We start from the raw sequence: 57,671 nt of genomic DNA, 5'->3' as shown, positions 1-57,671 counted from the left end.
TGCCTACACCGATGGTTTGTATGATGGTGAGGGCACCGGCGACCTGAACACTCGGCTGCCAAACAACCGCGTGCCGAACAGGTTCACGTCCAGCCTTTATGGCGAATGGCTGCTGCCCCACGACTTTTTGGCCCGGGCGGAAGTTGAGTATTTCTCCGGTCGCAAGGCACGCCCACAAAACGACGAGCAGGAGCTTAAAGGTGCAACGCTCTTGAACCTCGGTCTTTCCAAGGACTTCGGAGATGCGGGAGAGTTCTCTTTTGCGGTGCGAAACGTGTTTGATACCGATTACACCAACCCTACGGCCACGGCCGTGCGTGGGTACAAGGTGGCCGGGCAGGGGCGCGTGATTACCTTGCAGCACAAGATCCGTTTCTAACGTCGACGTGCTACCACCCCGATCGTTGCGGCCGGGGTGGTTTCTTTCCTGTCCCTTGCGAGACGAGGCGCATGATGAAACCAAAGGACCCGCTTGTGGCACCAGGCCTTCCTGAAACGCCAGGTCACCCCAACGCCAACAACCTCAAGATTTACGTCACGCTGGCCGGCCTGTATCTTGCTCAGGGCATCCCGACCTATCTGATCGCCGCCGCATTGCCACCGGTCCTACGCAACTACGGGGTTTCCAAAAGCACCATCGGCCTGTTTTCTCTTTTGATGTTGCCGCTGGTTTTAAAGTTTCTCTGGGCACCGCTGGTGGACCGGATCCAGCTCATGAACATAGGTCATCGGCGCAGCTGGATTGTGCCCATGCAGGTGATTACCTCTGCCGGCATTGCGCTGATGGCATTCCTAGAGCCAACGGACGTGATGGGGTTGTTCTTGATCTGCACCCTGCTGGCAGTGGCCATGTCGACCCAGGACATCGCTTCGGATGGTTATGCAACGCAAAACCTCACCGCCCAGACGCGGGGCATTGGCAACGCGTGTCAGGGCGGCGCTGTTGCCTTTGGCGTGGTGATTGGCGGTACCCTGTCACTCGTTATGTTTGAAACAGTAGGCTGGACGCCAACCCTGTTGTTTGTGGCCGCGCTGAGTTTACTGCCGCTTCTCGTGACCCCGTTAATGGAGGAGCACAATGGCACATCGGCAGGAGGCCCCGCCCGGTCTGGCCTGCACAAACCCTCCATCAGCGCATTTTTCAAGCGCCCTGAAGCGGTGCAGGTTTTGATTGTGGCCTTGCTGTTTCGGGCCAGTGAAGGCTTTGTAAAGGCAATGGAAGGGCCGTATCTGGTGGATGCTGGATTGCCCCTGTCCTGGATCGGCTACTTGTCCGGTGCGTCCGCCGCTACCGCCGGCATCATCGGGTCTGGCCTTGCCGTTGCCTTGATGAGGGGTCATAAGACCCAACGAGCGCTGATCACCCTGGGCCTGTTGAGAACAATTTGTTTCAGCCTGTTCGCCCTTCATGCTATCGGGTGGATGGAGGGCATAATGCCCGTCATGAGCGCCGCTGTATTCCAGACGTTTATTCGCTACATGGAGATCGTCGTTCTCTATTCTCTTTTCATGTCTGTGGCCTCCAAGGACCAGCCCGGCACGGACTTCACCTTGTTGGCCTGCGCGCAACTGATCGTTTATCTGGTGGGATCAAGCCTTTCCGGCGTTCTGGCGGACTATGCGGGCTACAACACCTTGTTCGTCTTTGCCACTGTCCTGTCCGGTCTGGCCGTTCTCATGTGCGCGTGGCTTTTGTCCGCCCACCCCAAGGCGCCGACACAAACGCCAGTAGACGCAAGACAATAAGCGGCGTTTGCATGCGTTTTGGGTCCCTGTCTGTGCGATTTAGTACCGGGCTGACAGCGGCGCTTTCGTTGTGCGGGAGGGGAAGGCAAGTTGCGTGAAGACGAGGTTTCGGCCTCATGTATCGAACGGCTCAACCTTTGCGTAGGAGCATGCGCCGGTTCGTGCGACTTACCGGTGCGTTCTCAAGGAAGTTTGACAACCAAGTTTGTTGGATGGCGTAGCATTCCGTGCACTACAATTTTCGCCGGCTATGCGGCGATTGAACGAAACACGGATGTTCAGCGTTCAAACAGAAAGAAAGTGCGTGCGGGCTTTCATCAAAGAGCCATCGTGCCGGCATCAGCCGATTCCAGACTACGGGCTTTGCTCAGTATGGCCTTTCGTCCAGCTCTGATTATGAGCGTCGCGATTTTCTGACTATGTGACAGAGGTGGTGGTGGGCGTTTCTGTGAATGCCGAGGCTAGACAGAAGCTGAGCTGCTTAATGTGTTTAATGAGCGCAAATAGGCTCTTGGGGTTGTTCCTGTCGAATGTTTGAAAAACGAGATGAACGCACTGTCGCTGGAAAACCCGAGTTCCTGAGCAATCTCGGAGATCCGAGAGCCGGCCGCCAACAACTCGACGGCCTTCATCAGTCTCCATTGTTGTCGCCATTGCTGATAGGACATGCCGGTCTCGCGCTGAAAAATCCGTCCTATGGTTTTTTCGCTAGCCCCAATTTGGCGCCGTAGACGGCCGAGGGAAGGGGGCAGATCGGCAATTTCCAAGGTTGCCAACCGCGGATCGGAAGGAAGCGGCAACCGAGTGGGAACGCGTGGTGCCCTACGGATTTCATCCATGCAAACGGCGAGAAGATTCCGAGCCGGGCCTTTGCTCCAATCCTTCTCCAGAGATGCCTGGGCGATGCGCTCCAGCGTGGCGCGCAGAACCTCGGAGACCTCAAGGATTTCGACATCCTTTGGCATGTCTTCAAGCACATCTGTTGCGAAATACACAGACCTGTAGTCAACGGCGGACTTGATTTGTGCACGATGAGGAATGGCAGCGGGAATCCAAGCCGCGCGGGTGGGCGGCAAAAGGCATAGTGTCGTGTTCAGAGTGATCGTCACACAGCCCTGTCTGGTGAACAGAATTTGGGACACCCGATGGGCATGCAATCCGGAATCGTGATGTGACAGGATGTTCGCCGCGATCCCAAAAACCGGATGAGGTACCGCGTCAACGTCAAATTTGGTGTGTTGATCAAGCCACATCGTGGAGACTGTCCGATTATGTAAATAAGTTGTCCTATTATTTATAATAGGTCATCGCGTTGAACGCTATGCCATGCCCTTCTCAAAGCTGTCTGGAGGGATAATGGCCGACAAACCAAACTTGCCGCTTGTGATCGCACTGATCATGTTTCCGCAAATTGTTGAAACGATCTACAGCCCCGCTTTGCCGGAAATCGCGGAAGGCTATGACGTTACTGCCTCTACGGCCGGGTTGACGCTCTCGTTGTATTTCGTTGCCTTCGCTGTTGGCATTGTTGTCTGGGGGCGGAGTTGCGACACGCTTGGCCGAAGGCCGACCATTCTTCTGGGACTGATGGTTTACGGCGTGGGAGCGGCTGCTGCCTTTGCAGCTGCAAGTTTTTCTGTGCTCCTTGTTGCGCGCATGGTCTCTGCCTTTGGGGTGGCGGTGGGCTCTATTGGCACGCAAACCGTTCTGCGTGATCGCTTTATCGGAGCGGAACTGAACCGGGTGTTCGCCCCGGTTGGTATAGCGATTGCAGTCAGCCCGGCGTTGGGCATGGCGGTTGGGGCCGGTATGACTGAACTGGCCTCGTACCGAGGGGTTTTTGCTGCCTTGGTTGTACTTACCTTTTGGCTACTGGTTTGGGTTTCAATGCGGCTTCCTGAAACGCGGCCTCCAGCAGTGTCTTGCGTGCCGTTTATTGCAACCGCGTTGGTCATGGTCAGGGATTGGTACATTTGGCGCTCTGCTTGCCTTGTCGCACTTATGAATCTGTGCTTGTTTGCATATTATCAACTGGCTCCATTCCAGCTGGAGGTTCTCGGCTATTCCTCAAGTGCATTGGTTTGTAGTGGTATTCTGTTGACGCTCGGCAGCTTGGGCGGCGCGCTGGTAAACCGCAAACTGTTGGCTGCAGGCTGGGCCGCCGCCCGTCTGGTGCTCATCTCCTGCCTGCTTATGCTGGTCAGCGGCGTGGTGATGGCAAACCTTGAAACAAGCGTTTTGTTTGTTCTGCCCGGTGTCTTGACGTCGTTTGCCTTCGCTCTGGGCATTCCCAACATTCTTGCCTCGGCATTAATAGCTTATTCGGACCGCCTTGGCACTGCTGGTGCGGTTCTGGGATTGATCTACTATCTGCTGCTTGGGGCTGGGTTGGTGGTTTCTGGCGCTGTGCAGAACCTTGCCCTCGTGCTGTCGATTTCTGGTATTGGCGCGCTTGTAATCGCCAGCCTTGGCCAAAAGGAAAGGGGTGGTATATTTTAAAGCAGATTGGTGCAGGACAATTACGGAACGCTCGCCGTGTTTGAGTTGGCAACTGGTGCGTCGAAGTCAGAGCACCGCGTCAACTACTTCATTGCGGCTGGATATGATCCGGCTTGAAGAGGTTTCTGGGCAGTTGTGGCGACTCTGGCGGGTGCGGTGATCCATATAAATAGATCAAATTGATATTATCATATGCTATTATAGATCATAAATTGCGTTTAGCACAAGCCTATGATATATAATAATATATCTAAGTGTCATATTGATATAGAAATGTAGATATCATGACCTACGAGACGGAACAGATTGCGGCGGCCTTGAAGCGGGCGCGAGAGGGCAAGGGCCTGAGCCAGCGCGAACTGGCCAAGCGGGCCGGTGTGCCCCAGTCCCACATTTCCAAGATCGAGGGCAATGGCGTGGACCTTCGGCTTTCCAGCCTTGTTTCTCTGGCCCATGCGCTTGATCTGGAACTGGAGCTGATCCCGCGCAAGGCGCTGCCAGCGGTGCGCTCTCTCACCCGCCTGACGGCCGGGTCGACCTCGGCCGAAGGGGCGGCGACTGCAGAGCCCGCCGCCAGCAAACCCGCCTACACTCTGGATGATGATGAGGAGGAGGACGGCTATGCCTGACGTTTTCATTCTCAACGTGGCGCTTCATGGCGAGATGGTGGGCACGCTGACGCGGGTGTCCGGCGACCGCAGCCTGTTCGCCTTCAATGAGGCGTACATTCAAGATGAGAACCGGCCCACGCTCGGCCTGTCCTTCAAGGATCAGCTGGGCGATTTGCGGACAGACTTTCGGCCGGTTCAGCGTAAGGTCATGCCGTTTTTCTCCAACCTTTTGCCGGAGGGGCCCATGCGGCGCTACCTCTCTGAGCAGGCGGGGGTGAACGCGGAGCGCGAGTTCTTTTTGCTGTGGGCGTTGGGGCAGGACCTGCCGGGCGCCGTCACCATTACGCCTGTGCAAGGGGAGGCGTGGCCTCCAGAGGCGGTGACGGAAGAAGAGGGCAGGGCTGTGCCTGAGGCGGCCATGCTGCGGTTCTCCCTTGCGGGCGTGCAGCTCAAGTTCTCGGCGGTGGAAGGAGTGCATGGCGGGCTCACCATTCCAGCCTCCGGCGTGGGCGGCGACTGGATCGTCAAGCTGCCCTCCCGCGAGTATGAGGGTGTACCGGAAAACGAATATTCCATGATGCGCCTTGCCCAGCTGATGGGCTTCACCGTGCCGGCCGTGGACCTGATCGAGATCGACAAGATCGCCGGTTTGCCGGTGGGCACCGAACGCTTCGGCACCTTTGCCTTCAAGATCCAGCGGTTTGACCGCTTGACGGATGGCACGCGGGTGCACATGGAAGACTTTGCGCAGGTGTTTGATGTTTATAGCGATGAAAAGTACAAGCGTGCCACAATGCGCAACATCGCCAGCGTGCTGGCGGCAGAGACCCCGGATGAAGACCAGCGCGAATTTATCGCCCGGCTCACATTCAATACGCTGATCGGCAATGGCGACATGCACCTGAAAAACTGGTCGCTGCTGTATCCGGACCGGCGCACCGCCCGGCTGGCGCCCGCCTATGACTTCGTGTCCACCCTTGCCTACATTCCGGGGGACAGTTCCGCTCTGAAATTCAGCCGCAAACGTCAGTTTGCCGAGTTGGACTCAGATGAACTGAGCCACCTGGCGGCCAAGGCTGGCCTGCCGGTAAAAATGGTGCTGGACACGGCTCGGGACACAACGGCGCGGTTTTTGGAGCTTTGGGCGCAAGAAAAGGCACACCTGCCGCTTTATGAGAACGTGCGTAAAACTATCGACACCCTGCTGCCCACCTTGCCTCTGGTGACGGGACGGTGAGGGCCGGGCAGTCTGGACCGGTTAACCTGTTCACCGATCAGATGGCTGGCAGATCTTCAGTCTGCCTTCACTGGTATAGGGCCGCAACCTCGCGCAGGACATCCGATAGTTTGTGCTGGGGATTCACCGAGAACTAGTCAATGTTTGAGGTATCCGTCGCACAAACGCGCAAGCGGTGACCATCAGGGTCTACTGCAACGAACGTGTAGCCAAACGCAAGCTCTTGAGGGGGCAAGGCTATGTCCACGCCCATGCTGCTCCATTGGGAATGAAGTCTATCGACGGTTTCCCTATCAACATCACTTAGTGAAAGCTCCACGCCGCCAAAGTGTTCTTGCGCTTTAGGATCAATGCCATCTTTCGCTTGCAGGCCGAGCATAAAATTGCCCTCAAGAAGAAAAAGGGAGAACTCACTAAAGCTTTCCTCAGGATCTTTCTCTAATACCTTCTTGTAGAAGTCTGTGCTTTTATTGACGTCGGTAACGTATAAAATGACACTATTCGGATTGAACATGAACCCCTCCTCAATAAAGCCAGCTTTTGCACATGCCAATGAGCCAGATCGCATAGCTGGAATCGCAGTACTAAAGCTGCATAGCACAATCAATTGTTAGGAAACTGATCCTGAGTTCAAGCGAATATTTCTAAATTATCGGCGGGGTGGAAGTAAAAGTTACTGGAATTCATCTTTCTTGAGCGCGTTGAGAAACAACGTGTTTTTGCAAGTGTCCAGTCCCAGAGACTGACAGAGCCGATGACCTGATGCTGTCAGGGCTGCCAGGTTCTGTCAGCCGACCTGCATTTGGAGTGCAACATGAGTTCAAAATTACTGAAGATCGGCCTCTTCATCATCGTGCTGGGGGCGGTTTCTCTCGGCCTTGAAAAGGTTTTTTACGGCGGCATCGACAGCAATGGGGTGTTGCAGGAAAGCTTCTTTTTGCCGTTGAGCTTCCTGCTTTGGGGGCTGGGGGTGCTGCTGATTATCGGTGCCTTTCTCTTGAAATTGATGCGCCCGCGATGAATGACGGCCCCACCGGTTTTTGCCGCTCTGGGCAGCAGAAGGGGACGCTTCCACGAACCCGCCGGGGAGAGAGTTACAGGATGGGGTTTTGGCTGCGAAGCTCAGCGCTCAGAAACGCCATAAGCGCCCTGATGCGCCGAACGTTTGCGCTGCCTTTGGTGAAAACGATCTGAAGCGCAGAGTGTGTTTGGGGCGTGAAGTCCTGAAGCAGCTCCACGAGCCGCCCATGTTTCAGGTCGTCGGCGACATCCCATATTGTTTTGAGCGCGATGCCCTTGGCCGGGTTCGACGGGGGCGCTTTGTTTGGCGGTGCTGCCTACGGCTACACCTCCTATTCCCCTTATGAAGCTGCAGCATGAGCACCCCGCTGACACCAGCTTGATCCACGATTTTACCAAACCCCACCAAAGCGACCTTGTCTTCGTCCCTGCCGAGTTCAACCAGTCGCTGGCTTTGAAAGGAAACACCATGAAAGCCGTAGGTTTGACAAGATACCTGCCCGTTGATGATCCAGAGTCGTTCCTTGATGTTGCGTTGCAAAAACCGGAGCCAACCGGTCGCGACGTACTCGTGGAGGTAAAGGCCATTTCCGTGAACCCCGTCGATACCAAGATCCGTGCGCCCAAAGACAAGGCCGAAAAGACGCCGCGCGTCTTAGGCTGGGATGCCAGCGGGGTGGTCAGTGCAGTCGGACCGGATGTTACGCTCTTTAAGCCGGGGGACACAGTCTATTATGCAGGTGATCTGACACGGCCGGGCACGAACCAGCAATTTCAACTGGTTGACGAACGCATCGTGGGGCGCAAACCGACCAGCTTGAGCGATGCTCAGGCCGCAGCGCTGCCATTGACAGCGATCACTGCATGGGAGGCGTTCTTCGACCGCTTACATATCGCGCCTGCCGGCGGAGCCGCCGGACAGTCGGTCCTGATCATCGGGGGTGCAGGCGGGGTTGGTTCCATTGCGATCCAGCTCGCCAAATGGGCTGGACTGACTGTAATCACCACCGCCTCGCGCCCCAAGACCAAGGATTGGGTCAAGAAGATGGGTGCGGATCATGTGGTGAACCATCGGGAGGACCTCGTTGCGCAGGTGCGCGCCCTCGGGCTTGAGCATGTTGATTACGTCGCCATCTTCAACGACATGCGCCACTGGAATGCAGCCGTTGAGTTGATCAGGCCCCAAGGCGGTATCGTGACCATCGATGACACCGACCTGCCCATGCCGATGGACGTCATGAAGACCAAGGCGGCAAGCCTGCACTGGGAGTTCATGTTCACCCGGGCCATGTATCACGCACCGGACATGATCGAGCAGCACCAGTTGCTGACGAGGGTGGCCGATCTGATTGACGCGGGCAACCTTCGAACAACGCTGACAACGACGCTTGGCCCGATCAATGCCACGAACCTGCGCGAGGCCCACCGATTGGTCGAAAGCGGAACAATGATTGGCAAGGTGGTGCTGGAAGGGTGGGGCTAACCGTAGCCGTTCGATAACCTGGGGCAATGATGCGGCGCTTGCCAAATGCTGCGCCTCATCAACTGGTATTTGCGAAATGTGCCATCTGGCCGGCATAGGCTGTCTTGAACGCCGGTCGTTCGGTAATCCGCTTCACATAGGATTCCGTGGCCGGTCGGTCGCCGAAGGCACGGATCTTCTCGATGCGCAGCGCATCGGCCATGATTAGATCTGCGACAGTGAAGCGGCCGGCAGCCAGCCATTCCTGCTCCTTGAGGACGCGCTCCACATGACCGAGACGGCTTTCCAGCCAGCCGGTCAGACCGTTATCTTCGGAGCCTGACACTTCCAGAAACCACCAGGGGACTGACACCATCTCGACGGAATTGAGCGCGGCTATGGTCCATTGCAGCGTGTCGGCTTCTCCAGCAGGATCGCGCGGCATCAGTTTTTCGCTCTTTCTGGCGAGGTAGAGCAATCCTGCTCCGCTTTCGAAAATCGAGAGCTCACCCTCTGTCAGCCAGGGTGCCTGGCCAAAGGGCTGGTGCTTGAAGTGGTCCTCGGCTCTATTTTTGAATGACGTGCTCTTGACCTGATAGGGAAGTCCGGCCTCCTCACATGCCCATCTCAGCCGCATATCGCGCACGAAACCACGAGGAGTTTCGGGCACCCAGTCGTAAGTCCAGATGGTCAGTTCGCTCATTTTCCGTCCTCAAGATAGGAGTTCTCTTCGCCCACCCAACCAGTGCAGCCAGTATTGTGACGCTTGATCGTGTTGTCGTTCGGTGCGAACTTCCACTTGCCCCAACGAACGCTTAAGGAGGCAGTATCTGCAAATTCTCATAAGGGATCAATCACCGGCTGCATTGCGCCGAAGGGGCGCCTTTGATTGATGATCTTAGTCCAGCGACAGCACAGTCAGATACCTTTGAACGCCTTTGGATGAGGCATAGGAGCCACCGCCTTCATAAAGGACTTGCTTAAGGCCGAGCCGCCGCATGTCTTCAAGTGTGAATGTCCAACCCTTCTTGCCGCTTGCTTCATACGCATTGAAGTGATCGGGGCGCAGACCAAAGTTGGCGAAGTCGCCGGTCAGCCCAAGGTTAGCGCTAAACGCCTTTTCATCCTTGATGATGGCTTCGATAATGTTCGCACCTTCTGCAACCAGTTGCTCCAGGTCCGGCGTGCCCGCCAGTTCCGGGTTGGCCGCTAAAAAAGGGTCGCGGATTGTGCCGCGCAGGATATCCTGCAATGCAATATCTCCGCCATCTGCCGCCGCGCGGATATCTCCAAGCAGCTTTGCGGCGCGTGCATCGGCCTGTGCCGCAAGCTCGGGAGTCAGCACAAGATCCGGGGCCCCCTTTTTGAGCTCTTCGCGCGCTGTGTCGCGCAAGAGGATTTCCAACAGCTCATCATCGTCCGCCGCATCGGCATAAACGGCTTCGGAGCCGTGCCAGCCGACAAAAGCGTTTTTGGCGATAATCTTGCGTTTCCCAGCGGGAAAAACACTGTTGGCACAAGAGGAAAAGCAACCACCAACGACCTTCACATCAAGACCGTGATCATGAACCCATCGGCCAATCTTGCGTGAGGTCGTCGCATCGCCCCCACCGGAGGTGACGACGAGTTGCCTAGGGGTTTCTGCAGCTTCCGCAACCTGCAGAAACCTGTCCCAGATCGTTTCTGTTATGATCCCGCGGTAGTAGATGGTCCCATCCTCCGCGTGGATTTCCGCAGGGTGCAAGCGCAAGTCCTCAGGCGTGGCAACCCCATCCGCCACAGCCGGAACGGCACAAAAAACAAACAAACAGCAGAGCAGATGCTTCATGCTTGGATATCCTTTATGAGCGGGGGAATGTCGGTTACACTCGGCATATCCATCATGAAACCGTGGGACGCATGAATGGGAAGTTTGCCCCTCATTGGTTTGTTTATCAAGCTTCCACGAGCGCGAAGCCTGACTTCGTTTTTCGCAGATACAAAGTGGTAAAGGACGGTGCAACTGGTTTGTTCAAGTTTGGCGCCGTATCCAGAGCCGTTTGCTCGGCGCTGATGCCCAGCATATTGGGGCCACGCCGATCCACGGTTGCCTCACCAGGGGGGATCTCGATTTGGTTGTTCGGGTGCCTGATGCTGAGTTCGTAGCCGCCGCGGCGGTTATGCAGGAGGCATATCCGGTGAACGAGGGTCCTTTCGAAGCCGTACCTTTTGCGCGTTGGTATTCCTACGGTCAAAAACCCACCATGACATTTTCTGGCGAGCCAAATTGTGTCGAATTTAGCTTGTAATAGAAACCTTTCCGCTCGATCAGTTCCAGATGATTGCCTTGCTCAATGATTCCTTGTTGGCCAACGACAAAAATCTTATCTGCCCGGCGGACTGCCGACAGTCTATGTGAGATCGTAAGGGTTGTACGGCCCTTGGCGAGCTCAGAAAGCGAAATCTGAATTTCCTTTTCCGTTTCAGTGTCAAGAGACGAAGTGGCTTCATCAAAGATCACGATTGGCGGGTTCTTGAGGAAAATTCGGGCAATGCTAACGCGTTGGCGTTGCCCACCGGACATGCGTAGGCCTCTTTCTCCCACAAGTGTATCCAGTCCATCAGGTAGTCCTTCGATGAGGTCCCAAAGGTGAGCTCGTTTGGTTGCCTCAATGATCTCGTCTTCGCTGGCACTCAGATTGCCATAGGCGATGTTCTCGCGGAAAGTGCTGCCGAAGAGAAATGTGTCCTGTTGCACGATACCGATGTGGCGACGCAGAGATTGCACCGTTGCCTCGCGAATATCCATGCCGTCTATGGTGATACGGCCTGAAGTTACTTCATAGAACCGAGGTAGCAGCGAGCAAAGGGTCGTCTTGCCTGCGCCGGAGGTGCCGACAAATGCAACATTTTCCCCTGGCTCGATCTCCAGATTGACGTTATTGAGCACAAGGCCTTTGTCGGCATATCCGAAACTAACGTTCTCGTAGCGGATGCGACCTTTGGGAAACGGCATTTCCTTGGCGTCGGGCCCATCCTGAATATCAGGCTCAGTGGCGAGGAAATCCAAATAGCGGCGGAAACCCGCAATTCCGTTGGTGTACGATTCCAAGACCGCAATTACTTTTTCAATGGGCCGCGTGAACACGCCAATCAATAGGACGAACCCAACAAAACCGCCGTTGGACAGCTCACCTTGAATTACAAAGTAGCTGCCCAATACCATCGCAACGATTTGAACACTGCGCGAGCTTAGATAGAGAGAGGATGCGCTGACCGCCAGGTATTTGTAGGCTCCGAGTTTCGCTTTTCGGTAGGCTTCATTTTCGATTTCGAACAAACGACGTTCGTGGTCCTCATTGGTGAAGGCTTGAACAACCCGGATACCGCCGATGTTGTCCTCAATTCGTGTATTGAAGTCGCCGACGCTATTAAGGATCCGCTGCCACGCAGTTTCCATGCGCCGACCGTAGCGTGTCGTGAACCAAATGATCGCAGGCGCGATAGCACAAATAACGATTGCCAGCTCAACATGTATCAAGACCATCAAGATCATGGCGCCAAAAAACGTAATCATGGCCATGAAAAGGTCTTCGAGACCATGGTGTGCTCCCCAATCTGCTCCAGATCCTTGGTCACACGTGCGAGCAGATGCCCCATCTTGGTGCGATCGTAATAGCTGAACGATAGCTTCTGGAGATGCCTGAAAGCTTGTCTGCGCATTTCGGTTTCAATGCGGATCCCGAGCGCGTGCCCCCAGTAGTTGACGATGTATGTGAGGCCAGCATTCACCAGATAGACGGCGCAAAGGCCCAAGCCTGCAGCCAAAACAAGATAAATGTCTTCACTTGGAAGAATCCGTTCGATAAAAATGGCCACCGCAATCGGAAAAGCAAACTCTAAGAAACCAAATATAATTGAGCACATGAAATCTAAGGCGAACAGACGCATGCTCCCTTTATAATAACTCGCGAATTCTCGTATCATCAATTTAACCTATTATAATATCAGAGAAAAATACGTCTTTGTGGCTTTTATATACTTCCAGCCTTTATCAACTGGATTTAAAGAAATATACGGGCTTTGACGAGTGGCACTATATCGGATGATCACTTGCCGTGGGCACACCACGCGACGTTGGTCTCTGAAGGCCTCCCTCTGAGCCCTTGTTCTTTTTGCTGATGCCCGCGGTAAAATTATCTATATAGAGATGAAGCTGGGCATCGTTCACGCTGAAGGCTCAGTTCCTTGAGCTTGAACCGAACACCCGCAGATGGAATTCGATACTCCTCCCCAGATTGGTAACGTCCCTCTGGATTTGGTCGAAGCACTTGGTGGAAACGATGTGGCTCCTGAGTTGTGTTCTGTCAGGCTCACTGCATGGTTCATGCGATCATCTCCTTATGCGCGTCTGTCAAAAGGCGCCGAAGGTTCCAGCTCAAAATCAGGCAGGAATCTTACACAAGCCGACAGAGATTTTGTGAAGCCAATCGATGAAAAACAATACGGTTTGACCCAGCAGGATTTCTGGAGACCTGAGAGGGCATTGCCTACTTCCTCTCGGATGCCCTTAAAACCGGTTATGCGGATCACATGCCGCTCGATCATGTCGTCGGGAGACCCGAGAATGTAGCCGACCTTGGCGAGCGGCTACATCCCCGGCGTTTCAACTCCGACCGTCATGTGAACCTAGTATGCTCTCGCGCCAGAAGGGCTAGGGCCCGTCGGCGGACCAACATAAGCAGGCACGCCAGGCGGGTGAACAAGAAAGCGGTGATCGCAGCAATGGCTTCTCCAACAAGATAAATCGCACGGGCCGCTTTACTTCCATGCAGTTGCATGAACTCGTCTTCTTTCTTCAAGGCCGATGTAGCACGTGAGGGGGGAAATTCAGTCGGGGGTTTCGGAAAGCAGAGCATCAATTGTCTCCTTTGGGTTGATGGAAAACACGCCAAACTTGCCCACAGGATATCGGTCAGAATGACTTCACGAAATGAAACAGTTTGAAATCTCCTTTTCATTTGTGAAAAGATACCTGCGACTATTTTGGACGCTTACGGGACCGTCATGAGCCGACTCGATTGGGAAGATCTGAACCTGTTTCTGGCAGTGGCCCGGGAGGGCGGGTTGTCTGCTGCGGCGAATGCCACGGGGCGCAGCCCCGCAACGCTAGGGCGCAGGATGCTGGGGCTTGAACGCGAGCTTGGCCGAGAACTTTTCGTTCGGCACGGCAGAGGCTACCGGCTGACCGGTGAGGGCCAGAGTCTGCTCTCCGAACTGTCGGAGGTCGAGGCACGGATCGCGCGGCTTTCGCAACGCTCGGGTATCGAAGGCTTGCCACTGGTCAAGGTTTCGGCAGGAACATGGACAACGCTGGCTCTGTTGCGATCGTTTGCCAACCTTGTGGGAACTCCGCCGGATATCCGGCTTCGTTTCGTCTCTGGCGAGCGGGTAATGGACATCGCCCATCGCGAAGCAGTGATCGGCTTCCGCAACCAGCGCCCGACCGATAAAACGTTTGCGGGGCGCAAGCTGGCAAAGGTGGAGTTTGCGCCGTTTGGCGCGCCTGATGCGCCAAGGCTCTGGATCAAGGTTCTAGCAGACACACCCTCGGCGCGCTGGTTGGCAAAATATGCCGAGGGCGATGCGGTGTGTGAGGTCAATAGCCCGCGCAATGCACTCGATCTTGCTTTGGCGGGACAAGGAATGGCTTTGCTTCCGACCTTCATCGGCGACAGCGAGGCGGGCTTGCTCCGGGCGGCGCAGGTGGTGCCCGAGTTGACGCATGATCAGTGGCTTGTTGTTCATGAGGCAGACCGGCACATTCCTGAGGTGCGTCGCGCCATTGACAGAATGTGCCGGGTTCTTGAAGGTCCGCGGGGCTGATCTCGTCGGGGTCATTCTGCCTCCGGCGTCGAAAACTGCCGAATAGGAACCCACCGACAAATCGCAGATGGCAGAGGCTAAGCGCTGAAGCTTGCTTGATGTCTATTCGCGGCTGCGGCGCTCAAGGGGCCAGTGTGGTGGCGGTGGGGCAGGCGGGCGCAGCGGCGCGCGGATGGAGATTCGACGTCCCATCGCGGTTGCCAGACAGAGACGAAATCTTCTTCTGTCTCGCCGCCTGAAGAACCCTAGCACGAGGTTTTTATGCGGAACAACCAGCTAAGGGGCAGGCGGGCGACCCGCCTTTGTGCTCCGACGTCCGCCGTGTTGCCAACCCGGCGGCGCGTGCCGTTCACGCTGCTGCCTGGACGCTGCCCTCGGATGGGCTACGGAGCGAGAAGTTGACCTCGTACTGCATGAAGGAAAGCTGCGGCACCATACTGGCGGCATATTCCAGCTTCTTGTCACCCGCGAGCGCGATGATGAGACCCTCAACCTCTTCGCCTTGTGCCAGATCGGACTTCACCCAGCCCATGTAGCGCAGGGCCTGACCCACTGCTTCATCGGAGGTTTGGCCTTTTTTCAACTCTATGACCAGCCAGCGCGGATCTGTTTTGTGCTTGGCCAAGAAGTCAATTCTGCCCGCAGGACAGTGGTACTGGCTGCCTGCCTCGGGGTTTTCAGGCGTCTCCAGAAGGTCCCACTCTTGGCCAATCTGGGTTCGAGCCCAATTGTCCAACAGGAAAATCTGAAGTTGTTTTTCCAGCGAAAAGCCCCTGCGCTCGGTTGCTGCTTCCTTGGTGACAGGCGGTTCATCGAGATCTAACCCGTCGTCTAGAACACTCCACCAAAGAACATCGAGGGTCCAAAGGTCGGTCTCCAGTGCGTCGGCAAGGTTCAGCAAAATGTCATTGATGGCTTTGTATTTCTGGCCAGTTTGAGTGCCACGGCCGAACTTGGGCAGCAAGCCCAGCCGGTCAAGGCCCGCTTGTGATGTCGCGTTCCAGACGCCATAGGTAGCGGGATAAGCCACGGTGAGAAACGCAGTGGCAATGGCGGTGCCCATGCCCTTGATGGTCTGAATGGCCTCTGTCATGCGTTGTTCAATGGGCAGGGCTTCATCCAGAAGCATGGCAAGCGTGGTGGAGAATGTGGACGGGTGCTCCAGAACCCGGTTCACCTGCCGGTACAAACCATTCCAATGACGATTGTGCTCATAGTAAAAGAAGGGGCGAATGTCCTCCATTTTCAGGTTGCTGAGGTTGGCCGGGTCAAGAAGAGGGCCAAATCTTTTGAGAACCTGACCTTTCTCCTGCTGGATCCTCTTCAGTTCGCCTTTTTCTTTCAGGTGGTTTAGATGGCTCTTGAGCTGGCCTATCGCCGATTGCAAAGCGGGATTGTTCATAAGGAGCTCCTTGGTGATGCAGCAGACCCGCGCGGCCGACACTGCTGCCTGTTTGTCCAACAGAGGCCATTCGGCATCGGCAGTCTGCATTTGTTTCTGGAGAGCTAAGTTGATCGCCACATCAGCGTCAATAAACGGGTGTAGACGCGATCCTTTTGAAGTAAAAAATTCTTTATCTATCTTCTAAAATGAGTCGATTAAATGCGACTCTTTTTCATTTATATTTTTCTTCAATTGAGATTGGCTTTGGGCGGGAATGACAGTGTGTTTCATAATGAGATTTTGCTTTAGGTCTACTCTAAAGATCAAAAGAAAAGCAGCCCGGAGACGACTTGCAATCTTCCCCGAGCCTTTTTTAGTTAAGCAACCGAGAGGGCGGCGTTAGTCGCCTCTCGATTTATCCAACACAAGCTTTCTTTGCGAATACGGCAAGCTAGCGCGAGGTGACAGCGTCCATGTTTGGCCCTGAGGTAATTGCTGCTGCAGCAAAAGCGGCTCATGTAGCAAAGAGTGTGAACATGAATTCATTCATTTTTCCGATCCTTCAACTCTGTGATGCTGCACGGAATCCGCAGGCGCCTGACTGCGCTCTGACAGCCCGTAATCCCGTGTGACCTCGGCGACCCGCAGCCGATAGTTCCGAAAGACCCCTGACCGCCCCTCTGATTGTGCAAGGCGGTGTTGTTCCAGCTGTCGCCACTGGGCAATCGCCGCCTCGTTGCGCCAGAACGACAGCGACAAAATGCGCCTTTCCTGGGTCACGGATTGGAACCGCTCGATGGAGATAAAGCCGTCAATGCCATGCAGAAATGGCATCAGTTCGGCGGCGATGTCAAAATACCTGTCCAGCTGGCCTGGCGCTGGCTCCACTTCAAAAATGACTGCAATCATTTCAGTGACCCGTGCGGTGCTGAAGCGAGTCTAAGAAACGTTCTGTCTTCGCCTAGTAAAAATCGCTCTTTCTGAGCGAATTCATAGTTTTCTTTGCCGAGCGGGTCGTTAGCCAATCGCGCCCGATAAGCCTCGTATTCGGCCAGCGACGGGATGTTGTAAATCCCATAAGCCAATGTGCTTGATCCTTCATGCGGCGCATAATACCCGATCAAATCTGCACCACAGCGCGGAATTGCTTCGCCCCAGTTGCGAGAATACTGAGCAAACTGTTCTTTTTTGGTTGGGTCAATATGATAGCGGATGACACAGGTCAGCATAATAGTCCTCTTTCGTGGTTCTCGTCAGATGTAGCGTATTGCCAGGCAACAATGCTTCGACTACGGTCGAACCATGAAAGATGGACCTGACATAGCCCGTATCGCCGCGCTGATCGGCGACCCAGCTCGCGCCAACATGCTGACCGCACTCATGAGTGGCAAAGCGCTGACGGCAACAGAATTGTCTCAGGAAGCGGGCATTACGCTGCAAACCGCCAGCTCGCATCTGGCAAAGCTGGACGCGGGTGGTCTGCTATCGCTACGCAAACAGGGGCGGCACAAATATTTCTCTATTGCCAATGATCAAGTGGCCCATCTCCTTGAAACCCTTATGGGACTGGCTGCTGGATCAGGGCATTTACGAACCCGGACCGGACCGCGGGATGAAGAGATGAGGAAGGCGCGCGTATGCTACAACCACCTCGCAGGTCACATGGGAATAGTGATGTATGAAAGTTTTCTGCGAAAAGGTTTTCTTCACGTCGCTACTGATGATCTCACTCTGACAAATACTGGCGCAAGCTTTGTTGATGGCTTCGGAATTGACCTGAAGGAGCTAAAGGCTAAGAAATCTCCCCTTTGCCGGGAGTGTCTTGATTGGAGTGAGCGCCGGTCACACCTCGCAGGCAGCCTTGGTCGTTCGCTGCTGGCACGCATGGAAAATCTGGGCTGGGCAAAACGTGTTCCAGGGAGCCGGGTTGTGCGCTTTACAAAAGCCGGGCAGGCCGAATTCGACGCTACATTCCAACGTTAGAACCCGAAATCATCACTGGTAAGAGCGCGACCTACTATCCTGCGCCTACCGGAGCAGCCCCCAAGCTGGCAGATCGCATCGGCGCGGTTTCGCCTCTGATATTTTTCTTTTTCGGTCTGACTGGGCTACTCCCCGATCGTTGGACAGGATCTGGCGTAAACTAAGCTACTTTGTGCACCTGCTGATCGGTTTGTGTTTTGTCATTTCTCAGCCAGTAGACCACGGCTGGTGGCCTGCCGCCAAGTTCTGAGTGTGGGCGTTTGTGGTTGTAAAAGGTCATCCATTTCCGGATGGCCGCCTTCGTTTCTGATCCGGTCTCCCAGGCATGCAGGTAGACACACTCGTATTTCAGGGTTCGCCATAGCCGCTCGATGAAGATATTGTCGAGGAACCGACCTTTCCCATCCATCGAGATCCGCACGCCAGATCGGCGGAGCCGATCCGTCCAGGCGAAGGACGTGAACTGACTTCCCTTGTCCGTGTTCATGATCTCGGGCGGGCCAGATTTGTGAATGGCCTCGTTCAGCGCCTCGACACAGAAGTCGGCCTCCAGCGTGTTCGAGATGCCCGCCAGCCGTAATTCCTACACCAGTCGATCCTGCAGCGTCCGGTTCGCGCGTTCGACACGGCCCTTGGCCTGAGAGCTGTTTGCACAGAGGATCTCGATATTGAGCTCGTTGAAAGCCCGGCCAAACTGGGTCATGCCATGCCCGGCCGCGCGCCTTGTGCCGGATCGCTGCCGGGCCCCCAGACCGAAACAACTTCAGCAGCCGGTGAACCTGCCGGCGGCTCAAACCGAGCACGTTAGCGGCCGCCACAACCGTCATCCGGCCTTGCGTCACTTTGCTCAGGACTTCTATGCGGTTCAGTTCGCGCTCGCTCATGATCACCAATCCCACACGCACACTCCAATCCTGGTTGCTGGACAGGCAAGTGTGCCACTTCTACTTTGCAAATGTGGGACATTTTAACATGCGTGTGAGCGATACCTGAAGTGCGACTTCTGCGGTGTCCGAGGGTAGGGGGCGTCCTCTCATCTCGCCAGCATCTTTTCCCTGAACACTTCCGCCGGCGTCTTCCATCCGAGGCATTTTCGAGGTGTTGCGTTTAGCCGGTCACAGATCCCTTTCAATTCAGGATCGGTGACCCGGCTCATGTTGAGTTTCCGGGGAAGCCATCGTCGGGCGCGCCTGTTGGTGTTTTCAACCGTGCCTTTCTGCCAGGGAGCAGACGGATCACAGAACCAGGTCTGGGTCCCGATTTCCGCCTGAAGATGCGGCCAGGCCACAAACTCGGTTCCACGATCGAACGTGATGGATTTTCGGAAGCGGATTGGCAGGTGGCGGATGGCATCGATGACCTTGCCGAGCACCAAATATGTTTTCCTGTTGTCGTTCTTCAAAAGCACGGTGAACCGACTGACGCGTTCCACTAGGGACGTGACGTTGCCAGTACCAAAGTGCTGTTTGAACAGCATTAAATCGCCTTCCCAATGCCCGAACTCCTGCCGATGTGCCACGGCATCAGGGCGGAACAAGATGCTGACGTCACGATGGAATTTGGGTGGCAGGCGCTTTCTCGCTCGTCTGGGCTTGCGAGACTTTCGATGGGTCGGCAAGTACCACCACAGCTCCTGGGCCAGGCCTTCCTTCGAATAGATGTAGCGGTAGATGGTTTCCTGGCAGACCCGGCGCGATGCGCCTTCGTATCTCATGCGACCGGCCACGAGAAGACGTAGATCCGCGTGCTTGATCAGCTTGCGCTTGCGTGACCGACGCCTGGCACATTCCTGATGGGCCGCCACCGCAAAATAACCGACGATGTCTGGCAACTGATCATCCTCAAAATGATTTCGTTTCAGCTCCCGGAAAACCGTCGAGCGGTGTCGTCCGAGTATCCTCGCCATCCTGCACGGCGACACATTTGCCTGGCGCCAGCGTTCGATCTTGCGGCGCTCATCAAGTGTAAGATGGCTGTATTTTGAACCCATGACACAATCCTCCTGTCTGACAACCTATTGGTTTCAAACAGAAGTCGCACTTGGGAATAGCGCGCACCCCGCTACACGGAATTGCCCCATAATCAATATTATGGAAAAAAATCAAGTGCCGTCAACTATCGATCTGCACGACCGAGGTGGTGAGCTTAGTTTCGGCTATCTTTCGTGTCTTCGGTCAACCTTTTAAATAGGTTATTGTTCGCGATACACTACGAAATAGTAATTACCACAGGACTCGGAATGAATATTAAATAATTCTTTCAGATCGTTTAATGGCTTTTCATTTCTAATCTGAAAGCAATTTGAAGGTTTTTTACGGCGCCCGTGATGCCAATAGTACAGTTGATCCGGATGGGTTGGCCAGTTTGGTATAAATTGACCAATCATTAAGTTTCCGTGGGCCTTATTGAGTAGCCTAGCGAATGAAAAGGAGGTCGCATGGGCGGAAACCGTCAAAAGCGATCCGCCGTCGAATTGGCACAAGCGAGAGGATTGAGGAATGAAACGCGGTCTTTGGTCCTGGTTAGTCGGTAATTTCTGCGCTCCCTGCTTTCTGTTGGGGCTATTGTTTTTTGCAGCTTCCTTGACGCCGTCGCTCATTCCGCGAGGCCCTCTTGAACAGGGTGTTCTGGGCGGGCTTGTCACCGCCTTGGGATATCTAATTGGCATGATCATAGCGCTCCTCTGGTGCGCAGCAGATATGCCGCATTTATCGGGGCGCCCGGTGAAAGTGATTTTCTGGATCCTTACAGTTTTGGTTTTTGTGTTTTTCTTTTGGGCTCTGGGCTTTAGCCTTACCTGGCAAAACGAGCTGCGACAGAAGATGGGCATGGAACCGGCAGAGGCGCTCGATCTACCAAGTATTCTAATTTCGGCTGCAGCAACTTTCATTCTCGCCTATGTGTTCGGTCGCCTCATCGGTTCACTATTCCGGTTGGTCCGGGCGTGGTTTTATCGAATTATGCCTCCAAGGCGGGCAAACGTCTTAGGCGTTATTACCGTTGTATTGGCATTGTTCATAGTTACTCGTGAAGGCCTGTGGGATTGGGTAATTACGGCGCTTGATGAGAGCTACGAAGTGGCTCAAGCTTTGTTCGAAGACGCGCCGCCGCCCCCTGATAATCCAAGGATGACGGGAAGCGAAACTTCTCTGGTTGCATGGGACGCCATTGGGGAGCCAGGGCGAGATTTTATCACCTCTGGGCCTGATGCCGAGGCAATTGCAGCGTTTACCGGTCGTCCCGCTCTTGATCCGATCCGTGTGTATGTGGGGCGTGCCAATGCAGAGACGCCTCGTGAACGCGCAGAGTTGGCATTGGCCGAGCTCAAGCGTTTGAATGCGTTCGATCGCGAGGTCTTGATTATCGCCAGCCCTACAGGGACCGGCTGGATGGATCCCGGTGCACACGATCCTGTCGAGTACATGCACAATGGAAACATTGCGACTGTAGGTGCGCAGTACTCCTACCTTCAGTCCCCTCTTGCTTTGATTTTGGAAACAAGCACGGGATTGGAACAGGCAACAGCGTTGCAGGACGTGGTTCATGGCTATTGGAAAACACTACCCGCAGACCAACGGCCCCGCCTTTATGTTCACGGACTGAGCCTTGGTGCATGGTCCTCGATGTACGCTACCAATATTTTCCGGTTCATGGACGACCCGATTGATGGTGCCTTTTGGGCAGGGCCGCCGTTTCCATCGGCATTCTGGAATTATGTTCAGAACCGACGAAATGCAGGCAGTCCATGGGTTCTGCCGCAAATTGGAGAGGGCAGAATCATTCGCTATGCCTCTCATCGGGCTGACGCTTCTGACGCGTCAGCGCCGTGGGGTGACATACGTATTGTTTTCCTACAGTACTCAAGTGACCCAATTGTCCTTTATGATCCCGCTTCGCTATGGCGCGCGCCGCCCTGGATGCGCGAACCACCCGCAGAAGATATGTCGGAGCATCTTCTCTTCATGCCGGTTGTTACGCAGTTTCAGTTGGCGTTGGACATGGCGCTGTCGTTTGGGTCACCACCCGGCCATGGCCACGCATATTATGCGCGCGATTATATCGGACCATGGGTTCAGGTAACTGATCCAGAAGGATGGACACAGGAAGATACCGAGAAATTGCAAGCCCATTGTAACATCGGCTTTCAATTAGGTTGCAGGAATGGTGACAGGTAATCGAGGTTCATCGTTTCAACCTGTGTTTGCAGCAGGATTTGGATGCTGTGAAGGTTGAAAACGACCTCCCTCGCCTCCGCCTTTCGGATAAGTTGGGTCAATGTGTTGAGCACACGCCCTCCATTCTTCAGTTCAGTTGAATCGATTAGCGTTGCGACCGGCGCCCAAATTGGGCTGATCTTTCGGTTTTCTGATGTGTCATGAAGCCGCGTACACAAGTTTTTGCCGGCTGAGTGATTTGTTCGATTTTGCAGAGACTTGGATGGATCATGTTGAATGGTGCCGCTACCTGTATGGCGCTGGTTCATACCAAGGGCTCGAATCCTTCAAGGTAAGCCAAGCAAAACTGAATGATTGGTTCAGACCAACACCAATCTGAGCTTTGCAAAGGACAAACCATGGATACGCAGATGAGAAGATCAGCCCGGCTTCCTGTGAAATATCTACGTAAAAACTTGTATTGAATAAAATTCATTAGCCTTCAAATCATTCCATTTACAACCGAAACGGGAGAAATGGTTTCATGATTTGTCGTATAGCTTCTGCCGCTGTGGCGGGCCTGTTACTCAGCACAAGTGCAATGGCCGGGGCACCTTCGATAGATTTACCCCTCATGCCTTACCCGCAGCAGGTGAACTTGCAAGAAGGGCGGCTTGCAATTGGCAAGGATTTCAAGATTTTTCTTGAAGGATATACATCAGAGCGGCTTGAGGCATTGGCGCGGCGAACAGTAGACCGCATAGAAATGCAAACAGGCTTACCCCTGCTCTCCCCTTGGGCAACTTCAAAGGATGAAGCCACACTGGTCATTTCTGTCAAGGAAGGGCCAAAACAATCCGTTCAGGGGCTGGCCAGTGATGAAAGCTACTCACTTGTGGTCGCCGGAACACAAGCCAAGCTGACTGCTGATCGGCCTTTGGGAGCTATTCGAGGTGTAGAGACGTTTCTACAACTCATCCAAACTGATGCGGCCGGGCATTACATGCCATCAGTAGATGTTAGCGACGCCCCTCGGTTTCCTTGGCGCGGCGCCTCACTGGATACGGCCCGACATTTCATCACACCAGAGACAATCAAGCGGCAAATTGATGGTTTCGCCTCGGCAAAAATGAATGTGTTCCATTGGCATTTGTGGGACGATCAAGCCATTCGTATTGAGCTGGAAAGCTACCCCAAACTCTGGCAATTGAATTCGGACGGTGACTACTACACAAAAGAGCAGATCCGTGAAATTGTCGAGTATGCGCGCCAGCGCGGTGTCCGGGTTATCCCGGAAATTTCCCTACCGGGACATGCGTCTGCGGTTGCCCATGCCTATCCTGAACTCATGGCGGGGCTCGGAGAGCAAGCATACCCTCGGCAGCGTCAGTGGGGTGTGTTCGAACCACTGATGAATCCAACCAATCCTGAATTGTACAAGTTCCTCGAAGCTGTCTTTGCAGAAGTCGTGGACTTATTCCCAGATGCCTATATCCACATTGGTGGAGATGAGCCGAATTACGCCCAGTGGAAGAACAATCCGGAAATTCAGCAGTTCATCAAGGATAAGGGGCTTGATGGTGAACGCGGCTTGCAATCCTACCTGAATGCACGGGTTGAAAAGATCCTTGAAGACCACGGCAAGAAAATGATGGGATGGGACGAGATCTGGCACAAGGATCTACCGAAGTCGATCGTAATTCAAAGCTGGCGTGGTCACGACAGTTTGGGCCGGGCGGCCAAACAGGGTTACGCGGGTGTGTTGTCGACGGGGTTTTACATGGATCAGCCCCAGCCCACCAGCTACCACTATCGTAACGACCCAATGCCACAGGGTTTGTCAGTTGACGATAAGGTTCATGAAGGCGAGCAGTTTGAAAGCTACAGCTGGATCAAACCGCGAGGCAAAGGCGGACCACGCAAAGGTACCTTGACGATTATCCGTGATGAAGACGGCAATGCGCGCGCATTCACTGATTACAATGGCAAGTCCCGCGCTGAAGTAGATATAATCGAATATGAACCGAACAAGAGGTTCCGCGGCGGTTTTGACAACTTCATGTCCTACACCGAGTTCAATCTGTGGATCGAGGATGGGCAGTTTACTGCTGACAGCTATCAACTGGTTGGGAATGTTCGCTGGCCATCCAGTGGCGAGTTGATCGCCTCCACGCAAATGGAAGGCACGTCTGTTCCTGCTCCAAGTGGGGGGTATCCGGTCACGCTCACGGCGGACCAACAAGACTTGATCCTTGGTGGAGAAGCTGCGATTTGGGCTGAAAACTACAATGACCTTACATTGGAAAACCGCATCTGGCCGCGCACATATGCTGTTGGGGAGCGTTTATGGTCATCTGAAGACCTGACCGATATCGACAGCATGTATGACCGGATGCAAGAAGTTGACCAATGGGCGACCGTTTCGGTTGGTCTGGAACATGCGCTCAGACGCGAAAAACAGCTTATTCGGTTGGCCAATGGCGCGGATGTGGAGCCACTCAGGGTTTTGGCCGAATACGCAGAACCCGCACAGTATTATGCGCGCAATTGGGCCAAATACAACGCAACTGAGCCAAAGGGCTTGCTCTATAATCAGTCGGAGAGATTGAACCGTTTTGCGGACGCACTTCCGGTTGAAAGTCTGGCAGTGCGCACTATGGAGCAACTGGCTCACACACCAGATAATCCAGAGGCGCTTTCTGCGCTCAATGAACACCTTCAAAAAGCTATGGAAAGTGCTCGCCGCAGCGCAGATATCTTTGCAGGTAACGTCTCTGCGGTTGGAAGTGTTGAACTCGCCGAACGGCATGTCGCGGTGGCTGAAGCGGCTCTGGCTGTCATTGAAACAGTCAAGAGCGGTGATGAGATAACCGAGGACACCATTGATGCACTAATGGACGTGACTAAGGAGAATGCAGGAACTTACGATGAGTGCATTGTCGCCATCGTGCGTCCAGTTGAAGTGTTGGCGCGCAGCTTACGTGCCGGACTTGCGGACTCGTAGTCGATACCCTCGAAGATGAGCTGGTGCCCGACCGGTCATGATGAAGTCGGTCGGGCATTTTTGATGCAGAGGATTGTTTTCTTGTGGTTCAGCCTGCAATTCTGCCGATCGGCTTTCGGGAGTTACGCAGCACTCTGGAACCAGACGGGGAATGGGTCTTCCTGAGATTGGTGGTGTTTCGGATTGGTCAGATACTCTGCTACGAGGCAAGCATCCAATTGTTTTCGAATGGCGACCTCATCCATATCTTTCGTCAGGCCAATGAACACAATCTCCTGCCGTCGGTCGCCATAGTCAGCATGCCAATTGCGTTTCAAGTGCTTCTCGAACTCACCATCTGTGGGCCATTTATCTGGTTGAACCGATGCCCACCACCGGCCGACGCCCTGATGACGTATGAATGCCCCGGCCTGAGAAATTTCTCCAACATAGTCCGGCCGTGTGGAAATCCAGAAGAAGCCCTTGGCACGAAGGACACCTGACCATGGCTTGTTGAAGAAGGCATGCAACTTCACTGGATCAAAGGGCGCGCGTGTCCGATATACAAAGCTTGAGATTCCGTACTCTTCGGTCTCTGGTATATGATCGGTGAAGTTATACAACTCCTGCGCCCACAATGGGTGGTCTTGCGCTTCTTGCAGATCGAACAACCTCGTATCGAGCACATCATCCAAGTGTACCTTGGACATGGTTGTTTCGATGAGTTTACACTTTGCATTCAAGCCGCGAATGATGCTGCGGACGATGTCCAACTCTTGGGGTGACAATAGATCCGTCTTGTTCAGAACAACAACATTTGCAAACTCGATCTGGTCTACCAGAAGATCGACCAGTGTGCGTTCATCGTGGTCCCCAAGGCTTTCGCCATGATCTTTCAGAAAGTCGGTTGAACTGTAATTCTGGATAAGGCTTGCGCCATCCACGACGGTGACCATGGTATCCAGACGGGCAAGATCGGCAAGGGAATTACCCTGCACATCACGAAACTCGAAGGTAGTGGCGACTGGAAGGGGTTCCGAAATCCCGGTGCTTTCAATGAGCAAGTAGTCGAAACGACCATCGCTCGCAAGCTCTCGGACTTGCATCAATAGGTCTTCACGCAGAGTGCAACAGATGCAGCCGTTGCTCATCTCGACGAGCTTTTCCTCCGTCCTCGACAAGTTGGCTCCGCCTCGGTCAATCAGGTCGGCGTCGATATTTATCTCGCTCATGTCGTTGACTATCACCGCAACCTTTCGGTTCTGACGATTGTTTAGAATATGGTTCAAGAGGGTTGTTTTGCCGGCGCCCAAGAACCCCGAGAGAACTGTGACAGGGAGTCTGGCATCACTTGCGCTCATGTGGTGGTCATCCTTCGCTTGAATTTATAAACGTAATAACATAACAAGTAATAATATAACGAAATCGAATTGCAAGAGTGATTGTCATGCCAACGCCAGAGCATTGTTTCATACCGTCAACGCTTGAAGGATTTTCGGACTTCAAAGCACGAAAGGAGCAGTTGGCGCGCTATGAAAGAGAAGTGCCCAATGGTGCCGATGCTTTCTTCAACCAATTGCTGAAAGCGCCCTTCAGTGTAGGTGGAGCTATCAGCAGAGCGTCTGCATTGCAGGATATTCGCGGCCTCATTGATAGCCACGTTTCGGAAACGACAAAATCTACTGGTTTCTTCAAGCTCTGGCTCTCTGACATGGCGCAATTGTCAGAGCTTTTCTGCACGATACTGGACACGAGCTATATCGGCTTTTGGTTAGGGTCTCGTCGTGGGTGCCGCCGATACCATACGGACAATGTACCCTTCAGAATGCTTGTCACCTATGCGGGGAGTGGAACCGAGTGGTTACCGAAACACGCGATTGATATGTGCGCTTTTAAAAGAGGCGAACCCAATGAAAAGATCATAAAGGACATTTCGGCGCGGCGCTTCTTGAACCCATGGGATGTTGCGGTTCTACGCGGCGGACCAGACGGGCTTTTACATCGCACTCCGGATGACGCGCTTGACGTCCCATCGATATTCATGCGGTTGGATCACCCTGAGTTCTTGGCGAAGGTTCAAGCGAGGTCATAAGCCTTTGGGTGACAAACACTCATGACTCTCCAAAGGGCGGCTATTCAAGACCGCCCTTCCCTTTCTGATGTGGGGCGCTACAGGATACGCTCAAACGCGCCCAAGCCCTCCGAATTCAGGTGCTCTATGACCATTCTTGCTTCGCCAGAGTTTGCGTCCCACGTGAACCTTACCTGCGATTTGGACCCTGCTGGTTGGTTTTCAGAAAATGGTTGAACCGAGAAGACATCTCCATTCCAGTGCTTCATCTTCAGTTCCTGGTTCTTGGGGCCCAAACGCAGAACCAAATCGCCTTCCTCAACCTCAACATAGGCCGAGCCAAAATAAGCGTTTTCATAGTGCCCCAAATAGGCGTTTGTAGCACGCGGCGGTTCAGGGTCTTTGGGCTTTTCGAGTTCAACAAGGCTGCCCACTGGCGCCGTAAGCTGAGCCATGATCTTGCTGTACCCTGAGAGCCAGTCACGACTATCCATGCCAAGCTCTACTCGATCGAGAAATGAGGCCGCAATTGCCTCTGGTACCCCGCTGGGTGCGGCATTGCTGAGAACGACGATGCCAAGATCGAGATCGGGAACCAGGGCCAGTGTCGTGGACGCCCCCAGTGTGAACGCCCCCGAATGGCTGAGTTTTACGCGCCCGGTAGGTCGAACGTCCAACCCAAAACCATACCCATAGGTACTGGTGCGGGCGTTCATCGATCGAGGTCCGCCAATGATGGTCTGAGGAGAGACAGCTGGAAGTAAGGCTGCCTTCTCCAGCACTTTATTATCGCCTACCATCCCCTCGTTCAGAACCATTTGCATCCAAAGTGCCATGTCATTGGCCGAAGAACTTACGCCGCCGGCCGGACTTTGTGCATCAGGTTGGCGTAAATCCGTGACGATGTAACCTCTGTCAGTTTTCATATGGCCGGCTGCTCGATTTTCTTGAGCCATATAGTCAGCGTGGCGCGAACTGGTTGAGGTCATGCCGAGTGGAGAATAAATCGTCTGGTCTGCCAAGCTGGCCCAATCGGTTCCTGCTGAAACTGCTACTGCTTCGGCAGCTGCTGTGAGACCGAAATTTGTGTAAGCATAGTGGGTGCGAAAACTGTGTTTGGGTAGAAGTGCCAAGCGTTCAAGGATTGTGCGCCGATCATACCCAAGATCCTCAAGATCATCTCCTGCGTGATCGGGTAGTCCTGACTTGTGGGAGTAAAGATCTCCAACCGTTACTTGATCGCTGACCCAAGGGGTGCCCATATCAAACCACGGAAGAAATTCGCGAACCGGGCTGTCCCAGCCTATTCTCCCCTTCTCAACTTGCGTTGCGACTACGGTTGCACCCACCGGTTTTGAGAGTGAGGCAAGCAGGAACACGGTATCAGGATCGACCTTCTTCTCTGAACCTGCCGCCCGCTTCCCAAAGCCTTCGGCATAAATCTTCTCCCCCTTGTAAACGACGCTTATTGCCAGCCCCGGAATGCCGCTTTTTTCCAACATGTTTTGAGCCAGTTCATCCAAGGTGCCAACAGCCTTGAGTACGCGTTCCTGCGAAACAGGCAATAAAACGGTCTCGGATGGTGGCTGGTCGGGATTTGGCAAGGCGACCAATGGCTGCAAAGTGTCGGAGTGGACGCTCAAGGTGAGGCCCCAAAAAAGGGCCGCCGCTAAAAACGGAATTGGAGGCAAACGCATGATCGCTCTTTCAAAGGTCAGTTGATCTTATTTGAGATAGCTGGAAGGTTGCAGAGGTAAGAATTCCCTTACGATAGTAAGTATTTTGCGGAATGCAAACGCTTAAGCGCGATGAGAAGAGCTGGCTTGTGACAATTCACTCAGTGATGAAACCGTTTGGCGTCAATGCATGGCCCCTACAATAATCGGCATTCGGGATAAAGCGTCCCTCCTCCCAACACTTTAATACTGTCTCTATGCCATTAAAGTGACCTTAAGTAAGCAGAGGTAGTGTTTGGTGGCCTCAGGGTGCAGGGCGACGTGTTTGCAATCGCTTACGTCGTTGTGAACCAAGACGGACGCCAGAAAAATCAGAAAGAAATCGTCGTTCCAAACACATACTCGAGCCTACCCCATCTGCCACGGAGACGAAAAACATGTATCGATGGATCGCTGGAATGTTGGTGATCGCCGTACTGGCGTTCGGAACCGTTATCGGCTTCAACATTTTCGTCAATCAGAAGATAGAGAGGGCGCTGGCTGACCTGCCCCAACCGACCTATCCGGTGACGACCACAAAACTGGAACCCAAAACCTGGTCGCAGTCCATAAAAGCGATTGGATTCATTGAGCCAAATCAGGGCGTCAACGTTTCTACCGAGGTGTCGGGAACGGTTACGGCGATCAACTTCGAGAATGGCGACACTACGAAAAAGGGCAAGGTTCTGGTGGAGCTCGACAGCTCGGTTCAGCAGGCGGAGTTGAAAGTTCAGCAGGTTCAGGTGCCATCGGTTGAGGCGAACTACAATCGCCAACTCACCCTTTATCAGGACGGCACGGGAACCCAGCGCAGCATGCAGGATGCCAAGTCGGATCTTGATGCGCTGAAAGCACGGATTGGCACGCTACAAGCCGAAATCGCTCAGCGAGAGATCAAGGCGCCCTTTAGTGGACGGCTTGGCATACGCAATGTGGATCTGGGTCAATTTGTTCAAGCTGGTGACAACATCGTGCGTCTTGATGACCTGTCCGTCATGCGAGTGCGCTTCAGCGTGGAACAGGCAGATCTGAGCAAGATCTCGGTGGGACAGGGTATCGAGCTCACCGTTGTGAGTTATCCTGGACGCACCTTTGGCGGAAAGATCAATGCAATTGAACCGGTTGTCAGCAACTCAACCGGTTTGGTGACGGTACAGGCAGAAGTGCCCAACGATGACCGTTCATTGCGCGGCGGTATGTTTGCGAACGTATCGGTGAAACTTGAAAGTCTTCAGAAGCAGGTGGTCTTGCCTCAGACAGCAGTAGTTTATGCGCTTTATGGAGATTCTGTTTATCTGGTCGAAAGCAAGGACGGCCAGTCCAAGGTCCGCCAGGTTACTGTCAATGTTGTAGAGCGAGAAGGCAATCAAGCGCTGATCAAAGGTGACCTGAAGTTCGGCGATACCGTTGTGACCAGTGGCACGCAGAACCTGTCCAATAACGCAGCCGTCAAGGTCGTGGACGACCCGGTCTCGGTACCTGCCAAGATGCCGCAGCTTTAGGGAGTCTGGGTTATGTTTTTTACGGACATATTCATAAAGAGGCCCGTCATGGCGGCCTCGCTCAGCATTATCGTTTTTCTCTTCGGGCTGAATGCCATGGGGTCTCTTGAGGTCCGGCAATACCCAAAGATGACCAATACCGTGATAACGGTCACAACCCCCTATCCGGGGGCAGATCCGTCTCTGGTTGAAGGCGCGATCACGCAGCCGTTGGAGCAAGCTCTGGCACAGGTCGATCGCCTGGATTTCATGACCTCGTCCAGCGAGTTGGGCAACTCCATCATAACCTTGAACATGATGCTGGATACCAGCCCGGAAGACGCGCTCGCCAATGTGTTGTCGCAAATCAACTCGGTCACGAACGACTTGCCGGATGCTGCCTACAACCCATCCGTGACCTCCTCAACCGGGTCCACAACCTCTCTGATGTACATGTCGTTTTTCAGCGAGACGCTGAACTCGAGCCAAATCACTGACTACATCGACCGCGTGGTAAATCCGCAGCTCTCCACTGTGAACGGGGTTTCAAATATCGATCTGCTTGGAGGTTCGCCATTTGCTCTCCGGATCTGGCCGAATCCGGAAAAACTGGGCCAATACGATATCTCGACCGATGATTTGGTCTCGATTCTGCAGCAAAACAACTATCAATCTGCCATTGGTGAGTTCAATAGCTTTCTGACTGTTCTGGAAAGCAGCATTGACAGTCAGGTAAGCGATGTTGCAGGCCTCAAACGACTGGTCATCAAAAGCGAAAACGGTCAGGTCGTGCGGCTTCAGGATGTGGCGGAAGTTTCGCTCGACAGGAGTGATGATGATACGCGCGCTTTGGCCAACGGGCGTCAGGCCGTGATCACAGCCATCAACAATACGCCAAATTCAAATCCTCTCGAAGTTGCCGAAGGTCTGCGCTCGGTGTTTGCGGGTGTTCAGGAGAGCCTACCACCCTCCATACAGGGTAGCATTCTTTACGATTCAACTGTTGCCATTGAAGATTCCATTCGCGAAGTGGTTGTTACCATTGGCGAGGCGGCAGCCATCGTGATTGTCGTGATCATGTTGTTCATGGCGTCCTTTCGCTCGGTGATCATCCCCATTGTGACGATACCGCTTTCGCTTGTCGGCGTTATTGCCGTCATGCAAGCCTTCGGGTTTTCACTCAACCTGATGACACTGTTGGCGATGGTCCTTGCAATTGGGCTGGTGGTGGATGACGCGATTGTGGTGGTCGAAAACGTTGACCGCCACATAAAAAAGGGTCTGAAGCCGTTTACGGCTGCGATTGTGGCGACGCGGGAAATAGCTGTTCCTGTTATTTCCATGACGATTACGCTTGCTGCTGTTTACACGCCGATTGCCTTGATGGGCGGCATTACGGGCGCCCTCTTCAAGGAGTTCGCATTGACCCTTGCCGGATCCGTTGTGATTTCCGGTTTTGTGGCGCTGACCCTATCGCCAATGATGTGCTCCAAGCTTCTGAAACCACAAAGCGAGCCCAGCCGTTTTCAAGCACTCGTTGATCGCACCTTGGAGAGGGTGAGCAATGGCTATCATTCGACCCTCCTTGCAGTATTGGGGCACAGGCGTATTGTGCTTGCCTTTGCCGGAATTGTTTTGGTTTCGCTGCCGGTAATCTTCAGTTTCTTGCCCTCGCAGCTGGCCCCGGATGAGGATCAAGGGGTTGTTGTTGTCATTGGTACGGCACCGTCATCAGCAAATAACGATTACATCGAAGCCAACATGTCTCTGGTCGCGGACATAATCTCCAAACAGCCTCAGGCTGCTGCTTCTTTGGCAATGATAGGTGTGCCAACCAGCAATCAGGGAATGGCGATTGGTCCGTTGATCCCGTGGAGTGATCGCGAACTCAGCCAAAAGGAGATCTCGCAGAAGGTCAACGCTCAGGCCAAGGAAATACCGGGAATTACCGCGACAGCCTACCAAATGCCCTCCTTGCCAGGTGCATCCAGCGGATTGCCGATCCAGTTTGTGATTACCAGCCCCACTGATTTTGAGAGTATCTCGCGGGTCGGCACCGCCATCTTGGAGAAAGCCAAGGCCAGCCCCCTATTCGTTTATGCTGATGTTGACCTGAAATACGATGCTGGCTCCGCCAGCTTGACGATCGACAGAGACGCGGCGGGTGCATATGGCGTGACCATGCAGGCTATAGGCACGACCTTGGGTAGCCTGATGAGTGGAGGTTACATCAACCGCGTCAATCTGGACGGACGTTCCTATGAAGTTATTCCGGAAACCGAAAGGCAATTTCGCGCCAATCCAGACCAAATCAATCAGTTCTATGTCACAGCGCAAGATGGCTCGGCGGTACCGCTCTCCAGCCTTGTATCCTACGATGTATCTGGCCAGCCAAAGTCCCTACCCCATTACAATCAGTTGAATTCGATCACCATTTCAGCCGTTCCCGCTCCCAATGTGGCCATGAGCGAGGCGATCGCGTTTTTTGAAACTGCAGCGCAAACGGATCTGCCACGTGGGTTCAACTATGCTTTTATGGGTGAATCTCGTCAGTTCGTGGAGGAAGGTAATGCGCTTTACATCACGCTGGGGTTGGCCTTGGCCGTCATCTTTTTGGTGTTGGCAAGTCAGTTTGAAAGTTTGCGGGACCCTTTGGTAATCATGTTTACCGTCCCGCTTGCAATCAGTGGCGCCTTGATAGCTCTTGGGTGGTCTCATGTGTCTGGCGAAACATCATTGAACATTTATTCTCAGGTGGGGCTCATCACATTGGTGGGGCTCATTTCGAAACACGGCATCTTGATGTGTGAGATGGCCAAAAATGAACAGATCGAGAATGGGGCATCGAAAACGGATGCAATCATAGAAGCTGCACGGGTGCGGTTGCGGCCCATTTTAATGACTGTTGCTGCCATGATTGCCGGTTTGGTGCCTCTTCTTGTTGCCAGCGGCGCTGGTGCGGCATCTCGGTTCAATATCGGTTTGGTAATTGTTTCGGGGCTCTCCATTGGCACCCTGTTCACACTGTTCGTTCTTCCGGTCATGTACACTTTCATTTCCGCTGGCCATTCACGGCAAGTGGAGATGGAGGAAGAGATGGCTGCAGCGTCTTCGCAGGCACAGCGTCCGTGATACCTCTTGACACAAACTAATAATTTCCATATTTCATGAAATATGGAAACAAGAGAAGCCATATCATCACTATCATCGCTCGCCCATGAACAACGCTTGGCTGTTTTTCGGGTGCTCGTAAAAGCGGGACCCAAGGGCATGATTGCTGGCGACATAGCGAGCCGTTTGGATATTCGCCCAAATACGTTGTCCAACAATTTGGCCATACTTGCTTCTGCGGGCATGGTCCGATCCACGCGCGAAGGCCGGGCGATCCGCTATCATGCCAACATGGAGGGCATGCGCGAGTTGCTCGCATTTTTGATGGAAGACTGTTGTGGCGGTCAGCCCGAGCAATGCCAACCCGTTCTGGATCAAATTTCTTGCAAGTGTTGAGCGGCTTGACGAGATGACAAAGCCGTTTCAACGCCAATCACTCACCCCAAGTCGGGAAAACGCTCTCAATGACTGACATATCCGTTGATACTGGAAAAATGGGCCTGTTCGAGCGTTATCTGACGCTCTGGATTGCTCTTGCTATTGTCTTGGGCATAGCTTTGGGGGCAACGGCTCCCGCCCTTGTTGAACTGGTGGCCTCTGCTGAGGTTGCAAACATCAATCTCGTCGTCGCTGTTTTGATCTGGGCGATGGTCTATCCCATGATGGTTGGAGTTGACTTGAAAGCCATCGGAGGTGTTGCGCGTCAACCCAAGGGCCTTTTGATTACCCTCGCTGTCAACTGGTTGATCAAACCATTTACAATGGCGTTGTTCGCCGTTTTGTTTTTTGACTATGTCTTTGCACCCTGGCTCAGCCCACAGGATGCAGCGCAGTACACGGCGGGGCTTATCCTGCTGGGAGCTGCCCCATGTACGGCGATGGTGTTTGTCTGGTCGCAGCTAACAAGGGGAGATGCCACATACACCCTGGTTCAGGTTTCCGTGAATGATGTCATCATGGTCGTCGCATTCGCGCCCATCGTTGCGCTCTTGTTGGGTGTTACCGATATCGCGGTTCCTTGGCAGACATTGGTCATGGCCACCATCCTGTATGTGGTCTTGCCTTTGATTGCTGGAGTACTGACGCGGCGCAGTTTGAAGACAAGTGCAGCAATTTCAACGTTTTCTGCACGTGTCAAGCCGTGGTCGATCATCGGCCTGATCACCACGGTTGTAATCTTGTTCGGCTTGCAAGGAAGCGTCATTCTTTCCAACCCGCTGGTGATTGGTTTGATTGCGGTTCCCATTCTTTTGCAAAGCTATGCCATTTTCGCGTTGGCATATGGTGCTGCATGGATCATGAACGTGCCCCATCGCATTGCAGCCCCTTGTGCCATGATCGGCACCTCGAATTTCTTCGAGTTGGCGGTTGCTGTGGCAATCAGCTTGTTTGGTCTGCATTCGGGTGCAGCGCTTGCCACTGTTGTTGGTGTCCTAGTAGAAGTCCCTGTCATGCTCTCGCTGGTTGCGTTTGCCAACCGTACCAGAACTCGTTTTGCCTGAGGTTCCTCATGACGATCGTCATTCACCACAATCCTGATTGCGGCACATCCCGCAACGTTCTTGCGATCATTCGCGCAACTGGTGTGGAGCCGGTAGTGATTGCGTATCTGGAAGAGGGTTGGACCAAGCCACAGCTTCGTGGATTGTTTGCCGCAGCCAATCTCACTCCCCGACAGGCACTAAGAACATCGAAGTCTCCGGCTGAAGAACTGGGCCTACTCGATGAAGCGGTAGACGATGAGGCACTGCTTGATGCAATGGTCAAGCACCCCATTCTGGTCAACCGACCGATTGTCTGCAGCCCCAAGGGGGTAAAGTTGTGCCGTCCTTCAGAAGAGGTGCTGGAGCTTCTCGAACCTCGCCCAAAAGGACCGATCTACAAGGAGGATGGTACCTTGATCCTCGGTTCAGAACAAAACTGACGATACCCAAAAAGGGCGGCAGATCGCCGCCCTTTTGCAAGCTTATGCTGAGCCAGCGCCCACAACAACTTGTCGCTGTGTTCCCAGCCCGTCTATGGATAGCTCGATTTGATCACCGGGCTTCAGATAGACTGGTGGAGTTTGTCCCATACCCACCCCAGGCGGTGTGCCCGTTGCGATGATGTCTCCCGGGTGCAAGCTCATGAACTGGGACAGGTAGGCAATGAGATAGGCAACAGGATAAACCATCGTTGCTGTCGTTCCAGTCTGCCGAGGGACCTCGTTCACGCGTAGGTTGATGGACAGATTTTGCGGATTGTCGACTTCATCGGGCGTCACAAGCCACGGGCCCACAGGTCCGAAGGTATCCGCCGACTTTCCTTTGGTCCATTGCCCAGATCTTTGCGTCTGAAACTCACGTTCGGATACATCGTTGACCACGCAATATCCCGCAATATGGTCCAGTGCTTCAGCCTCGCTAACGTATTTGGCATGGCGCCCGATAATAACGCCGAGTTCGGCCTCCCAATCCGTATGGGTGGATCCTCGCGGCAGTTCAATGGGGTCATTTGGACCACTGATTGCGGATGTTGCCTTCATGAATATGATGGGCTCTGGCGGTACATCCATGCCAGCCTCGGCTGCGTGGTCCGAATAGTTCAAACCAATGCAGATAAATTTGCCGCTGTTCGCGACGCAGGGCCCAAGGCGAGTTGAGGCGGGTACTGTTGGCAGCCCATTCAAATTCATCTGATCCAAACTGCGCAGGAACGAAGGATCGAGATGCGCGCCAGAAAGATCTGAAAGGTGTGCAGAAAGGTCTTTGATTTCGTCGTTGAACACAACGCCGGGACGCTCTTCCCCTTTGTTCCCGAACCGTACGAAACGCATTATTTTCTCCCCCCATTTTGTCCCGCAACGCTAGCATGATGTACCACGTTTTCAACCATGCTAAGCCAGTGTCAGTGACCCGCCTGACAACCATGGGAGCGTGGCGGTAGTTTCAGGATATCAGCTCGGAAAGTGGTGCGCTCGCAGAAGGAAAAGGCTTCCAGACGATTGAGGTTCCTGGCGCGATTTTGCCCACGTCAGCAGGAACCATTCCCAAGCCGTCCGCTTGCGATATGGCATGTAACGATGCTGAATTCGACGGCTCGATGCGGTCCAGTTTTACCCGACCTTCACTGTCAAAACCGGCCAATCTGACAGGGAAAAACTCAGATCGTCCTGACTTTCGGTTCCAGTCAAAGGTTGCTGTCCCTGGCATGAACAAGCCTGTCTTTGAGCGTGCACCACTCAGCACTTGTATCTGCTGAGATACGAACACTTCAAAACCAACCAGTGCGGCCAAGGGATTGCCGGGGAGTCCTGTATAAACGGTGGAGCCTATCCGCGCGAACACCACCGGTTTTCCCGGCTTCATGGCAACACGCCAGCTTTCAAGACGTCCCCCTGCCTTTAAAACAGCCTCCTTTAGAAAATCCTTGCCACCTACAGAAACGGCTCCAGAAGAAACAACAAGGTCATACCTGCCTTTGATCGTTTCAAAGAATGCGATGCTGGCATCTGGATCATCGGGAACAATTCCCAAATCATCCACTTGCGCTCCATAGCTTTGTGCGTAGGCGATCAGCATGGGCCGATTGCTATCAGCTATCTGCGAGGCAGAACGCATCGCTCCAGATACAGCGAGTTCATCGCCAGTGGAAAAGATCCCCACTTTGGGTGGTTGGTAGACAGAAACCTGGGAGACGCCGTGGGCGATCAGATGACTGATGTGTCGTGGTTCCAGCCGTGTTCCTTTTGCAACAAGGCGCGTGCCTATCGCAACATTCTCTCCTTTCCGGCGTATGTGAGAGCCATGTACTGGGAGCTCACTAAAAGTGGCGTTCGATCCATCGCAACGAACGTTCTCGATCGGGACGACACTTGTGCACCATTCTGGTACCGGTGCTCCTGTATAGATGCGATAGCATCCCCCATCAGGCTGCCTTGCCTCGGCAAGGGTTCCACCGGCCGAGATCGTTCCATGGATAGGTAGGGACCAGGGCGCAGACCCGCTGAATACTTCTGCTGCCACCGCGAACCCATCCATTGCAGAGTTGTCAAAAGATGGCGACTCTTGTTCCGAAAATTCGTCCCGCGCGAGCACAAAACCAAGAGCATCTGACGACAGTGGGAGAGCATTTGTGCTTTCTACCGGACAGCATTGTGTTGTTGCTATTCTGATCGCTTTTTCTAGCTGGACCAGATGACTAAAACCTGTTTGCACTGAGCCTCACTCAGGGACTGAGTTGTGGAAACCGCATTGCGAATTCACTTTGCAAATTATCTATACGTGAGAGATCGACAGACGCACTTTTGTGGAATATTACGCATTTCATGAAATCACTGAAAATGTCGAAATTGGTAATTGCACGATCCTTAACGTCCTGTTTTATATGGTATAATCCACGAACCAATCCAAAGCCTGTGCTAATTCGTCCCGCGGTCTCATGTTTGCCTTTAAGGCGCCCTGACATTGTAACAGGGGGAGTTGGGACGATATTGAGCAATGCTACTGTTTGCTGCTTTTCATCAGAAATACTTCTGCTTTGGCGTGTCATGTTCTCTTTGAGGAACGTGCCTCTGGGGCGGCTGTGATACATTGGAGTTTGGTCTACGATCGCGATTTTGTTTGCTGGATCTGTCGATAGTAGGTGCCAGAATTGGTCCACGCCAAGGGCCGCGTGACGCTGCTCAAAAAGAGGAAGAACCTTCGTAAGTATCTCTTTTTTCATGATCGGAAGCATGAGTTCTACGAAATTTGTATGCCTGAAAATGAATTGCGGGTTCTGAAGCGTAGGCCGGTACGCGTAAAAACTATTCGGAGTGAGCGCCGGCTGTGCTAGCTCAAAGTTTTCGCTAACAACAATTTTTAGAAAGTCCAATGCGTTTTGCGTTGATGAGACTATATCATCATCCGGAAACCAAAAATAATCGAACTGAGATAAAGTATCGGGATTGTGGCGGAAAAAATCGAAAATTCCTGCCCACTTCCCACCTTCGAAAAAATGGTCAAATGTGGTTGATGTCTGAAGTGAGCATGCAGGCGAGCTGAAACGAGATGTGCAACAGGAAATGCCATATTTCTCTAAATCTGAGAACGTCTGCGTCATCCTTTCGGCACAACGCATAACAATCAGAATCTTGTCCAGCATCATAGTCTCCAAGCAAGCGCTATATATACCACTTTGATTATGGGGCGCCCCAGTTATCAAGGGTGCGATGCTGTCCATTTAAATGTTGTTAGTCAATAGTCCGGCGGAAGCCATTCTCTTTAAGGCGCTTCATGGCCAGCGACATGCTGAAATACTCGCCATCGCTTTTCAGGCATAGGTCCACGACTTTCTGTGGAGTTGCCTTTCCCTCGTGGATTTCTTCGGGAGAGCAATAGATGCTCACGCCGCTTCCGCTCTCCAGTTCTTCCGCCATGACGGAGACCGGCCAATGCTTTATGGTCCCTTCTACAACCGTTTTCATGTCTCTCCCATTCGACCGTTCGGTTGGCGTTTTCGCGCGGTGTGCGAGCCTGCTCGTTTCCGCGCTGAAAAACATCACAGTGCTGATATACTCTCGTTCTAGAGAAAACTGTACTCGGTATTCGAACGTATACACGCGCTTTGACAAGCCCCGATCGGCGTTCAAAACAACTGGGCAGTGTCGAGCATTTGGTGACCTACTGGAAAGGTATGTCACTACAATGGCACTTCCACGACGGATCGATAAAACGTCTTTCGGGTACAGAAAACCCGCGAGTATTAAGTGGTGGGCAAGTGGCTATCTCGTTGATAGGCCTTTTCCCACCGACTGTAATTCCGTCAGGTATAAAGAACCGATCTCAAGCGCTGCGAACAGTGCGCAGAAATCCTGCCACTTGGTCTTTCATGGTTTGCGATTGACCATTTAGCTCCTGAGCGGCTTCCTCGACTGACCGTGCGGCTGATTGTGTTTGTTGCGAGCTACCCTTCAGATCGGTAACACCCTCTGACACATCTCGCGTGCCAGCCGCAGCTTCCGTGATGTTTTGCGTCACTTGTTGTGTGGTGGCTTCCTGTTGTTCCATTGCCGCAGCCACGGACCGCGTGCTGCCGGAGACATCTTCAATGGCCTGGCGCACGTCTATTATGGAGTCTGCAGCATTTCGAGTCTTGTCCTGAACATCATGGATAAGCTTTGCGATGCTGTCCGTTGCTTTTGATGTTTCTGTGGCAAGGGCTTTGACCTCACTGGCTACAACCGCGAAACCTTTTCCTGCCTCTCCAACACGCGCAGACTCGATGGTTGCATTGAGGGCCAGCAAATTGGTTTGTTGAGCGATCTCAGAAATCATAGAAATAACCTCTCCTATCCGATCCGTTGTGGATGAAAGCGAGGTCATTTGTGTTGTCGTGTTTTCGAGCGCCGCTGCGGCCCGGTGGGCAGCGTTTGCAGAACGAGCAACCTGGCCGTTGATTTCTCGTATGGAAGCATTCATTTCTTCCATCGCGGAGGCAACCATTTCGGCATTTTCCGTTGCCCGCAAGGACGTACGATCTACCATGTTGGCACGAGCCAGAGCGTCCTGCGCGATCTGGGTCATCGAACCGGCCGTTACGCTCAGTTGGCTTGAGGATTGGGCGAGCTCTTCAACAATACGGCCCACGGAGTGATTAAAATCGTTGGCGAGCTGGTTGAAGCTCGATTGGCGCTCGGCCTGAGCGCGTGCCTGTTCGTGCTCCTGTTGTGTCTCCACTTCCTTGGTCCGTATAGCATTGGTTTTGAAGACTTCCACGGCGCGCGCCATTTCGCCAATTTCGTTTGCCGCATTTGCGTTTCGTACTGTGACACGCATATTGCCGTCGGCGAGCTGCAGCATTGAATTTGTGAGGTCTTTCAATGGTCTTGAAATTGAGCGCGCTATCAAAAAGCCAAGGATTATGGAAGCGAGCAAAACAATGACGCCTGCCAAGAGAATGATCTGGTCGGTTTGATTTGTTACACGCAACAGTTCTGCGTGTGCTCTTGCCTCACCCTCAGAAGCTTTACCGAGAACTTCATCCATGATCTGGGTTACTTCATCGAAAGCGCTATCCAGTTGCGTTTGGATGTTGGCAATGCGGGATGACTGCTCCGAGTAAGCCAGAAAGCTGGCTATGTACTGATCCATCAACGTGGCCACTTGCGCTTTTTCGGCTTGAGGCAATGCGGCTTCGGCCAGCAACCTGTCAAATTCCTTGTGACGTTGTTTTATTCGCTCAATATATTTGCCGTCACCTCGGATAATGAAGTCCTTTTCGTGGCGCCGCATCATCAGCATTTTTATTGTAAGAGGGTCCAAGTCTGATGCTTCAAGCCTGTCTTCTACATCATGAACAGCTGCTCTCAACGCTCCCCTCAACCCTTTTGTCTCATCTTCGCCCATCCTGCTTATGGCGGCGCTCAGGGTTTTGAAATGTTGTCCATGAGCGGCGACGCCCTGGGTCAGGTCTGTGATTGACTCGCGACTTGATGAAGCGACGTCGAGCACGGCCATCTTTTGGAGTGTTGACTGCACAGCTAGATTCTCTCGACGGTACCACTTGAGCAATTCCAAGTTTTGCGTCAACAGAAACTCTTTTTCCAGCGTGCGCATGTGTGCTGATTGGACTTCAGCATGCAAACTGAGTTCAGCTAGGCGCTCGAATTCTTGTTGGCGCTCCTGTTGTAAGGTTTTTCGTTCGGTGGCTATAAAATAGGTTGCCGAAAGAGTAGCGACGGCGGCAATTGACAGGGCGCTCAGTGCGAAAATCCTGAAACTTATGGATGTCAAGTAGCTTAGAAAAGGACGGATAGCGTTTATATTCATTATCACCCTTGATCAGTTGATGGGGCATCCACCCACGTTGTGACAATGCGTTGTGCAGTCATGAGCAGGCACTTGGAGCGAGCTGGCGGTTTTTGTTTCGTATTGATGAATAGCGCGATGCAGCTTGCGCGATCGTAAATCGAATATAACGATTAACCAAATAAAGATGCGACTAAATGTCCTACTAAGGCGACTATGGATAGCAAAGACGACGGGTTATTCTTTTCTTCATGAGGATTGAGGCGTACTGCGCCCACATGTTGCCACTTAGCCTACATTTCAAAGTGGTTCGCAATGATCGCAGCCTTGTGAACAAACGCAGTGTGCAAATGGTTGACATTGGCAACCGAATGTTCGACTAGACGTTTTAACTCTCGCATTTGCACGCGGCGGAACCACATGGCACAGCAAGATCGTTGGTCTTCATCTACAGTTTATGATCATCTATTGGTGCTTGCATGGCATTTCAGTACCTTGGGTACGGACCAGCCGGAGCTGCCAAGCCTCTCGTTTGCTGAGTTCTTGACGTTGCGCGGCATACAGCGAGCGCCTGAATGCCCTGTGCGTGCGGTTTGCGCAACATTGGGTGTAACAAAAAGTGGAGCGTCGCGTATCGTGAAGCGCCTTGAGAAAAAGGGATACGTAACCACGGCAACCGATGCAGTAGATGGCCGTGTGAAGCGGTTGGCGTTGACCTCGCTTGGAACGCACAGCATTGACACAATATCAGCCTATCAAAGCGATAAACTTGAGCGTTTGCTAGTTGAATTACCGGATGACGCAGCTTGTGAATTCGACAATAACTTGCGGATGATCGTCGATAACCTGCATAGACAACAGAGTTGAAAGCCCATAGGCAATCATCAAGACGCGCGGCACATACGGACATCACGAGAAGCACCAGATGACGACACTTGCACAAAATAAATGGCTTGGACTTTGCTGCGAGGCAGTACGTAACAACCTCAAGAAGATCCGTGTGGGCTTTGAGAAGGAATCTTTGCGTGTCAATCGAGATGGCCACATTGCGCAAACATCCCATCCGGCAGGTGCAGGAAAAGCGCTGACCAACAAGTACATTACGACCGATTTTTCTGAGGCGCAGTTGGAGTTCATTACCCCTGCAGTGCAGGATATGGGTGATGGCATCGAGTTTTTGAAAGACATTCATCGATTTACTGCCCGCGCCATGGGAAAGGACGAGTTCTTTTGGAACGCCAGCATGCCTCCCATGCTCCTGAGCGATGACGACATACCGATCGCCACATATGGTACGTGCAATGCAGCGCGCATTAAGACACTGTATCGCAAGGGATTAGCCAATCGTTATGGCAAGCGTATGCAGGCGATCTCTGGTATTCACTACAACTTCTCGCTTCCCGACGAGCTTTGGGAGTGCATGCATGCTCGGTTAGGAGAAGGACGCAGCCTGCAAGACTTTCGCAGCGATGGGTACTTGGCGTTGATCCGCAACCTTCAGCGCCACGGATGGCTCCTGCTATATTTGTTCGGCGCCTCACCTGCCATTGATCGCAGCTATCTTGAGCACGCTCCAGACAATCTCGAAGCGTGGGGGGCTGATACGCTTTACGGGCCTCATGCTACCTCTTTGCGCATGAGCGGGATTGGCTACACCAGTGTTGTTCAGGGCAAGTTGGACATTCGGTTCAACAACATGACGGACTATTTGGATGGGCTGCGCGCGGCGCTCGATACCTCCGAAAGCCTTTACGAGGCCATTGGTGTGGTTGATGGCGACAGCTACAAGCAGATGAACACTCGCCAGCTCCAGCTTGAAAATGAACTATATGGATCCGTGCGCCCAAAGCGGAATGCTTATGATAACGAAAGGCCCATCACCGCTCTTTGCCGGCGCGGGGTTGAGTACATTGAGCTGCGGTCCATTGACATTAATCCTTTCCTGCCCGTGGGCATTGATGTGGAGCAGGCAAATTTCCTCAATCTCTTCCTGACGTTCATGGCCTTTGCTGACAGTCCGCAGGTCAGCGCGCAAGAGCGTGATGTTCTGGCGGAGCGCACGCGCGTCGTTGCTGAGATGGGGCGGAAGCCCGGACTGCAATTGCCCGGGTTTGACCAGCCCACCACCATACCAGCGGTGGCAGCAGAATTGTTACCAGGTTTGCGGGATCTCGCTGGCCTGTTTGATGAGGTCTATGGCGGCACGGCGTTTGCCGATGCTGTGGCGGCGCAGATGGCCAAGATTACCAACCCGGCGTTGACCCCGTCAGCCAAGGTGGTTGCCGAGATGAAGTCTTATGGCTCCTATCAAGCTCTTATTGCTGCGCTGGCCGAAGCCCAGACGACCCATTTCCGCGCTGAGCCCATGGATGAAGCCAGCGCTAAGCAACTTGAAGAACAGGCAGAGAAATCGTTTAAGCAATGGCAGAAGCTGGAAGCAGAAAACATCACGCCGTTTGATCAATACCTCAACGCACAGGCTGCCTACTTCTGCCCTCCCGGTTGCGGAAGGTATTGATGTAATTACGTAAAGAAATTGTTAGAAGAAGATCTTCTCGGATGGGTTTTTGAGTTGCCATAGTTCTGTCTTGGAAAATTCATATTTTACATAAATTCGGTTAATTACTTGGGGGAAAGGCGTTGTGCCTATGTACACTGCGTGCAAATCAGGTCAGCATCGCCCCCAAAATGGAGGTGGTTAATGAAACGGATCTGCGCTGTAGGGGCGGGATTTAGCGGCGCTGTTATCGCTCGGGAACTGGCAGAGCGCGGCGTGCCGGTTCTTGTTGTCGATGAGCGGTCTCATATTGCTGGAAATTGCCATACGGAGCGGGATGCGGATACGGGAATTATGGTCCATAGGTATGGACCTCATATCTTCCACACTGCTGACGAACGCGTTTGGTCGTATGTCAATCGCTTCACCGAGATGATGCCTTATACTAACCGGGTGAAGGCGACTGTTGGTGGGAAGGTTTATTCTCTTCCGATCAACCTGCATACAATAAACCAGTTTTTCGGAAAGTCCATGAGCCCGAGTGAGGCTCAGGCTTTCATCGAAGCTCAAGCAAGAACTGATATTCAGGATCCGCAAAGCTTTGAAGAACAGGGCTTGAGGTTTGTTGGCGATGCGCTCTATAAAGCGTTTTTTGATGGCTATACGCGCAAGCAGTGGGGCGTAGAACCAAGTAAGCTTCCCGCATCCATTCTGAAGCGCCTTCCCTTACGTTTCAATTATGACGATAATTACTTCAACCATCCCTATCAAGGCATGCCGCGTGACGGATACACTGCAATCGTCGGTAAGATACTTGATCACGAGAAGATCGAAGTGCGACTGAGCTGCGCCTTTGAGGATTTGGATGAGGAGTTTGAGCATGTCTTCTATTCCGGGCCCTTGGACCGGTATTTCAAATACGACTTGGGGCGGTTGAGATATCGAACGCTGGACTTTGAGGAAATTCGAGCGTCCGGTGACTTCCAGGGCACCGCTGTAATGAACTACCCGGATCCGGGCGTTCCCTTTACACGGATATCAGAGCACAAACATTTCGCCCCTTGGGAAGCGCAAAGTTTTGAAAAAACAATCGCATTCCGGGAATACTCTAGAGCGTGCGAGCCGGGAGATACTCCCTATTATCCCATCCGTCTACTCGACGATAAGGTGTTGTTAGAAGCTTATGAAGATCGAGCTGCTCAGGAGAAAGGCGTTACATTCGTAGGCCGTCTCGGCACCTATCAATACCTTGATATGGACGTCACAATCGGCAGAGCGCTGGATGTCATGGAATCCTTTTTAAGTTAACAGAATAGATTTAATGTTATGAATACTTTTTCAAAAATAGTGTCTCCAGTAGAAGAGTTTGACGATACCAATACCCGCACTTTGGTTCAAAGATTACTTTATCCAGATAGCTCAATTAACTCCGAAATAGATCTTTATTATCATTCTCCTATCAGTTCAGGGGTTGATTTAGAAAAGAAATGCTACTTTGTCTCTGCCGGAGACATGCTGGGATTTGACAGTTATTTTAATGCGTTCCCTTTGTATGCCTATGACTTAGATGAGCGTCACTCAATCTCGCTACGAATTCGCGGGCGCGGAAGAGGAACCCTTATCGCTTATAAAGCTTATGTAGATAAAAGTTGGGAGCTTATTCAAAGAACCAAGTTCTCATTGGAAGATAAGCAAGATGAAACTATAAAATTAGATACAACTAAGCATGACCGCAGCCTGATATACATTTCATTGACCGCTGAAACTGATTTAACGATATATGAGGCCGACTATTTTATTACTGGACCGCAACGCAACAAGGCATCAATTTCAGCAGTTATCACGACATTCAAAAGAGACGAAGCAGTTCAATCAACTTCACGCCGCCTTCAAGACTATTTAATCCAAAATAAAGACCTTGAAGCCGACTTCAAGCTCTTAGTGGTCGATAATGGAGGCGACACAGACTCCATTCCTTTTTCGAGCGGTAAAGTCATAAAAAACAAGAACTATGGCGGAGCGGGTGGATTTATGCGAGGGCTGCTCGAAGTGGCAGAAAATAAACTGTCATCTCATGTTCTTTTTATGGATGATGACGCGGTTTTTCATCCCGAAAACATCCGTCGTACACTTTCGGTGTTGCGCTACTCCCAAGTGAGTAATCTTGCCGTTGCCGGCGCGATGATAACCGATCATAGAAAGTGGATGATGTGGGAAAACGGGGCGACGTTCAATCGTCGTTGCCAGCCCATGCATTGCGGTAAGGATCTTCGTGACTTCAGGCAAGTCTTAAGCACTGCTCTTGATAATCCACCCAACATAGAAAACAAATACGGTGGATGGTGGTACTTCTGTTTCCCTATTAATTGCGTTGAGAACTGGACATTTCCATTCTTTGTTCGAGGTGATGACAGTTATTTCTCACTCGCTAACAACTTTGAAATTATTGGTATAACTGGTGTAGTCTCCCATCAAGAATGCTTCTCGGTTAAACAGACACCCCTAACTGTTTACTTAGACATGCGCTACCACCTTTTGCATCACTTAATATTTCATCGTTTGAATGGAAGAAATATTAAAAATGTTTATATGATGTGGCGTTACTTCAATAGATTTAATGCGTCCTACCACTATGAAACAGCCGAGGCAATTAATATAGCCATAGAGGATGTACTGTCAGGGGGCAAATTCTGGGAACGCAACTTAGATATGGCCGATAAGCGTAGGCAAATTGGGACTATAACGAAGAATGAAAAGGTTAAATTGAACTTTTCGTGGGATCCTAATGACACTGTTCCTCATGGTGTTCGAAATTATGAGACGACCTTTTGGGTTTTAATTCGGCTTCTGACGCTTAACGGACATATACTTCCTAAGGTGGTATATCACAAGAAGGGTAGGAGAATGCCCTTAGACTTTCGGGCAAATGTTCGAGAAACGTTTCTGAGACCTTATGTGGTAACCGTGGATGTCCAAACCCAATCAGGCTATCGCGTTGATAGGTCTGTGAAAAAATACACGAGAAACCTTCTGAAATTCTTGAGTCTTGCGATGCGACTTCTTACGCGTGGCAAAAAAATCCAGAATGAATATCACGAGTTTGCAAAGAAAACATCAGAACGCCAGTTCTGGGCCAGTATCTTGAAATAGAACCCATCTCTTAAATTCGGCCGACAGGAAGTGAATATGACAAGCGAGCAAAAAGAAACATTTGATGTAGGCATTGTGGGTGTAGGTGTAGGCGCTAATTATGGATCTGTTTTAACCTACTATGGTTTGTACAGAACGCTGGAGGAATTCGGGAAAAAGCCGTTAATGATTTCAAAAATAGGAGCGAGCGCTACCGATCCGGAAATCCAGGATACTCACGCAATGCGTTTCGCTAAAGAGCATTACAACCTTAGCGGAATATATAATCAATCAAACTTGTCACAGCTTAACGAAATTGTAGACGCTTTTGTTGTTGGATCTGATCAGGTCTGGAATTATGGTATATCTCAAAACTTCGGCAAAGCTTTCTATCTAGACTTTGCCGGAGATGACAAGCGTAAAATCTCTTATGCATCTTCCTTCGGCCATGCGAAAGACTTTGCTCCTGAAGAAGAAGTGCCCAATATTTCCGCTCTTATGAAACGCTTTAACGCTATTTCTGTACGAGAGGATACTGGTGTCGCCTTAGCTCATAAGGTCTATAATGTTCCAGCAACACAGGTCGCCGAGCCAATTTTTCTGACGTCTAATGAGAGGTATTTTGAGCTTGCGGCGAGGTCACAGCGAGACGTTTCAGAAAAATACTTACTTGCTTATGTTCTAGATCCTACTCCCGAGAAACGGGCTGCAATCCTACATATAGCCCAGAAACTCGATCTAAAAATTCGAGTTATTCTTGACGGTTTTCCGCACTTGTTTGACGAGAATTATCGAAAGATGGGGCTAGAAGGGGCCGTCGAAAGAGACATCGAAACTTATGATTTTCTAAAGCTGTACGCCAATTGTTCCTATGTATTTACTGACTCGTTCCACGGTACCGCGTTTGCTCTAAAGTTCGAAAAGCCATTCACTACAATCGGCAATAAGCGCCGCGGGATCGCTCGCTTTGACTCCATTTTCCGCTTAATTGGAAGAAATGATCGTTTCGCTTTCAATCCAGAAGATGTGATGAAAGATGAAACACGCTTCCTGTCGCCAATGGACTTTAAAGACATAACTAAAAGGCTGAATGATCATGTTACCATGTCAAAAGCCTGGCTAAAGGACGCAATTAATAAACCCGTTGAGGATACAATTCAGGCGGTCGAGAGTAGCAGTTCAAATACCCAGCGAATTACGGATCTAGTTGGTAAAACTGTAAAAGCTGTAACGAGACAGATTTCCAAGGTAAGTTACAGTTTGAATCAGCCTGATTTTTTATCAAACAATAGCGCTTGGCGTATTGATAAACTGGAACATTCAACGCGATTGACTGTAATAGGTGTAGATGCAGCAATAAGAGGCAATCATGTGTGGTGTGACCTGCCATCGTCCCTTCGTGACAACGGCGCTTATGAACTGACGATCGACTGGAAAATCAGAACGGCCTCTGACAAGATTAATATTCATCTCCGTCATCCCGAAAGTGGCACTTTCCGGGTTATTGGTTCTATCGTCGTGGATGAGAAAACTGATGTCTACCGCAAAGACACAGTCAAATTTAAGGTTCCGGGAGAAGGCTACTCCCAAATCATGCTTGGTGCAGTCCACTTCCCTGGAGTGAACTCCGGGGTTGATGTTATGTCTATTAGTCTAAAGCCCATAAATCCCGATGATGTTGTACAAAGCACACTTGGCAATGCTTCAGGAAGAGCCACCAAAAGTCCAATTGAAGTTGCAAAAGGCTTCTCGGCTGTCGACAATGCTCGTTTTGTGGGGGCCTATGCGCAGCACAGAGTTTCTCGAAACACAGGAAATGCCCGATCTCTGATGATGTTTTATGCGCATGGCTTTGAGAAGGGCTTAAGCCGATCTCAAGACTTTCGGCCAGGTTTTGGTAAAGAAAGCATGGAAAAACTGGCTGAAGAGATGAATAAGTGGGTAAAGAAAGGCGGCAGTACTCAAGACCCATTTTTTCAAATAGCGGCATCAGTTCTCAAGGCGTATTTTCAACGGCATACGACAATCGGAGTAGATGTCTCTAATTTTTTGGCTTTATTTGACCCGGTTGTTCAAAAGGCAATAGATAACGCTGAAATTGGAAACGGCGGTGCTATTGAAGCCAGTAAAGTTCGAGAAGATGTCGTAATTGATACTACGGAACGAAACTTTCTTGATGTAGTTTTTGGTCGTAGAAGTATTCGTGAATTTACTAATGAAGAGGTTCATGAAGAAGACATCTCGAAGGCTGTAAAAATCGCATCTCAAGCTCCATCGGTATGTAACCGGCAACCTGCTCGAGTTCATATGTTCGATAGCCCAAGCGCAATTCGCGCGGTGCTTGACCTTCAGGGTGGCTTCAGAGGTTACAAAATGCCCCAGAAACTATTGTTGGTAACTAGTGATCTGACTGCATTTGTGGGAGCAGTAGAACGAAATCAGGCATTTATAGATGGGGGGCTATTTATGATGGGTCTCTTACTTGGGTTGGAACAAGTAGGCCTAGGTGCCTGTAGCCTTAACACAGCGATGAGTACTGAACGAGAGGCGGCGGTTCGTAAAATCCTCAAACTACCAGAAAGCGAAGTCTTTATTTCATTCATCGCAGTGGGGCACTACGAACCCAACATGCTTGTTGCAAGATCCAAGCGTCTTCCCGTGGAAGAGGTTCTTATTAAACATCATAGCTGATAATGGTTCTGGCTGGATTTATCGAAATTCAGTCAGAATTCTTGATGGGTATTGTCTCAAAGTGCCAAACGCAGTGTGAAACTCTTGTGCACTTTTGGTTCTCAGGCTACAGCTCCGGTTTACTGTTCGGAAGCTCAAAGATTGGTTTCACGCTTATGTAGCGTTTGTGACCTGATCCCCATATCATCTTTCAGTTTACGATTGGGTCTTGATCGGTTTTGGAGTGCGGTATGAATGGTTCGCGTGCTGCAGCAAACAGATCTTCATTAGACGTTTAGCCGCAGCATTTCTTGGTTTTTCTTCTTCTGTAGTGTAAGCGCTGTGGATTTCAGCCGGCCTTTTAATACTTGGTCGTAAACTTCAACATGTTTTGAGATGACGGTAGACCAAGGAATGGCAACGTCGCTTTCGTGAGCGCCCATCATTAACCGGTCATACATTGTGTCGTTGTTGTCTTTTAAACTTAGTATGGTGGTCTGAACCTGAGTGAAATCCTTAGATAAGAAAAGACCGGACACGCCCTCTTCAATGAGGTCAGGAGCAAAGCCAACCGGGGTTGTTAGCACGGGTGTACCTGTAGCCAACGCTTCTGGGATGTTTGCGGGGCCACCTTCGAAAGAGCTTAGCACCAGCAAGAAATCTATTGCCTTGTAGATTTCGGGATAGAGACGGTAAGGCAGAATCTCGAAACACCGACAGGCAAATCCGTAATCTTCGAGCATGCGTGCATCTTTACTTCGCCCTTCTCCAACGAGATAGAATTCCGCCACATCTCTTGGAAGTGATTGTACTACTTCCTCAAGCAAGACCTCTCCCTTTACCCGTCGGCCATACCGCCGAGAAAGGATGCCGAGCTTTACCGGCGTTCCTGGAATGTGGGTTCTTGGTCCCTTTTTCTGGAAAAGACCTGGATCGAAACCATGGGGAATGACGGATGTATTGTGAATGCCTCTAGCCGCTAAAAACTGGGCCTGTCCGGTGTTCAGGCAGATGACACGCTTGGCTTGTCGGTACCGTGGCTCAAAAAGCTCAAAGGCTACGGAAGGGTCGGTGTCTTCAAGATCATGGTGAACAGTAACGACACTGGGGGATACCAGTTCCTTTTCTAGTTGGGGACGATGATAGTGGTATACATCGGCATTCGGCAGAGGTTCTTCGGAAATGGCTAGAGACAAACGGTTGTCCTGTGCAAAACGACGAAATATATCCGAGAAAATCTTGCTTCCGAGATCCCGGCTCATCACGAAGTTTACTTTCATGTATTGAACTCCATGAACTCAGGCGAGATGTTGACTTCGCTCAGTTTAGATTTTGCGTGTGGAGCTGACGCGTAGTCCCGGAAGATTTGAGCGACTTTGGCGGTGCCCTTTGAACTTGCGGGAACCAGATGATCGAACAGCATGAAAGAAAGATAGGCCTGAAGCGCCTCATAGTTTTCAAGGGACAGTGTTGAGCCGACAGGACCAGCTTGAATGAACTCCTTTAATTCTTCCGGCGTCTTCAAATTGGTCGTGAAACCCGCTCGGTCATAAAAGGCCCCGCCTACGGTAATCGGTTTGAAGCCTTCAAGAGCGGCTTCAATTGCACCTTGTGAGCACAAGGTGATAACAAAATCGGCTTTGCGGAACAGCTGCTGTAGATTCACGTCTACAACGATAGTAGTGCGTTCCCTGTCTACCTTCTTTAACTTGTCAGTCCAGGTGGTGAGATAGTTGTATGTCTTGTTTCCTTCTTCAGGAAATTTAACAGCCTCCCACGGGTGCGCCTTAAAAGTGATGAAGGCTTCAGGATCCCTTAAAAGAATTTCGATGATCTTTTTGTAAGCTGGGAGTGAAGTGAGGATTGTCCCGCAACCGGAGATCAGAGAATAATCGTTAATCACTTGTCCTAGAACCAGATAGTGCTTTTGAAAGCTGGACGGTGGCTGAGTCTTTTCTGGTGGTTGTTGAACATTTTTGTTTTTTGCAGTTCGGAATGCATTGTGGACATCGATCGCACGTTGGCGGCTTAGATCCGCTGGGATTGAGCCGATTTCCGACTGACTGTTTCCCCAAAGCCATTTGCTGGATGAGTTGTTTGGTATCGGCGTATAGCGATGTTCGAGGTAAAAATGATGCCCGGTCATGAATGTCTCTGCCACAAAGCACCTTGTGGGTGTATGGCGAAGGATATGCATTAGTGTCTTGCAATATATCCGCGATCCGGAAAACAAAACAGCATGGCTGTGCTTGCCGATGGCCGGCAGTTCACTCCAGTATTCGAACCAATACAGCGCTGCTGCATAGCAGCAGAGCAGTGTTTCGCGATCGAGATCCCATGCTATTCTAAATATAGTATCTTCGTCTTTGACTACGTTGTGTTCTTGCCAGTGCGCTTTATGAATTGTTGCGCAGAGTAGTTCATCTTTGACAATTCTGAACAACTCTGTATCGCGAACGGTCATATGGCGTAAAGATTCCGGCTCCAATTGACTTAGCTGCTGGAAGTGGGTGGCAATAAGTTCGTCCTTTGGGCAGTAAACACCATTGGCTTTCATGAGATCAAAAGTGGGTGTGCCGCGTTGGATGCCCAGTGATACCTTGGCATTGGCAACTTTTAGAAATTCATGCAAAGCGCCGAAATTCATTTGATTCAAGTGAAAGTTTTCGCTTAACAAAACTCTCGGTTTTCGGGTGTCCTTGCCTGTGTTTGTTTTACCAGATCCATGCGGAGCGGCGGCAGAGATGTTATGGAATAGTTGATTAAACTTATGCTCTAGCTGGTTGGCCTTCAGGCGCGTTTGACGAAGCTCCAACACGCTGCGAAAGTAGCCATTCGCTCGACTTATTAGCGATCTCATTTAATGGCTCCCCGACCTAGATATTTACGTTTCGGCCCGCCAATTCGTTCAAAAGCGAGAGTTCTTTGAAATAAAGCGCGATCCTCCCCCGGTAGGCTCGGGTAAAGGCCAATTCTCTTCTCAAAAAGAAGACGTTGTATTGACCCGGTGTTTCTACATCCCTCGTCACGGGAATGAAGCCGCAGGCCTCAAGCAAATCGTAGATTTCGAAGGCGGTCTTCTGTCCGGACCAAATTTCGTAGTCTTCAAGTTCCGCATATATTGCGATCGTGTTTTTCAGCGTCTCTTGGGCACCCTCTAAAACTTCGAATAGATGTCCTTCTGCGTCGACTCTGAGAACCGTACTACGCTTGAGATCTGGCTGCGTATGGGCGTCCAATGTGGTGCAGGATACTTTTACTTCTGAGTAGTTCTCTCCTGGCTTTTGCATCAAGGAATTGTTGGCAAACAGTTCGTCCTCATTCGAAAGTTGTTTAAAAAAAGAAACTGAACCTGACCTATTGGATATGGCGGTATGTAGGTATTGAAAGTTGTTGAGTGGCTCGGCTTTTTCCAACTCGGCCCGGAAATGCTCAAATACATTGGGGTCGGCTTCGAATGCCACGGTGTGGCAATGCTCCAGACGTTGAGCAATTTTAAGCGAGGTGCCCGCCTCATGGGCCCCAACTTCAATAAACAGTTCAGGCCTTGCAACTCTGAGTATCAGGTCCATGAACATGCGCTCATGGCAAACGACAGATTTGGCTTTGTAGTGCATGTCTCGAGTGTTGTAGAGAAGATTGCACAATAGAAACTGATTTGTGTATTCAAATGTTTGCCACATAACGCCCAAAGCCTGCTTCAGATTCTCGTGTGTTTTTCGAGAGTATGGGCTCCTTGGGCGCTGCCGAACAAACCTCGAAAAATGCCACCGGCAATCTCAATGAGGTCATATTTTGCGGATCATACGCAGGGGGATAGTTTCGGCGAGATTGGTTTAGGGAGTTGCAATCCCGGCGGGTCCTGCTTGCAGCAACTCATTCGCTTGAAATGGTGTTTCGATTAATCAGTGAAGATTGTCCAATGGTTTCGGAAATGGACGGACTATTCGTCCTTGTGGCTTTATGTGTTTAATTTTTGTTAATCTTTTTTGTTCTACTTCGATTTAAAATATATGTGCTGTGCAAGTGGTGATCCTGTGGCAAACAATGCTCTTAAATTTAATCTAATAACCTTAGTAGTTCTATCTATAGTCTTGGTTTTGGACTATTCGGTTGTATCTGATGAAGGAAAATACTGGGGCCTTGGCTTTGAAGAATTTTCAATTGGTCTGGCTCTTATTGTGATACTGCAAAGTATCACGAACTTAACTGCAGCCATGCGGTTTAAATCGTGGCTGGAGGACCTTTGCGCCTCGCTAATTCGGGGAGATGCACTCAAAGGTAGCAATATAGCGAGCAGTTCTCAGTGGGCGGCCCAGTCGGGCGCGTTGATCAAGTCCATTGAAAATTGGGGTGGAGCAATCCGAGCTGAAATCGAGCTTGAGGGGAATAACGGCGCACACGCAAATGCGACGGCGCAGCGTGACGAGATCCTGCAGAACTTCAGCAACCGAATTGATAGTCGACACCAATACCTTCATTCAGCCACTCATCGGATGCTGGACTGGGCAGAGGCGCTCAAGGCACGCATGGGTCAAGTTGTTGAATTGGCAACGCAAACGCAGACCGATGTGCAACAGGCAGATCAAGCGGTACAATCGGTGGCAACAGCTGCCGAAGAATTATCGATGTCGATTTCCGAGATTGAGCGTCAGGTTGACCTGAGCATCAAGGCGGTGACGACAAGCCGTGAAGCGCTGGATTTGTCCCGCAAGCAGGGTGAGAAGTTGAATGAACTGGCCACGGACGTGGCCGAATACTGTAACGATATTGCTGCAGTGTCGAACCAGACCAAGCTCCTTGCGCTGAACGCCTCCATTGAGGCGGCCCGCGCGGGAAGTGCAGGAGCCGGATTTTCTGTTGTAGCAGAAGAAGTTAAGAGGTTGGCGGAGCATACTGAGAAGATCGTTGAGGATCTGAATGCTCACTTGGGACAGGCGGGGGATGCCACGTCGTTGAATTTGCAGGCGTTGGATACGATCACAAGTGCAGTGGATGATGTGATGTCGTACTCCTCGGCCATTAGCAGCTCCTTGTCTCAACAGACTGCAGCGGCTCAAGAAATCAACCATACCTGTCAGATGATGGTGGCACGGGCGGAAACCGCCAGCCGTGAGGTTGAAGAAAGCGTGGTGCGGGATATCCAGACCCGGGACGACACCGAGGTGCTGCTGGACAACCTGCGAGACCTGTCGGGCACCCTTGATGAGGTAACGCACGAAACGCGCGTTTTTTTGAAAGAAATCGAGACGTTTTGAACGCAAGCCCATGAGATCCGGGTCTACCGGATCTCATCTTCGGAAATTGGTATCTCATTATCCCATTGCGAGACGAACGTATCGTAGGTCGATGCCGCTTTGCGCAGTTGGGTTGTCTCGGCGATGTGAAACAGAGCATCCCCTTCATAGACGAGAGGCAGATTGGTCCGTCCGATGATTAAGCCGGTGGTGTTGGCGCGGATGGGGCGCTCGACCTCACCCAGCGGATCGGAAATAACTCCAAGAGTTGTCCCCTCCTCCACCAAATCACCTAGAGTCTTGAATGTACGCAGCAGACCGGCGGACGGCGCGCGATTCCAACGGCTGCTTTCGCAGACCAGCGGTGTGCGCCGAGCACCGGTAATCGTGTTGGCAGGGAGCATATTCAGATGGGTAAGAACTCGCAGGGAGCCATGAGTGCCGGCGCGAATGCACATTTCATCAAACCGCAGGCTCTCTCCAGCTTCATAGAGCAAGAGCGCCACGCCCGCCTGTTCCGCATGATAGCGCAGCGAGTTCTCACGCTGGCGGGAGGTGATGGTGACCGGCGCCCCGAAAATCTGCGCCAGATGCAGCGAGCGCTCATTCCCCTCGGAGATGCGTATTTGCGGCAGGTTGGCCCTGGGCACCGCAGCTGAATGCAGGTCGATGCCGTAGTCAGATTTGAGAACCACTTCGTTGAAAAAGACATAGGCCAACCGGCTGGCCAGAGAACCGGTTTCAGAGCCGGGGAAACTGCGGTTCAAATCTCGTCGGTCCGGCAAATAGCGGCTTTGGTTGACAAAGCCGTAGCCATTGACGATGGGAGCAACCAACAAGGTGCCTCGCAGTCGAGCGAGACTGCGGTGCCGCAACAGGCGTCGCGCGATTTCCACGCCCACGATCTCATCGCCATGAATGGCCGCACTGACAAACAAGGTCGGACCGTCGAAGCGCCCATGCACAACATGAACAGACATGGTTAGCGGCGTGTGATCTGCCAGAGTACCAATTGGCAGGTCGATGGTACGACGGGTCCCCGCAGCAACCGCATGACCACCAATGAGAAAAGGGTCCCGCTTGGTCAAGGGTGTTCTCCGAGCTTAAGTTGTTGACCCGTCTTTGATCAGGAAGTCGATGATCTGGCCCGCCACATCAAGACCGGTGGCTTTTTCCACGCCCTCAAGACCCGGTGATGAGTTGACCTCCATGACGACGGGACCGTCGTTTGAGCGCAGCATGTCCACACCGCACACGTTGAGGCCGAGGGTTGTTGCAGCCTTTTCTGCCGTGGCGCGCTCACTGTCATCGATTTCGATTTCTACCGACCGGCCGCCGCGATGGAGATTTGAACGAAACTCGCCCGGCGCGCCCGTGCGTTGCATGGTAGCGACGACCTTGCCATCAATCACGATGGCGCGAATATCCGAGCCTTCTGCTTCCTTGATGTATTGCTGAACCAGAATGTTGACCTTGGCCCCGCGAAACGCTTCGATAACGGATTTTGCTGATCGGTTGGAGTCGGCCAGAACAACACCGATCCCTTGGGTGCCCTCAAGCAGTTTGATGACCAGGGGCGCACCGCCCACCAACCGCAATACTTCCTCGGTCTTTTTGGGGTCGTGAGTAAACGCGGTATCCGGCAATCCGATCCCGGCTCGCGCCAGCAACTGCATGGACCTCAGCTTGTCCCGTGAGCGCTCAATTGCCTCGGACTTGTTGAGGGAACGCACCCCCATCATCTCGAATTGTCTCAGAACCGCCAGACCGTAGAAGGTAATGGATGCGCCAATACGCGGAATGACTGCATCATAGCCGTTGATCTTGTTGCCGCGATAATAGATTTCGGGGCGCCGAGCGGCGATGTTCATGGTGCACTGAAGCGTGTTCAATATGTCCAGTGTCAGCCCCCGGTCCTCTGCGGCCTTCTTGAGCCTTTGGTGAGAGTAGAGGTCGGCATTTCGAGCTAACATTGCAATTTTCATAGGCTTGTCTTTCGATAAAACCAGTTTTTGAACACACAAATTGGCGCAATTAGAATGACGTGGTCGGCGCCTTGCTGGCCGGGTTGCCGTTTAATTGTGGCTGCCCAGCCAGAAATGAACGGGCGGGATTGATCACCACACGCCGCCCTTTGAGGGATGTTCGGCCAAGAATAATGTCGAAACCCATGTTTGTTCGGTCGGCCAGAGATATTTCAATGTGCCAGTGGTGCCAGCCTAACACGAGCCCGGAGCGTATGATAACCCGCTCCTCCGGAATCCCGCTTGTATTCTTGATGAGGCGTTGATCGAGCACTTCCGCTTCCACCACAAGATCTCGGTGATGGCTGCTGGAACGGGGGATGATAAAGCGAACCCAGCGTGCGTTGTCTTTCTCAAAAAACGCTTCAATGCGGCTGTTGAGAGCTGATGTTCGCGCCCCGGTATCCACCTTGGCCTTGATAACCGGTATGCCAAGATCCGGCAGGGCGACGTATTCACGCCACCCAATAACATCCGGCTTGGTAGGGCCAGACCGAGAACCAGTTTTCATAGAGGCGTCCTGCTTTCAAGAAACGTCCCGTTGCTATGTTGTGACACGCCAGAGGACGGAGAAATGGCAAATGTTTGCGGCCAGTATCGATCGCTAGATGCTGCCGAACAGAGCAAAACAAAATACGGATGAGTGCGTATGCCACAGATCTTTATACCGTTCATTTGAACTTCTGTATGGATTACACGTTTTGCAGGCAATGCATTCAAGAAACCTAGGCTCTGTTGACAAAGTTTCGTAGCCAGAGACGTGCAGCCGCGAGATTGAGGAAAGCTTCGAAGGACGCTTTGGTTTTATCGTATCGTGTAGCGATCCTGCGGAACTGTTTGACCTTGTTGAACATGCGCTCGATCCGGTTCCTGTCCTTGTAGGCCCGGAAGTCGCAAGGTATCGGTTCCCTGCGGTTTGACTTTGGCGGAATGACAGGGCTGATGCCAGCCAGCAGCAGGCTTTGGCGCACTGCATCGCCATCGTATCCCTTGTCAGCCAGGAACAGCCGAGGTTTGCGGAAA

Annotated in this window: 46 protein-coding genes and 3 pseudogenes (1 of these 49 running past the window's edge); 23 read left to right on the top strand and 26 right to left on the bottom strand. The window is 52.1% G+C overall.

Annotated elements, in window-relative coordinates; translation table 11 throughout:
- Together G512_RS0113095 and G512_RS0113090 are read left to right on the top strand one after the other, a co-directional pair.
- Positions 1-379, top strand: partial view of a TonB-dependent receptor gene (locus tag G512_RS0113095; protein ID WP_028482114.1) — the 3' end only. Its footprint begins 1,781 nt before the window's first position; the window shows 379 of its 2,160 coding nt (coding positions 1,782-2,160); its start codon lies beyond the left edge, outside the window; the stop codon is at positions 377-379.
- Between the two features lie 71 nt (positions 380-450).
- The gene (locus tag G512_RS0113090) at positions 451-1,746 is read left to right on the top strand and encodes a RhtX/FptX family siderophore transporter (protein ID WP_228130510.1); all 1,296 of its coding nucleotides are present in this window, start codon (positions 451-453) and stop codon (positions 1,744-1,746) included.
- 461 nt (positions 1,747-2,207) lie between these two features.
- On the opposite strand, the gene G512_RS21085 is transcribed toward G512_RS0113090, so the two are convergent.
- Complete coding sequence (locus G512_RS21085; protein ID WP_036489780.1) at positions 2,208-2,999, bottom strand: AraC family transcriptional regulator; 792 nt, start codon at positions 2,997-2,999, stop codon at positions 2,208-2,210.
- A 103-nt stretch (positions 3,000-3,102) separates the two neighbouring features.
- Here G512_RS21085 and G512_RS0113075 point away from each other — a divergent pair, with 103 nt between their 5' ends.
- The 3 genes from G512_RS0113075 to G512_RS0113065 all read left to right on the top strand — a co-directional run bounded on the left by G512_RS0113075 (position 3,103) and on the right by G512_RS0113065 (position 6,093).
- Complete coding sequence (locus G512_RS0113075) at positions 3,103-4,245, top strand: MFS transporter (RefSeq protein WP_028482111.1); 1,143 nt, start codon at positions 3,103-3,105, stop codon at positions 4,243-4,245.
- 284 nt (positions 4,246-4,529) lie between these two features.
- Positions 4,530-4,874 carry a helix-turn-helix domain-containing protein gene (locus tag G512_RS0113070; RefSeq protein ID WP_028482110.1) on the top strand — a complete coding sequence of 115 codons (345 nt, stop codon included), beginning with the start codon at positions 4,530-4,532 and terminating at the stop codon, positions 4,872-4,874.
- Positions 4,867-6,093 carry a type II toxin-antitoxin system HipA family toxin gene (locus tag G512_RS0113065; protein ID WP_028482109.1) on the top strand — a complete coding sequence of 409 codons (1,227 nt, stop codon included), beginning with the start codon at positions 4,867-4,869 and terminating at the stop codon, positions 6,091-6,093. Before G512_RS0113070 ends, G512_RS0113065 begins: the two co-directional genes overlap by 8 nt.
- Positions 6,094-6,226: 133 nt before the next feature.
- On the opposite strand, the gene G512_RS0113060 is transcribed toward G512_RS0113065, so the two are convergent.
- A complete protein-coding gene (locus tag G512_RS0113060) occupies positions 6,227-6,607 on the bottom strand; it encodes a VOC family protein (protein ID WP_028482108.1) in 381 nt (126 codons plus the stop codon).
- A gap of 300 nt (positions 6,608-6,907) precedes the next feature.
- On the opposite strand from G512_RS0113060, the gene G512_RS0113055 reads away from it, so the two are divergent.
- Both G512_RS0113055 and G512_RS0113045 read left to right on the top strand, forming a co-directional pair.
- Positions 6,908-7,114 (top strand): DUF3955 domain-containing protein, encoded by a 207-nt coding sequence (locus tag G512_RS0113055; protein ID WP_028482107.1) that lies wholly within the window; start codon positions 6,908-6,910, stop codon positions 7,112-7,114.
- Between the two features lie 309 nt (positions 7,115-7,423).
- Positions 7,424-8,596, top strand: coding sequence for a zinc-binding alcohol dehydrogenase family protein (locus G512_RS0113045; RefSeq protein WP_322782961.1), 1,173 nt, complete (start codon positions 7,424-7,426; stop codon positions 8,594-8,596).
- A gap of 58 nt (positions 8,597-8,654) precedes the next feature.
- Here G512_RS0113045 and G512_RS0113040 read toward each other — a convergent pair whose 3' ends face one another.
- The 3 genes and pseudogenes from G512_RS0113040 to G512_RS21075 all read right to left on the bottom strand — a co-directional run bounded on the left by G512_RS0113040 (position 8,655) and on the right by G512_RS21075 (position 12,541).
- Positions 8,655-9,278 (bottom strand): glutathione S-transferase family protein, encoded by a 624-nt coding sequence (locus G512_RS0113040; RefSeq protein WP_028482105.1) that lies wholly within the window; start codon positions 9,276-9,278, stop codon positions 8,655-8,657.
- A gap of 195 nt (positions 9,279-9,473) precedes the next feature.
- Complete coding sequence (locus G512_RS22185; RefSeq protein WP_051269320.1) at positions 9,474-10,403, bottom strand: hypothetical protein; 930 nt, start codon at positions 10,401-10,403, stop codon at positions 9,474-9,476.
- 402 nt (positions 10,404-10,805) lie between these two features.
- Positions 10,806-12,541, bottom strand: a pseudogene (locus G512_RS21075) (ABC transporter ATP-binding protein).
- 1,080 nt (positions 12,542-13,621) lie between these two features.
- On the opposite strand from G512_RS21075, the gene G512_RS0113010 reads away from it, so the two are divergent.
- Positions 13,622-14,440 (top strand): LysR family transcriptional regulator, encoded by an 819-nt coding sequence (locus G512_RS0113010; RefSeq protein ID WP_028482103.1) that lies wholly within the window; start codon positions 13,622-13,624, stop codon positions 14,438-14,440.
- 349 nt (positions 14,441-14,789) lie between these two features.
- Here the strand turns inward: G512_RS0113010 and G512_RS21070 are convergent, their stop codons facing one another.
- From G512_RS21070 to G512_RS0112990, 3 genes are all read right to left on the bottom strand, one after another.
- Complete coding sequence (locus tag G512_RS21070) at positions 14,790-15,842, bottom strand: endonuclease NucS domain-containing protein (protein ID WP_162143380.1); 1,053 nt, start codon at positions 15,840-15,842, stop codon at positions 14,790-14,792.
- A gap of 528 nt (positions 15,843-16,370) precedes the next feature.
- Positions 16,371-16,733 carry an antibiotic biosynthesis monooxygenase family protein gene (locus G512_RS0112995; protein ID WP_028482102.1) on the bottom strand — a complete coding sequence of 121 codons (363 nt, stop codon included), beginning with the start codon at positions 16,731-16,733 and terminating at the stop codon, positions 16,371-16,373.
- A complete protein-coding gene (locus G512_RS0112990; protein WP_028482101.1) occupies positions 16,730-17,053 on the bottom strand; it encodes an NIPSNAP family protein in 324 nt (107 codons plus the stop codon). Before G512_RS0112990 ends, G512_RS0112995 begins: the two co-directional genes overlap by 4 nt.
- Positions 17,054-17,126: 73 nt before the next feature.
- On the opposite strand from G512_RS0112990, the gene G512_RS0112985 reads away from it, so the two are divergent.
- A complete protein-coding gene (locus G512_RS0112985) occupies positions 17,127-17,807 on the top strand; it encodes an ArsR/SmtB family transcription factor (protein WP_028482100.1) in 681 nt (226 codons plus the stop codon).
- 214 nt (positions 17,808-18,021) lie between these two features.
- On the opposite strand, the pseudogene G512_RS21065 reads toward G512_RS0112985, so the two are convergent.
- The 4 genes and pseudogenes from G512_RS21065 to G512_RS22710 form a co-directional block, all read right to left on the bottom strand.
- A pseudogene (locus G512_RS21065) lies at positions 18,022-18,510 on the bottom strand (integrase core domain-containing protein); the annotation flags it as partial.
- Between the two features lie 64 nt (positions 18,511-18,574).
- A pseudogene (locus tag G512_RS23150) lies at positions 18,575-18,634 on the bottom strand (hypothetical protein); the annotation flags it as partial.
- A 206-nt stretch (positions 18,635-18,840) separates the two neighbouring features.
- Positions 18,841-19,797, bottom strand: a complete 957-nt coding sequence (locus G512_RS0112965) for an IS30 family transposase (protein WP_028482098.1) — start codon at positions 19,795-19,797, stop codon at positions 18,841-18,843.
- Positions 19,798-19,998: 201 nt separating this feature from the next.
- Positions 19,999-20,406: a hypothetical protein gene (locus G512_RS22710; RefSeq protein ID WP_162143377.1), complete on the bottom strand. Its 408-nt coding sequence runs from the start codon at positions 20,404-20,406 to the stop codon at positions 19,999-20,001.
- Between G512_RS22710 and G512_RS0112960 the strand changes: the two genes are divergently transcribed.
- Positions 20,306-21,982 carry an alpha/beta hydrolase gene (locus G512_RS0112960; RefSeq protein WP_028482097.1) on the top strand — a complete coding sequence of 559 codons (1,677 nt, stop codon included), beginning with the start codon at positions 20,306-20,308 and terminating at the stop codon, positions 21,980-21,982. The genes G512_RS22710 and G512_RS0112960 overlap by 101 nt on opposite strands.
- Positions 21,983-22,505: 523 nt before the next feature.
- Complete coding sequence (locus G512_RS0112950) at positions 22,506-24,965, top strand: family 20 glycosylhydrolase (RefSeq protein ID WP_028482095.1); 2,460 nt, start codon at positions 22,506-22,508, stop codon at positions 24,963-24,965.
- Between the two features lie 122 nt (positions 24,966-25,087).
- On the opposite strand, the gene G512_RS0112945 is transcribed toward G512_RS0112950, so the two are convergent.
- Positions 25,088-26,305 carry a GTP-binding protein gene (locus G512_RS0112945; protein ID WP_028482094.1) on the bottom strand — a complete coding sequence of 406 codons (1,218 nt, stop codon included), beginning with the start codon at positions 26,303-26,305 and terminating at the stop codon, positions 25,088-25,090.
- Positions 26,306-26,391: 86 nt separating this feature from the next.
- Here G512_RS0112945 and G512_RS0112940 point away from each other — a divergent pair, with 86 nt between their 5' ends.
- The gene (locus G512_RS0112940) at positions 26,392-27,036 is read left to right on the top strand and encodes a DUF1826 domain-containing protein (protein ID WP_073833468.1); all 645 of its coding nucleotides are present in this window, start codon (positions 26,392-26,394) and stop codon (positions 27,034-27,036) included.
- Positions 27,037-27,113: 77 nt separating this feature from the next.
- Here G512_RS0112940 and G512_RS21060 read toward each other — a convergent pair whose 3' ends face one another.
- The gene (locus G512_RS21060) at positions 27,114-28,712 is read right to left on the bottom strand and encodes a serine hydrolase (protein WP_081657481.1); all 1,599 of its coding nucleotides are present in this window, start codon (positions 28,710-28,712) and stop codon (positions 27,114-27,116) included.
- Positions 28,713-29,128: 416 nt separating this feature from the next.
- On the opposite strand from G512_RS21060, the gene G512_RS0112930 reads away from it, so the two are divergent.
- The 5 genes from G512_RS0112930 to arsC all read left to right on the top strand — a co-directional run bounded on the left by G512_RS0112930 (position 29,129) and on the right by arsC (position 35,246).
- Positions 29,129-30,232, top strand: coding sequence for an efflux RND transporter periplasmic adaptor subunit (locus tag G512_RS0112930; protein WP_028482092.1), 1,104 nt, complete (start codon positions 29,129-29,131; stop codon positions 30,230-30,232).
- Positions 30,233-30,244: 12 nt separating this feature from the next.
- On the top strand, positions 30,245-33,343 hold the full coding sequence (locus tag G512_RS0112925) for an efflux RND transporter permease subunit (RefSeq protein WP_028482091.1): 3,099 nt from the start codon (positions 30,245-30,247) through the stop codon (positions 33,341-33,343).
- Between the two features lie 42 nt (positions 33,344-33,385).
- Entirely contained in the window at positions 33,386-33,718 is a 333-nt protein-coding gene (locus G512_RS0112920) for an ArsR/SmtB family transcription factor (RefSeq protein WP_028482090.1), read from the top strand.
- Positions 33,719-33,786: 68 nt separating this feature from the next.
- Positions 33,787-34,824, top strand: coding sequence for an ACR3 family arsenite efflux transporter (gene arsB, locus G512_RS0112915; RefSeq protein ID WP_028482089.1), 1,038 nt, complete (start codon positions 33,787-33,789; stop codon positions 34,822-34,824).
- A gap of 8 nt (positions 34,825-34,832) precedes the next feature.
- A complete protein-coding gene (gene arsC / locus G512_RS0112910) occupies positions 34,833-35,246 on the top strand; it encodes an arsenate reductase (glutaredoxin) (protein ID WP_028482088.1) in 414 nt (137 codons plus the stop codon).
- Between the two features lie 42 nt (positions 35,247-35,288).
- Here arsC and G512_RS0112905 read toward each other — a convergent pair whose 3' ends face one another.
- From G512_RS0112905 to G512_RS0112885, 5 genes are all read right to left on the bottom strand, one after another.
- Positions 35,289-36,137: a fumarylacetoacetate hydrolase family protein gene (locus tag G512_RS0112905; RefSeq protein ID WP_028482087.1), complete on the bottom strand. Its 849-nt coding sequence runs from the start codon at positions 36,135-36,137 to the stop codon at positions 35,289-35,291.
- A gap of 112 nt (positions 36,138-36,249) precedes the next feature.
- Positions 36,250-37,518, bottom strand: coding sequence for a molybdopterin molybdotransferase MoeA (locus G512_RS0112900; protein WP_028482086.1), 1,269 nt, complete (start codon positions 37,516-37,518; stop codon positions 36,250-36,252).
- 10 nt (positions 37,519-37,528) lie between these two features.
- Positions 37,529-38,449, bottom strand: coding sequence for a DUF707 domain-containing protein (locus G512_RS22180; RefSeq protein ID WP_073833471.1), 921 nt, complete (start codon positions 38,447-38,449; stop codon positions 37,529-37,531).
- An 85-nt stretch (positions 38,450-38,534) separates the two neighbouring features.
- Positions 38,535-38,768 carry a hypothetical protein gene (locus G512_RS22590; protein ID WP_143181469.1) on the bottom strand — a complete coding sequence of 78 codons (234 nt, stop codon included), beginning with the start codon at positions 38,766-38,768 and terminating at the stop codon, positions 38,535-38,537.
- A gap of 358 nt (positions 38,769-39,126) precedes the next feature.
- Positions 39,127-40,821 carry a methyl-accepting chemotaxis protein gene (locus tag G512_RS0112885; protein WP_162143379.1) on the bottom strand — a complete coding sequence of 565 codons (1,695 nt, stop codon included), beginning with the start codon at positions 40,819-40,821 and terminating at the stop codon, positions 39,127-39,129.
- A 690-nt stretch (positions 40,822-41,511) separates the two neighbouring features.
- Between G512_RS0112885 and G512_RS0112875 the strand changes: the two genes are divergently transcribed.
- From G512_RS0112875 to G512_RS0112855, 5 genes are all read left to right on the top strand, one after another.
- Positions 41,512-41,958 carry a MarR family winged helix-turn-helix transcriptional regulator gene (locus G512_RS0112875; RefSeq protein WP_028482082.1) on the top strand — a complete coding sequence of 149 codons (447 nt, stop codon included), beginning with the start codon at positions 41,512-41,514 and terminating at the stop codon, positions 41,956-41,958.
- Positions 41,959-42,016: 58 nt separating this feature from the next.
- Complete coding sequence (gene gshA, locus G512_RS0112870; RefSeq protein WP_028482081.1) at positions 42,017-43,609, top strand: glutamate--cysteine ligase; 1,593 nt, start codon at positions 42,017-42,019, stop codon at positions 43,607-43,609.
- A 183-nt stretch (positions 43,610-43,792) separates the two neighbouring features.
- Positions 43,793-44,896: a UDP-galactopyranose mutase gene (glf, locus tag G512_RS21050; protein WP_051269313.1), complete on the top strand. Its 1,104-nt coding sequence runs from the start codon at positions 43,793-43,795 to the stop codon at positions 44,894-44,896.
- An 18-nt stretch (positions 44,897-44,914) separates the two neighbouring features.
- Positions 44,915-46,738: a glycosyltransferase gene (locus G512_RS0112860; RefSeq protein ID WP_028482080.1), complete on the top strand. Its 1,824-nt coding sequence runs from the start codon at positions 44,915-44,917 to the stop codon at positions 46,736-46,738.
- Between the two features lie 36 nt (positions 46,739-46,774).
- A complete protein-coding gene (locus tag G512_RS0112855; RefSeq protein ID WP_028482079.1) occupies positions 46,775-49,408 on the top strand; it encodes a polysaccharide pyruvyl transferase family protein in 2,634 nt (877 codons plus the stop codon).
- 266 nt (positions 49,409-49,674) lie between these two features.
- Here the strand turns inward: G512_RS0112855 and G512_RS21045 are convergent, their stop codons facing one another.
- From G512_RS21045 to G512_RS0112835, 3 genes are read right to left on the bottom strand one after another with little or no spacing between them, the layout of a single operon-like run.
- Complete coding sequence (locus G512_RS21045; protein ID WP_051269311.1) at positions 49,675-50,667, bottom strand: glycosyltransferase family 4 protein; 993 nt, start codon at positions 50,665-50,667, stop codon at positions 49,675-49,677.
- Complete coding sequence (locus G512_RS0112840) at positions 50,664-52,247, bottom strand: capsular polysaccharide export protein, LipB/KpsS family (RefSeq protein ID WP_081657480.1); 1,584 nt, start codon at positions 52,245-52,247, stop codon at positions 50,664-50,666. The genes G512_RS21045 and G512_RS0112840 overlap by 4 nt, the downstream gene beginning before the upstream one ends.
- 16 nt (positions 52,248-52,263) lie before the next feature.
- On the bottom strand, positions 52,264-52,959 hold the full coding sequence (locus G512_RS0112835) for an FkbM family methyltransferase (RefSeq protein WP_162143378.1): 696 nt from the start codon (positions 52,957-52,959) through the stop codon (positions 52,264-52,266).
- Positions 52,960-53,376: 417 nt separating this feature from the next.
- Here G512_RS0112835 and G512_RS22175 point away from each other — a divergent pair, with 417 nt between their 5' ends.
- On the top strand, positions 53,377-54,645 hold the full coding sequence (locus G512_RS22175; protein WP_143181470.1) for a methyl-accepting chemotaxis protein: 1,269 nt from the start codon (positions 53,377-53,379) through the stop codon (positions 54,643-54,645).
- A 23-nt stretch (positions 54,646-54,668) separates the two neighbouring features.
- On the opposite strand, the gene G512_RS0112825 is transcribed toward G512_RS22175, so the two are convergent.
- The 4 genes from G512_RS0112825 to G512_RS0112810 form a co-directional block, all read right to left on the bottom strand.
- On the bottom strand, positions 54,669-55,712 hold the full coding sequence (locus tag G512_RS0112825) for a succinylglutamate desuccinylase/aspartoacylase family protein (RefSeq protein ID WP_028482075.1): 1,044 nt from the start codon (positions 55,710-55,712) through the stop codon (positions 54,669-54,671).
- Positions 55,713-55,727: 15 nt separating this feature from the next.
- Positions 55,728-56,597: a 30S ribosomal protein S6--L-glutamate ligase gene (gene rimK, locus G512_RS0112820; RefSeq protein WP_438942977.1), complete on the bottom strand. Its 870-nt coding sequence runs from the start codon at positions 56,595-56,597 to the stop codon at positions 55,728-55,730.
- Between the two features lie 61 nt (positions 56,598-56,658).
- Complete coding sequence (locus G512_RS21035; RefSeq protein ID WP_051269309.1) at positions 56,659-57,159, bottom strand: ATP-dependent zinc protease family protein; 501 nt, start codon at positions 57,157-57,159, stop codon at positions 56,659-56,661.
- Positions 57,160-57,373: 214 nt separating this feature from the next.
- On the bottom strand, positions 57,374-57,671 hold a 298-nt coding region (locus G512_RS0112810; protein ID WP_028482073.1), incomplete at its 5' end, for an IS5/IS1182 family transposase.

This window comes from Pseudovibrio exalbescens DSM 16456 (assembly GCF_000422785.1).
In the GTDB taxonomy this organism is placed as follows: domain Bacteria; phylum Pseudomonadota; class Alphaproteobacteria; order Rhizobiales; family Stappiaceae; genus Pseudovibrio; species Pseudovibrio exalbescens.
This window is presented reverse-complemented; position numbering and strand designations above follow the sequence as displayed.

What these genes read in the sequence shown, in the direction of transcription:
- G512_RS22590 (WP_143181469.1), bottom strand. Translation starts at nt 38,768, where the DNA reads ATGAAAACGGTTGTAGAAGGGACCATAAAGCATTGGCCGGTCTCCGTC.
- G512_RS0113090 (WP_228130510.1), top strand. Translation starts at nt 451, where the DNA reads ATGATGAAACCAAAGGACCCGCTTGTGGCACCAGGCCTTCCTGAAACG.
- G512_RS0112925 (WP_028482091.1), top strand. Translation starts at nt 30,245, where the DNA reads ATGTTTTTTACGGACATATTCATAAAGAGGCCCGTCATGGCGGCCTCG.
- G512_RS22710 (WP_162143377.1), bottom strand. Translation starts at nt 20,406, where the DNA reads ATGAGCGACGGCGTCAAGGAAGCTGCAAAAAACAATAGCCCCAACAGA.
- G512_RS0113075 (WP_028482111.1), top strand. Translation starts at nt 3,103, where the DNA reads ATGGCCGACAAACCAAACTTGCCGCTTGTGATCGCACTGATCATGTTT.
- G512_RS0112965 (WP_028482098.1), bottom strand. Translation starts at nt 19,797, where the DNA reads ATGGGTTCAAAATACAGCCATCTTACACTTGATGAGCGCCGCAAGATC.
- G512_RS21085 (WP_036489780.1), bottom strand. Translation starts at nt 2,999, where the DNA reads ATGTGGCTTGATCAACACACCAAATTTGACGTTGACGCGGTACCTCAT.
- arsB (WP_028482089.1), top strand. Translation starts at nt 33,787, where the DNA reads ATGACTGACATATCCGTTGATACTGGAAAAATGGGCCTGTTCGAGCGT.
- G512_RS22180 (WP_073833471.1), bottom strand. Translation starts at nt 38,449, where the DNA reads ATGATGCTGGACAAGATTCTGATTGTTATGCGTTGTGCCGAAAGGATG.
- G512_RS22185 (WP_051269320.1), bottom strand. Translation starts at nt 10,403, where the DNA reads ATGAAGCATCTGCTCTGCTGTTTGTTTGTTTTTTGTGCCGTTCCGGCT.
- G512_RS0112950 (WP_028482095.1), top strand. Translation starts at nt 22,506, where the DNA reads ATGATTTGTCGTATAGCTTCTGCCGCTGTGGCGGGCCTGTTACTCAGC.
- arsC (WP_028482088.1), top strand. Translation starts at nt 34,833, where the DNA reads ATGACGATCGTCATTCACCACAATCCTGATTGCGGCACATCCCGCAAC.
- G512_RS0113070 (WP_028482110.1), top strand. Translation starts at nt 4,530, where the DNA reads ATGACCTACGAGACGGAACAGATTGCGGCGGCCTTGAAGCGGGCGCGA.
- G512_RS0112875 (WP_028482082.1), top strand. Translation starts at nt 41,512, where the DNA reads ATGGCACAGCAAGATCGTTGGTCTTCATCTACAGTTTATGATCATCTA.
- G512_RS0112960 (WP_028482097.1), top strand. Translation starts at nt 20,306, where the DNA reads ATGAAACGCGGTCTTTGGTCCTGGTTAGTCGGTAATTTCTGCGCTCCC.
- glf (WP_051269313.1), top strand. Translation starts at nt 43,793, where the DNA reads ATGAAACGGATCTGCGCTGTAGGGGCGGGATTTAGCGGCGCTGTTATC.
- G512_RS0113065 (WP_028482109.1), top strand. Translation starts at nt 4,867, where the DNA reads ATGCCTGACGTTTTCATTCTCAACGTGGCGCTTCATGGCGAGATGGTG.
- G512_RS21045 (WP_051269311.1), bottom strand. Translation starts at nt 50,667, where the DNA reads ATGAAAGTAAACTTCGTGATGAGCCGGGATCTCGGAAGCAAGATTTTC.
- G512_RS0112855 (WP_028482079.1), top strand. Translation starts at nt 46,775, where the DNA reads ATGACAAGCGAGCAAAAAGAAACATTTGATGTAGGCATTGTGGGTGTA.
- G512_RS0112840 (WP_081657480.1), bottom strand. Translation starts at nt 52,247, where the DNA reads ATGAGATCGCTAATAAGTCGAGCGAATGGCTACTTTCGCAGCGTGTTG.
- G512_RS0113040 (WP_028482105.1), bottom strand. Translation starts at nt 9,278, where the DNA reads ATGAGCGAACTGACCATCTGGACTTACGACTGGGTGCCCGAAACTCCT.
- G512_RS0112920 (WP_028482090.1), top strand. Translation starts at nt 33,386, where the DNA reads ATGGAAACAAGAGAAGCCATATCATCACTATCATCGCTCGCCCATGAA.
- G512_RS0112835 (WP_162143378.1), bottom strand. Translation starts at nt 52,959, where the DNA reads ATGGACCTGATACTCAGAGTTGCAAGGCCTGAACTGTTTATTGAAGTT.
- gshA (WP_028482081.1), top strand. Translation starts at nt 42,017, where the DNA reads ATGACGACACTTGCACAAAATAAATGGCTTGGACTTTGCTGCGAGGCA.
- G512_RS0112945 (WP_028482094.1), bottom strand. Translation starts at nt 26,305, where the DNA reads ATGAGCGCAAGTGATGCCAGACTCCCTGTCACAGTTCTCTCGGGGTTC.
- G512_RS21035 (WP_051269309.1), bottom strand. Translation starts at nt 57,159, where the DNA reads ATGAAAACTGGTTCTCGGTCTGGCCCTACCAAGCCGGATGTTATTGGG.
- G512_RS21060 (WP_081657481.1), bottom strand. Translation starts at nt 28,712, where the DNA reads ATGCGTTTGCCTCCAATTCCGTTTTTAGCGGCGGCCCTTTTTTGGGGC.
- G512_RS0112930 (WP_028482092.1), top strand. Translation starts at nt 29,129, where the DNA reads ATGTATCGATGGATCGCTGGAATGTTGGTGATCGCCGTACTGGCGTTC.
- G512_RS0112985 (WP_028482100.1), top strand. Translation starts at nt 17,127, where the DNA reads ATGAAAGATGGACCTGACATAGCCCGTATCGCCGCGCTGATCGGCGAC.
- G512_RS0112995 (WP_028482102.1), bottom strand. Translation starts at nt 16,733, where the DNA reads ATGATTGCAGTCATTTTTGAAGTGGAGCCAGCGCCAGGCCAGCTGGAC.
- G512_RS0113060 (WP_028482108.1), bottom strand. Translation starts at nt 6,607, where the DNA reads ATGTTCAATCCGAATAGTGTCATTTTATACGTTACCGACGTCAATAAA.
- G512_RS0112940 (WP_073833468.1), top strand. Translation starts at nt 26,392, where the DNA reads ATGCCAACGCCAGAGCATTGTTTCATACCGTCAACGCTTGAAGGATTT.
- G512_RS21070 (WP_162143380.1), bottom strand. Translation starts at nt 15,842, where the DNA reads ATGAACAATCCCGCTTTGCAATCGGCGATAGGCCAGCTCAAGAGCCAT.
- G512_RS0113010 (WP_028482103.1), top strand. Translation starts at nt 13,622, where the DNA reads ATGAGCCGACTCGATTGGGAAGATCTGAACCTGTTTCTGGCAGTGGCC.
- G512_RS0112990 (WP_028482101.1), bottom strand. Translation starts at nt 17,053, where the DNA reads ATGCTGACCTGTGTCATCCGCTATCATATTGACCCAACCAAAAAAGAA.
- rimK (WP_438942977.1), bottom strand. Translation starts at nt 56,597, where the DNA reads ATGTTAGCTCGAAATGCCGACCTCTACTCTCACCAAAGGCTCAAGAAG.
- G512_RS0113055 (WP_028482107.1), top strand. Translation starts at nt 6,908, where the DNA reads ATGAGTTCAAAATTACTGAAGATCGGCCTCTTCATCATCGTGCTGGGG.
- G512_RS0112860 (WP_028482080.1), top strand. Translation starts at nt 44,915, where the DNA reads ATGAATACTTTTTCAAAAATAGTGTCTCCAGTAGAAGAGTTTGACGAT.
- G512_RS0112905 (WP_028482087.1), bottom strand. Translation starts at nt 36,137, where the DNA reads ATGCGTTTCGTACGGTTCGGGAACAAAGGGGAAGAGCGTCCCGGCGTT.